Below are 47,257 nucleotides of genomic sequence, written 5' to 3' on the forward strand. Positions count from 1 at the left end.
CGGGTCGTCAAGCTAACCCACTGATACCACTCAACTTAGTTTCGGATCGGGCTCTTAGCGATTTGAGTTACTTGAAAGGATTCTGGACGGTTAAAGACTTTGTAGGATAAACGACATCGCCAGCTTCAGTTCTGAACATTATTCTGCGTTGGCCTGATATTGAGCCAGCCTTGCGCGAATGAGCGCATGCGACGACGGATTCCTGTGCCACCGGTGCCGTATTTCGCGCGAATCGAATTCAGAATCCGCCGCAATGGCGACCGTTGCCGATTTCGAGTTTGCATAAAGCGAGAAATTCATTTCCTGCCTAACCTGGCCACCCGAAATGGCCGAATCTGGGCCGGTTTCGGACCGTCCGGTCTGTGCGCTAAAACTAAAGAAAGACGCCATTCCTCGATAGGGCAAGATGACGATCTTAATCCCGTGGGCAGTCCCGCCTAAATGAGGCACCCGCCATCTGCGGCTGCTGACGCCATTGCTCGCAGAAAATCGTACCACGCGTCCATCCCTTCACCGGTGCGGGCGGAAACCAGCAAGACGAGCGCATTGGGGTTTACTGCGGAGATGTTTGCACGGCATGCGGCCTCGTCGAATCCAACATGCGGGGCGAGGTCGATCTTGTTGATCAACACCAGCTCTGCTGCGCGGAACATGTGCGGGTATTTGAGTGGCTTGTCCTCGCCCTCCGGGGTGGAGATAACGGCGACCTTCATCCGTTCACCCAGATCGAACATCGCCGGACAAACAAGATTGCCGACATTCTCGATCAGCAGCAACGAGCCGGATTTCGGTGCGAGTTCTTCAACAGCGCGGGCAACCATATCGGCTTCGAGGTGACAGCCGGCCCCAGTGTTGATCTGGATTGCACGGGCCCCCGCTTCGCGAATGCGCGTGGCGTCATTGGCCGTCTGTTGATCACCCTCGATAACGGCAATCGGCAGACTTCCTTCCAGCGCCCGGATCGTGGTTTCGAGCAAGGTCGTCTTGCCAGCCCCTGGCGAACTGACGAGATTGAGCGCGACAACACCGCGCCCTTCGAACCAGCCCCGGTTGCGAGCCGCCTGGCGATCATTCCGGTCAAGCACGGCGGTTTCCAGTGATACACGCGCCGCTTGTTCGCCGTGGTGGTGATGGTCATGCCCGTGATCATGATGGTGGTGATGATGGTGCCCGTGTGAATGATCATGATCGTGTGAATGAGTGTGATCGTGGGAGTGGTCATGATCGTGGGAGTGGTCATGATCGTGGGAATGGTCATCGCCGCTGCGAAGCAGCACTCGCTTTCCGGTTTCCGGGTCAATCATCGCGATCTCGTTGTCAGGATCGGTGCATCCGCAGGTGCCGCACATCAGGCCATTTCCTCCATATCGAAATCCTTGATGATGAACTGGTCGGTCTCGCCTTCCAGAAATTCGAGTGCAGCCTTCTCGAGCAGCGTACCTTCGCTCGCCACCTCGAATGAAAATCGGATCGCCTCGCGCTCTACGCAGGCATAGGGGCCGACTGCCAGGCGCACACGCGACACCCGCCGACCCTGCGCGTGATCACCAACAATGGCGACAATATTCCGGGCAAGAGACAGCTCGTGCATCAGGCCGCCCCCAACACGCCAGACAGGTTGGCGTAGATCGTGTGCAATCCCAGGCCAAGTGCCAGCACAGCCAACGACAGATTCAGCGCTCGATGAAGTCGCAAGGCAACACGCTCTGCATAGCCAAGCGGCCAGGAGGCGATAAAGCTGAGCGCAGCCATTCCTGCAATTGAGCCAACTCCGAACAGCAGGACATAGATAACCGCCAGCAGAGGATCACCAACCGAAGCGACTGCCAGGGTAAGCAGGGCAGCCGATCCTGCCGCGCCATGCACCAGCCCGACAGCCAGCGCTTTCAAGGGAAACTTGTGGGGGTGAGAGTGTTCGTGGCGGCTCGCATCATGGGGCGCCCGTTCGCCAAGATGGCTGTGAGCATGAAAATGACGTTCGCCATCGGAATGATCGTGCAGGTGGAAATGCACCCGTGCCTTGCGCATCCGCCAAAGTACATCACCCCCCAGCAGAATCAGCATGAAGCCAACGGCGCTCTCCAGAAGGGCTGCCGTGCGGCCTGTCAATGCCATGCCCAGCAGGATCACTGCAGAACAGATCGCGAGCAGGGTGAGCGTATGCCCTAGCCCCCACGCAGCACCCCGCAGCACCATCGACCGGCGCGAATTCCGTCCCGTGGCCATGGCACCGACTGCGGCGAGGTGATCGGGTTCGAGCGCATGGCCCATTCCGGCAAGGAAACCCAGGGCGATCAACGAGAGTTGCATGGCAGGTCTTCTCCCTCAGCAGATACGCGGCAGTTGCTCGCCGACCAGCATGTCGACGATCCGGCTTCCGCCGAACAGGCTATGCATGACCACGCGCGGGCTGCGCATCTCTGCCGCGCGCCCGATAATGGCTGCATCGCGCCCTGCCTCGGTTGAGCGCATGGCTGCCAGCGCAGCTTCCGCCTGCTCCTCTGGAACGAACAGCACCAGCGCCCCTTCATTGGCGAGATAGAGTGGATCAAGCCCGAGCAGTTCGCACACGCCCTTGACCTCGGCCCTCATTGGCAATCTGGCCTCGTCGATCTCGATCCCGATGGCCGAGGCTTGCGATATTTCGTTGAGTGCGCTGGCCAGGCCTCCTCTGGTGGCATCCCGCGCACAGCGCACACCCGGTGCGGCTTCGATCACCGCTTCCATCAGGTGATTGAGCGGGCGGCAATCCGAACGAATATCCGCCTCGAAAGCCATGTCTCCACGCGCGGCCAGAATGGCGGCGCCATGATCACCCAATACACCGTTGACCAGCGCGACATCGCCCGCGCGAACTTTCTCCGCGGCAAGTTCGCGTCCAGCAGGGATGACTCCCACTCCGGAAGTGGTGACGAAAAGCGTATCGGCAGCACCGCGCTCAACCACCTTGGTATCGCCGGTCACGATCCGCACACCGGCCTCGTCGGCCGCCCTACGCATGGCCGCTGCCACGCGGCGTAGCAAGGCGACTTCGGTGCCTTCCTCAATGATAAAGGCCGCCGACAGCCACAGCGGTTGCGCGCCGCCGACGGTAAGGTCGTTAACTGTGCCGCAAACCGCAATCTTGCCGATATCGCCACCGGGGAACTCGAGCGGCTGCACTACGAAACTGTCCGTGGTGAAGGCCAGCCGGGCACCCTCCACGGCCAACATTTCGTGGCTCAACCGCGCCTGGTCTTCCAACCCGTCGGGTTCGAAAACCGAGGTAAACACATCCTCGATCAGATCCCGCATGGCCTTGCCGCCACCGCCATGCGCCAGCGTCACCCGCTCCGCTCGCAGCCGTCCGTTGCCAGTGGGAGTTACAGCGTTCATTGCGCTGGCTCCGGCACCGCATCGATCCCGCCATACTGATAATAGGCGGCACATGCTCCTTCAGACGAAACCATCAGGGCACCCATCGGTGTTTCCGGTGTGCACGACCGACCGAACAGCTTGCACTGCCATGGCTTGATCGCGCCTTTCAGCACTTCGCCGCACTGGCAAGCCTTGGGATCCGGAATGCTAGGCGATGCAACGGCAAATTTTCGCTCAGCATCCCAGGCCGCATAGGCCTCGCGAATCTGGACGCCAGAATGGTCAATCGAGCCCAGCCCGCGCCATTCGAAGAATTCCCGCAGTTCGAATACTTCCGTAACCGCAGCCAGCGAAGCTTCATTGCCATGGCGTGGCACAATCCGGTCATACTGGTTTTCGATCTCCGCCCGGCCTTCGGCCATCTGCCGAAGCACCATCCAAACCGAATGCAATACGTCGAGCGGTTCGAAGCCGGCGACCACCAGCGGACGGTGGTAGTCGCGTGCGATGAAGTCATAGGGATCAGTGCCGATGACCATCGAGACATGGCCCGGCCCGAGAAAGCCATCGATCCCCATATCGGGTGAATCGAGGATCGCCTTGATCGTGGGGATGATGGTGATGTGGTTGCAGAACAGCGAGAAATTGCCGATCCCTTCTGCCTGGGCCTGCAGGATTGTCAGGGCTGTGGAGGGCATCGTCGTCTCGAAGCCGAGGCCGAAGAAAACCACTTCGCGGTCCGGGTTCGCACGGGCCAGCGCGAGGGCATCGAGTGGTGAATAGACCATCCGCACATCGGCCCCTTCGGCCTTTGCGCCTAGCAGGCTGAGCCGCGATCCCGGCACGCGCATGGCATCACCAAACGTAGTGAAGATCACCTCCGGCTTCATAGCCAGTTCCACGCAATCATCGACCCGGCCCATCGGCAACACGCAAACCGGACAGCCCGGCCCATGGGCAAACTCGATTTCCGGCGGAAGCATCTTCTCGATGCCGTATCGGAAGATCGAATGCGTGTGGCCGCCGCACACTTCCATGATGACGACCGGGCGATCGCGCCCGGCCATGATCTGTGCAGTCAGGGCCTCGATTTCCTTGAGCAGGACACCGGCGCGAACCGGATCGCGGAATTCGTCGACATACTTCATGCGCCTGCCTCCAGCGGTGCGGCCCGGTCATTGGCTAGCAGCGTGTGGGTCAGGTCCCAGAGGATGTGATAGGCCGCGAGGTGGCATTCCTGCACCCGGTGGATCGAGCCTGTTGGGACCACCAGCAGATGATCCAGTCCGGCGCGGGCCATCTCGCCCCCGTCACCACCCGCCAGGCCGATCGTGGCAATGCCCATCTCCCGCGCCTTGGCAAAAGCCCGGATGAGGTTTGCGGAATTGCCGCTGGTCGAAAAGCCGATCAGGCAATCACCGTGCCGCCCGTGGGCAATCAGCGGACGCACGAACACATGGTCCTGTCCGACATCATTACCGACTGCCGTCAGCATCGCGACATCGGCCGCGAGGTTGATCGCACCCAGCGCCGGCCTTCCGGCGGTCACTGGATGGAGAAACTCCACCGCGACATGCGCGGCATCACAGCTCGATCCGCCATTGCCCATGGCCAGCAGGCGTCCGCCCTGGCGATAGCTTGCGGCCAGCGTGGTCGCGGCGGCGACCAGTTCGTCTGCCTGTTCTGCAAAAAACTTGCCGAACACCTCAGTGTGGTCCCGAGCCTTGCTTTCAACCGAATGGCGCAGGCTTTGCGCCGAGGCACGGAGCTGTTCGCCACCTCTGCGCATATGCGGATAAAGCGCATTCAAGGCAGGGCCAGTGGTCACCACTGCGCGTCTCCCAACGCGCGATCGCCGTCGCGCATGGCTGCAAGTTCCTGCTGCGCCTCTCCCAGCTCGGTCAGGATGCGCAGTGTTTCGGCCGCCTGATCCTCGTCAATCTTGCTCATGGCAAATCCGACATGGATCAGCACCCATGTGCCGATCAGGTCTTCGACACTGCCTTCGCCAATAACGCAGGCGAGGTTGACCGGGCGCCGCACGCCGGAGACATTGGCCACGCCCAGCTTGCGCCCGGCATCGGTGATCTCCACGATCTGCCCCGGAATACCTAAGCACATACTTCTCTCCCATTTTCGGTTTCCGCGGTCGCTTCGTGCAAATGGGCCATGGCCACAGCGGCCTGCCCCAAAGCCAGACCGCCATCATTGGCGGGCACTCTCGAGTGGCTGAGGACGTTGAGCCCCAGCTGTTCCAATCCTTCATGGACCAGGCGGAACAGCGTGGCGTTCTGGAAACAGCCGCCAGACAGGGCCACAGTATCAGGGCCATCGTCTGCGGTCAGGCGCTGCGCCATGGCCACAACAGACCGTGCGAGGCCGCGATGGAACCGCGCGCACATCACCCCAACCGGCGTATTCAGCAGCAGGTCACCCAGCATCGCCCGCCACACGGCGAGCGGTTCAACATAGGGAAGCCCACGCCCGCCCAGCAACGGAATGGAAAAAGGATAGGCCAGATCGTCCGGCTCATTCAGCGCCGCCGGATCGATTGCTGCTTCCAGCAACATGGCTGCCTGTCCTTCATATTCCTGCCGATCCCAGGCGAGACCGCAGATCGCCGCTGCGGCATCGAACAACCGCCCGCATGAGGAAGAAAGTGGGCTATTGGTGCCGCTGGCGATCATCGCATCGATCGTGGATCGCGGCATGGCGGAAAGGCGGGCAAACAATGGCAGGTCAGCGAAATTCATCGCGAATTCGGCCCAGCCCATCTGCGCCATCAAATGGGCATAGGCATTGCGCCAGGGTTCGCGGATCGCCGCAGTCCCACCCGGTAGTGCGACCGGCTTGAGCATCCCGGCACGACGGTATCCGCGATAATCGCAGATCAGGAACTCACCGCCCCAGATCGTGCCGTCATCACCCAGGCCCAGACCGTCAAGCGCAATTCCCAGTGCAGGGGCGGCATCGAGCGAGCGGCCGTTTTCGGCCAGACAGGCGGCGATATGGGCGTGGTGATGCTGTACCGCGATCACCGGTCGTCCATCCGCGATTTCGCGCCCATGCTTGGTCGAAAGATATTCGGGATGCGCGTCCACCGCGATTGCCGCTGGCTGATGGTCGTAGAGCTGGGTATAAAGATCGAGGTTGCGGCGCACATCATCTTCGGTGGCCGCATCCTCCAGATCGCCCATGTGCTGGCTCAGCACAGCTTCGCCATCGCGCACCAGACAGAAGCTGTTCTTGAGCTCCGCACCCATGGCCAGCAGCGAGAGGTCGCGCGGAAAGCCGGTGGGCAAGTCGATAGCTCTGGGGGCGTAGCCGCGCGCGCGGCGCAGCAGCCGGACCCGGCCCAGATCGACCCGCGTAACGCTGTCGTCGATCCGGTTGGCAATGTGCCGGTCGTGCATCAGCGCAAATTCGGCAATGCCTTCCAGTTCGGCACGGGCCTGCTCGTTAGAGGTACATTGCGGGCGGCCTGAGAGATTGCCCGAAGTCATCACCACCGGGCGCTTCATCCGCCGCAACAGCAGGTGATGCAGCGGGGTGTGAGGCAGCATGAAGCCGATCCGGTCCAGCCCCGGCGCCACCGCTTCAGCCAGCGGCTCCCCCGATGCGCGCAGCAACACGATCGGCGCTTCAGGCGATGCCAGCAGTTCGGCTTCCTGATCCGAGAATTCGGCATAACGGCGGATAACGTCCAGATCGCGCGCCATCAGGGCAAAGGCCTTGCCCCTGCGCCGTTTTCGCATACGCAGATCGGCCACCACCTCCGCGCGGGTGGCATCACAGGCGAGATGAAAGCCGCCAAGCCCCTTGATGGCGACGATATGCCCGTTCATCAGCATGCCGCCTGCGGCATCCACGTCGTCCATCATCGAAAAGGCTTCGTGATTAACAGTACCGGGGCCAAGGCGCTCGATCCATGCGCGCGGTCCGCAAACATGGCACGCGATAGGTTGGGCATGGAAGCGCCGGTCTGTCGGATCGGAATATTGCTCTCCGCATTCCGGGCACATCGCGAAACCTCTCATGGTCGTGCGGGCACGATCATAGGGGCCGGTCTCGATAATCGAGAAACGCGGCCCGCATTCGGTACAATTGGTAAAGGGGTAGCGATAGCGACGCTCGAAAGGATCGCGCACTTCTTCAAGGCAGGCGGAGCAGATTGCCGCATCGGGCGTTACAGCCCCGCGCATGCCGTCACCTTCCGATGCACCGATAACGAAGCTCTCGGGCCGCACAGCATCAATTGCCACGCGTTCTATCGCATCAATCCGCGCCAATGCAGGCAGCGCCGCGCGCAGTTCGCTTTCAAAGCGCGACACCGCTTCGCCCCAAAGGCGAATTTCAACCCCGCTGCTGGTGTTGCGCACATCACCGGTTAGCTCAAGCTCGCGTGCAACCCGCCATACAGTGGGCCGGAAGCCTACGCCCTGCACCTGGCCGCGTACCAAAAGGCGTTCGCCGGTCACCGCGCCAGATTCCACAAAAGGACGCGATTGTTGCCGCTATCGGCAACCGCCACCAGATCACCCAGCGCTGACAGGCCATAGGGCCAGCACAGGCTGTCTCGTTCGGGCATGCCCCAGCGATTGTCGCCCTTGCTGGCGAAGTCCGGCTGACCACAAAGCTGGTTCGCCGCAATGCCGGTGGCGCTGTCTGCCCAGCCGAGCAGACGCGAGTTCGCGGTATCGGCCACAATCAGCTGGCCACCGGCTTCAACCGTCGCATAGGGCATGTTCACACTGGCCGCGCTGGGATAGTAGGAGGACATATTGTGATCGCAATGTGCGGTGTCCCGCTGTCCCAGAATTGCGTCGCAAGGCGAGCCATTGTGCTCTGGAAATCCACGCCACAGCATCACACGGTTGTTGCCGCTGTCTGCCAGCGCGAGATGGCCATTCCACCAGCAGGCTCCATGCGGCCACCGCATCGACATCGCCGTGACTTCGCCGCCCGCGTTCTCGTCGCGCGTAGAGAAGTCATGCTGGCCCAGCACCAGATCGGCTGGCTGGCCGGTTTCTGAAGGATCGCTCCAAACGAGCAGGCGGCGGTTGCCGCTGTCGCATACGACCAGTCTGCCGGCCACTTCGGCCACGCCATAGGGCCAGTGCAGGCTGGCCGAGGTTGGACGGTCAGCGCCGCGATTGGCCAGAACGGATTCACTATCCTCCTGACCCAGCACCAGATCGGCTGGCTGGCCATTGCCTGTTGGCACTTCGCGCCAGATCAGCACGCGGTGGTTCCAGGCATCAGCCACGGCCAATCCGCCGCGCCATGCGCACAGGCCAGTCGGCACATTGAGCGTAGCAGGACCGGGAGGCCCCTTGGCGTTGCGGCCTTCGCGGCAGAAACTCGGTTGGCCGATCAGAATATCGGCAGGCTCATTGTCCGATTGTGGGATCTTTCGCCATCCCAGCAGCCGATGATGCCCGGTATCCGCGACCCACAATGTTCCATCAGGATGCAGGCAGACACCGCGCGGCCCGAACAGGCTTGCAGCGGCGGGAGATAGCGGCGTTGCAACGTCGCCCGGCGACCAGCCGAGTACCACGCGCGGCCCGCCTTCTTCCAGCAGCGGTGCCCCCGCGATTTGCGTCCCTTCGGCTTTGACCGGACGGAAGGAGGGCGCGAGCGATACTTTCATCGCGTCAGCCTCAGTTCGATGGCATCCCCTCGGACGCGTACGGCATGGGGTTGCAATTGCACTTCTGGTGCCGTCAGGCATTCACCGCTTTCGAGCGCATAACGGAAACCATGATGCGGGCAGGTGATGAAGCCATCGGCAATTTCCGCCTGGTCCATCGGCATGCCAAGATGCGCACAGGCGTTCTCGAAACAGGTAACCTTGTCCCCGAATCGCGAAAGCAGCAGCGAACGCCCTTCCAGCTCCAGGACAGAAGTCGTCCCGTCGGGCAATTCAGTTAGTTGCAGAGCATGGAGCCAGCCTTCATGCTCATGCGCGGCGAAGGGAGAAGTGAAATGCACCGTATCACCACCGCCGCCGCCCAGCCCCTTGGCCTGCTTGACTTCGCGGATTTCGGGCACTTGCTCTGTGATTGCTTTCTTTACCCCGGCATAGAAAGTCAGCGCCGAAGCGGGACATCCATCACAGGCCCCCAGAAAACGCACCACTGCCTTGTCGCCAGATACTTCGACCAGTTCGGCATCGCCGCCATGGCCGGCCAGCGTCGGGCGCACCGTGGCAAGCGCGGCATCGACCCGCTCGAACAGGCTGGCTTTGAGGATGCCATGGCGGCGGAGCACGCAATAGACCACCTCGTCCGCCGCCGCCTGACGCAAGGCCTCGGCTGCGCCGGGCAGCTCACGCAGCGAACGGATCAGGCGACGGAAGGCTTCGGCATTGAGCGCATCAAGCGCCGCTGCCCGTGCCTGCGCACCATTACGTGCACCTTCTTCCCAGTTCTCTGCCAGCGCTTCCAGCGCGGTCAGATCCCCCAGCAGGCGGGAAAGCGTTGGCTCGGGCCGCTGGGGATCCGCCTCTGACATCGGATCAGGCGTACTTGATGTTCCGGTAGAGGTAAGGCTGAAGCAAGCCGCCCACCAGGCCCCCGGCAATCGCCGCTACCCAAAGTGGTGCAACCATGCCAACCAATACAGTTGCAACGGTAGCTGCGGCAGCCCCGGTCACAAGTAGACGGATGGCGAGGGCCGTATCCTGGAACAGCTTGCCCTGAAAAAACAACTTGGTTGAACTGAAAACCATATCAAACATGGTAGTCTCCCTCAGGCCGATTGCATGAAAAACAGCACGGCGAGTCCCATGACTACACCGGGAACTCCGGCGAGCAGGCCGTATAGCCCGCCCAGTTGGGCTGCCAGTTGCTTGCCCAGCGCAGCCCCGCCAATCTTCAGGCCCGAGAGCGCGCCGCCGACAAGAGCCCCTGCTATTCCGGCCACCAGGGCCAGCAGTAAAATTACGAGCAAATTCACCTCCATTGTTCTCTAAAATCCGCCGTTGGCGCGCGAGGGTTCGCCGCGCACTGCCATTTCAAGTTCGATGATTGTTTGCGCCGCGCTCTCGGCCCGGTCCTGCGCTCCGGCAGCGGCAAATATTTCGCGCGCTTCGCGCAGAAGCTTGATCGCCTGCGCGATGTTGCGTGGATTGCCCGCTTCTCCGTCTTGCGGATCGTCAGGGAGGTTGCAAAGGCAATTGGCCTTGTTCGCTATGGTGTTGGCATATTCAAGCGGAGTGTTGTCCCGCTGGCGCACCTTCAACGCCTCGTCATAGGCTTCCAGCGCGCGGAAACCGTTCTCGACCCGGTGGCTCGATGATGCATATTGCAGCGCATTGCCCAGATTGTTCTGAAGCATTGCATATTCCATCGGCTGATCGATCAGATTGACCGCCGAAAGTCCTTCTTCAAATGATTGCACCGCCAGCGCTTCGCTGATCTTGCCGCTATCGCTCGTAATCGGAACGGAGAGGAAGGCGGTCGCCAGATTGTTGTTCAGAATGGCATATTCGCGTGGATGACGCAGCTTGTTGAACGTCCGCAGCGATCGCTGATAGGCGGATATTGCATCTGTAATTCGCGCCATGCCTGCGCCTGCAAGCGTCTGCAGGGCGAGGCCAAGGTTCATTTCCGCTTCAGCCAGCTCTTCGCCGCTGCCGCCCTCTGCCAAAACCGATATTGCCTGTTTCAGCAGGTCACGAGCCTGTTCGATCGGTGCGGCAATTTCGGAGGGTATTGCCATCAACGCCGTGGCCATTCGCGCACGAATCCGGGCAGTCAGCAGTGCATCCTGGTCTCCGCACTGATGGATTGCCTGTTCATAGAGTTCGATGGCTGCCAGCAGGTCGTCGGCTTCCTTCGGCCGCTGTTGAAGACCCATGGCAATTTCCATGAGCATTTCGGCTTTCTCGATAACCGAAGCGTCACTTTCCTCCACCACCTTCAAGGCGGCCGCCAGCTGATCCTCTGTGCGACTGAGCGCAACCATCCCGACTCTCCCCGGCCTCCCCTTGATCGGATTCGGGCCTTGCAGCTCTTAAAACGAGCGCCGGATGAATTGTCTATCAGTTTTTCGTTATGTAAACTTAGTTATCAGTTACGGGAAGGTCCGCAAGAAGCGCCGCGTCTCCGCTTGACCATCTTACGGGGACGTCCTGCGCCTCGAAGTCGGCGAGGCCATGCGCCTCGAACACATCGAAAGCGCCAACCACCCGATCGCCTTGAGCATTGCGTTGTTTCAACAGCGCTCCTCCGGCCGCCGCGTGAAAGACCGGCAAAATCCGCAAGGTCGCGCCATCGATCAGCACCGCAACTGCATCGATGCCCGAGAAATAGGTAGCGACCAGGCCTGCGGGAAACCGGATCGTCCCGCGCGCGACGGAGATGGTGTGCTCCATGACTTAAGCCTCGGGGGCGATGACGAGCCGCGCCGCGATCTTGGCCGCCACCTTCTCGACCGCTGCAACTACCGGCCCGGAAAGCTCGGTGGCATAGTCCAGCGTCTGCGCTTCGATCAGATAGACTTGCACATCAGAAGGGAAGTCATCGCCAAAGATCTTGCGTCCCACAAACAGGGCGTTGTCCCAACGGAACGCGTGAAGACCCACGCCATGGACCGGTTCTGCCGCCAGCACATCGCCGGGAACCTCGTAGATAGCCCCCGGCTTGCCTTCGGGCTCCCTTGCATCGATCACGATAAGCTGCTGCGCCCCGCGCGCACGGTACATCACTGCCATCCCATCAGTGCCGGCATCCAGCAGCTCTACATCAGACGGCAAATCTTCAGCAGCAAGCCGGGCGATGACGGCCGGACCAGCCCCGTCATCACCGCGATTGATATTGCCGCAGCCAATGATCGCAGTGGCAGGTGCGTCTAAATTCGCCACAGGCGGCACGACCACTCGGGTTCAACCGGCAGCATAAGTTCAGGCAGATCACAGAAGCGGCGCTTGATAAGGTAATACATGCAGGTTTCGCAGGGCTGTTCCAGTTCATCAGCCGTGATGGTGTGATCTGTAAAGCCAGCAACCACAAGCTTGGAAGCAAGATCCTTGCCTTCCGATTGCAGGCGGGACACGATCGCGTTGACCTGCGCAGAGTCTTCGGCTCTGGGGAAGACTTCGGTTTCAAGGCCGCCAGCCAGAAGACCCGCGATTTCCTGCCGTAGGGTTTCGTCTGCATCAGTGGCCATGCGCAACTCCTTCAAATGCGCCAGAGGCGGCACCACCATTCGGGCTCGGCGGGCAAGCTTAGCTCCGGCAGGTCACACCAGCGCCTGTGGACCAGATAATACATGCATTCCTGACAGCGCATCTCGTCTGCCCCGTATGGGCGAAGCAACCAGCCGGAAATGTCGAGCTTGGCCCTTAGATCATCCGGGTCGAGCGCCCTTAACTCATCAAGAATACCTGAAAATTCGCGGTCCGTTTCGGGGAATGGCTCTACCTGCGTTTCCAGCCCTTCGTTGAGATAATCCTCGATCATGCGCAGAAGTGTCGCATGATCGGCCTCCGAAGGCACCACGCCATACCGGGACAAGAGCCATTCGCGCTGGCGCTGCAATTCGGTGTTGTCGCCAGTCATTCCGGCGCATTCTCCCAACGGGTTGTTATTCTATTCGCAGCCTCGGGTGGGAGACATCTTGCAGCGTCCTCCCACCCGGCGACCCGATATCAAGCTGTGCGGAAGCGGGCCAGTTCCTCGCCCGTTTTCGCATCGTGTGCGTGGACCGTGCAAACCAGGCAGCTGTCGTAGGAACGGCAAACATGCCCGACTTCAACCGGATCGGAAGTATTTGCAATCGGGGTGCCGATGAGTGCCTCCTCGATCGGCCCCAACTCGCCATTGCTCGCCCGCGGACCAACGTTCCAGGTGGTCGGAGCAATGATCTGGTAGTTGTGGATTTTGCCATCGCGCACGTCGATCCAGTGGCACAAGGCACCGCGCGCAGCCTCGGTCGCGCCCCATCCCTGGCCATCGCGCTCGGTCGGCTTGATGTACCACTCGTCATTGAGGCGGAACTCGCGCAGAATTCGCTCGGATTCCCGATAGAGTTTGCACAGTTCGTGCAGACGGGCGAAGTGACGCAGGTAGATCGAAGCGCCGCCCAGCTTGCGATACATGTCGAGCACCAGGCCATCACTGTGCTGCCAACTCTCGCCGTGATCGCCACCTGCTATCAGCTGGCGAGCCAGCGGCCCTGCTTCAAGACGTCCGTTGTCGCTGTGGCGGACAGCGGTTGACCAGCTGTACTTTCCGTCTGTGTCGATGTCGTTCTTGGCTACCGGATTGGTTGTCCGGTCGAACGGATGGAGGCCGTCACCTTCATCGTACCAGGCATGCTGCATGTCCTCACGGGTGTTGCCCTGATCCATGAGCTTGAAAGTGTCGCTGGCACCATCGAACACGCCCGACTTCATGATGACCGCGCCATTGCGACCTTCAATCGTCGGATTGTTGTAACGGTCTTCATGGGGGAGATAGCCCCAGGAGATGAACTTGCCGTGGCCCTTGCCATATTTGTCGAGCCCGATATCGAGCGACATGCGGATGAACATGCCAAGGTCCGAATTGGCATGCTCGGGCTTTTCGTCCAGCCACGCCATCAGGTCGTCATAAGTCCTGATTTCCTCATAGCGCTCCATCGAGCATCCAAGGAACAGCGGTTCGATCCAGTTGCGGCGGAAATGCTCCAGGATCGACCATGCGCGGGTCACGTCGGTCAGAGTCGGGGCGCACATCACGCCGCCGGGAACCATGAAGGAAGAATGCGGCCACTGCCCGCCAAGCAGGGCATAGATTTCTACCGGGCGGCCCGAAATGGTCACACCCGCTTCATAGGAGGTCCCTGTGAAGGGCGCATAGCGCTTCACCGCTTCTTCGTAGAACTTGGACTTCGCATAGTTCTGGTTGGTGTAGTCGATCATGAACAGGCCATAATGATGGCGCGGGATCGACTGGATGGTTTCGACGATTTGCCCGAGGTTGCGGGCGAGAATGGCGTTGCGCGGAACGGTCGTACCCCAGGCAGTGTCAAGCGCCCATGCCGCACAGGAAAGGTGCGAGGCACCGCAGATTCCGCAAGCACGAGGCGTAACGACAAGCCCGGCCTGTGGATCCTTGTTCTTGAGGATGACCTCGAAGCCGCGGAACATTTCCGCTTGCGTCCATGCATTGGTGACGATCCCGTTCTCGATGTCGACACGGACATCAAGGTCGCCCTCCACCCGGCCAACGGGCGAGATGTCGAGGGTTTGTGTAGCTGCCATTGTAATTCTCCCGAAATTCTGTGTGCGGCGCGCTTCGCTGCGCGCCATGAACCCTCATGAATCAGACGACGAAGATATCCTCTTCGGCCCACGCCGGAGCCGCACCCTTGGCGGCAGCTGTGAGCTTGACGTAGCCGGTACGATCAACCCCTAGCGGAAGATCCTTCGGCACGCCCATCACAGTCTGGGTCTTGAAGACAGTTCCTGGGGCGAGATCGAAGAAGGGGAATTCCGGTTCCGTACAGCCAAGGCAGGGCATGCCAGCACGGGTCTTGGACGAAACGCGGTTCCACAGAATGCGGTTGCAGGGGCTGTGAGTCATCGGGCCGCGGCACCCCAGATCGTAATAGAGGCAGCCCTTGCGCTGACCGAAGGCCGTGGTCGAGACCTTGTAGGCGAAGTGCATGTTGCGGGTGCAGCCCGTCTGCGTGAAGCTGGAGAAGAAGGTCTTTGGCCGATGGAATTCGTCCAGCGTCAGGTCGCCCGCGCGGCCCGTGGCAACGGCGACAAGGATCTGCGTTACCCAGTCAGGGTGAGCGGGGCAGCCGGGAATATTGATGACCGGAAGGCCAGCCTGAGACGTGAAGCCTTCGCCCAGCGCTCCACCCTTGGCCCGCTTGAGGAACTGCAAGCCTTCGCTTTCAGACGGATTGGGAGCCGTTGCCGGGATGCCGCCCCAGGTGGCGCAATCGCCAATAGCCACAACAAATTGCGCCTTGGCAGAAAGATCTGCCACCCAGTCTTTCATCGGACGACCGCAGAAGCGATTCCATTCGCCCGTACCGTTGGGCGCATTGATGACGCTGCCTTCGAACACGAAAATGTCGAGCGGAATTTCGCCGGAAAGGCACTTTTCCATCATGACTTTGACATTCTCACCCAGCTCGAGGCCAAGCGAGGGATGCCAAAGGACATTGATGCCAAAATCCGTCACCAGATCGCATGCGCTGGGCTCCTCGGCATTAAGGAAGGACATGGTGTTGCCAGAGCACGCACCGCCTTGAAGCCACAACAGATTCGCCATTTCTCAGTCTCCCAACTTCCCGGCGGAGTGCCCGACCGGCCAAATGCCCCTGCGGGCCATGGGAGGACATTAAGCATGATTCGTGCCAGAAAAATACTAAAGCATTTTCAATATCGTATGGCGAAGCCCTTATTTTCGGCGAAGAAAATGCAAAGAAACTTTGCACGCACTCCTTGAAACATTCTTTGCAGTCGGAGCCGCAGGAGGTGCGTATGCCAACCGTTCAGGCTAGCCGTGCCGGTTGCCGCAGACCGGGCATTCAACTTCGCCGAACGCCGAATACCAGATGCCTTTGCAGCGCCCGCACCAATGGCCATGCGCACCAGAAAGTCCTGCACCCGCTGTTCGCGTCAGCTTTGTCGAGCCGAGGTCTTGTGGCGCCTCTTGCCCCGGATAGGGCATGCGGGAAAAACGCAAGCGAACAACATTGTCCCGGTCTGCCATTTCACTGCCACTCCCGTTCCTGCTCCTGCTCCTGCATGAGACCACCGTCAGCCATCATGCAGACCGTAGCGCTTGATCTTGTTGGCCAGGCCCACGCGGGATAGCCCCAGCGCGTCGGCAGCCTTGCTCTGGTTCCAGCGAAAACGGGTGAGTGCACCTACCACGACCCGTTGCTCCAGACGCTCGACCATCTCCTTGAGTGTGCCGCCTTCCATTTCCGCCTGCTGGCCGACATCCGGGGCAACAACGAGATTATCAAACACGGCCGAGAGGTTACGCTCTGTAATGTAACCACCATTTTCAGCCAGCGCCACCGCGCGCCTGATCTCGCTTTCCAGTTCCCGGACATTGCCTGGGTATTGATGAGCCTGCAGCCTGTCGAGCGCACTCTGCGTAATGCCAATTACCCTGCGGCCGACTACTCCGGCATATTTCTCGATGAAGAAATCTGTAAGAACAGGAATATCCTCCCGCCTGTCCCGCAGCGCCGGGATGCTCAGCGAAAAGCCCTTGAGACGATAATACAGGTCACGCCGAAATTCGCCTTTTTCGACCATTTCCAGAAGCGGCCGGTTCGACGCCGCAATGATCCGGACATTGGCATGCAACAACTTGTCCGACCCTAGCGGTTTAACCTCGCCATTCTGAAGGAAGCGCAGCAGGCTGACCTGGAAACTCGGCGAAACATCTGAAATTTCGTCAAGGAACACCGTTCCGCCATCTGCGGCACGGAACAGCCCAAGCCGGTCTGCGGTGGCTCCGGTGTAAGCCCCCCGCACATGTCCGAACAATTCGGAATGGAGCGTGGAATCCAGCATACCGCCGCAATTCTGTACATGGATCGGAGAATCGACACGTGTAGAGTTGAAATGGATCGCTCGCGCCAGCAGTTCCTTGCCCGTCCCGGTGTCGCCCTCGATGAGGACTGGCAGATCGGTGACTGCCGCCTTGCGCGCTTCAACGATCAAATCAGCCATCTTGGCGCTGGCATAAACGAGCTTCTCGAATTGCGAGTAACCGCCCTTGACTGACATATCCACGCGTTCCTCGAAGATCTGGTCATCGACCGAAATCTTCAGTTCACGCGAAAGAAGGCGATGCCGTCGCGAAAGTTCGTTCATTTCCAGGCTGCGCTTTACCATGAGCGCAATCTGATGAGGTGTTAGCGGCTTGAACAGATAGAGATAGGCGGCAGAGCGACGGACTGCCTCGCTGTCAGCATCGTCGCGATTCTGCGAAGAGACCGCAATTCGACAAACCCCCGGATGTGAAACGCGCGCGCGTGTCAGTATGTTGTCCTGGGCATCGTCCACCGTGTCGAGATCGCAAAGCAAGAGGTGTACTTCGATGTCGTTGAGCCGCTCCTGCGCGGTCTTGCCGTCCTCAGCTATGACCAGCCGGTAATCAGCCCGCTCCTTCAGCCCAGCTCGCGCCGCGCTGATCAGCGCATCGTCGCGCGAAACAACAAGGATCGTCAATTCCCCGGCCAAATGCACCTCCCAACATGCAGCGGACCGCAACTGCTACCGCCAGTCGCGCCCGATGTGCAAGGAAAGTTTGCATTTCGCCTGCCAACTTAACAATGAGATGAGCTTGTGGGCTGGTCACAGGCGTTGTCGCGTGCGCAATTTCCGCGTGAATGCAGCTAATCGCCGCCCAGAACCCGCTTTTTGAGCGAATGGAGCGCAAACCACACGCATCCCAGGACCGGCAGCACCAGCAAAGCGATCGCAACTTCCGGATCAACCCAGTCAAAGTGATGGGACGCACCCTTTATGGCATACCCTAGCAGGCCGATGGCATAATAACTCACGGCCACTACGGAGAGGCCCTCGACGATCTGCTGCAAGCGCACTTGCATCGTCGTGCTGCGCTCCATCGATCGAAGCAGTTTCGCGTTCTGGTTCTCGATCCGCGTCTCGATGCGGGCGCGCAGCAGTTCGGAGATTTGGCGCGCACGCCGTGTCAGCTGACGTTCGCGCTCAGTCAAGGCGGCGCAGGTGCGCGCTGCCGGCAGGAAGCGGCGTTCAGTGAAGTCGACGAGCGAAGCGAACCCACGGATCGGTTCCGGAGCAAGTTGTGCGAGCCTCTCTTCCACCAGACGCGAATAGGCTGCGGTAGCGTTCATGCGATAGTCGATTGACGTGGCAATGGTCGAAAGTTCCAGGCTGAGGTCAGACAATTGCGCCAGCAAATCATCGTCAGAGGCCGCCGAGGAAGTGACGGCCTTGGCCAGTGCGGCCAATTCGCGTTCGGCCGCGTCCAGCCTTGGCCAGGCCTCTTGCGCCACCGGCAGCCCCAAGAGCGCCTTGTTGCGGTAATTCCCAAGCTCCTGCAATTGCTGCAGTTGCCGGGTGAGATCACTCCGGTCGACTTCCCCGGCTGACACCACAAGGCGCCCCCGGCCATCGGGGTGAATGCGAAAATCCGACCAGATACGCACTCCCCCGGAGAGGCCGCACGACACAAGCTCGCTGCGGTTGAAATCAACCGCGGGCAATGCCCTTTCGACTTCGGCTTCGTCGCCACCAACCCAGATCGATGTCGCGCGAATGATTGCGCCCGGCAGGGTTTCCGCCCAGTCAATGGCCTCGCCCACCGAAGAGTCCAGTCCGGGGGCGAGCAAAACTTCGATGGCGCGTCCCGGACAAAACACTGTCAGCGTCGAACCTTCGCTCTGTCGCTCCCATGTAAAGGAGACGTCGCCGGAGAGTGCACCTGACAGGTGGCGCGGATTCTCTTCATCCGATTGGCTTCCGCACAGAGCGGACAAGACTGAGCGCTCCGCCTCACGCTCGCCAGGCCCAACCTCAAGCACCCACTGGAACACTGCGACCGGCAGTTGCAACAGCGGCCAGCGACGCAAATGCATTTCGCTGACAACTTGCCGCCGCACCTCATGTTCTCGCATAGCCTCATTCCCTGCCAGTGGATTCCGGGCCAGACCTATTCAAACAAGCGCGAAGCCGCAATGCCGGTAAAATCGATCTCGGCTAGCTGCCATCGGACATGGCCGCAACGAAGGGCAGCTATCCCTCGTTCACTCCCCAAAACCTGCCGTTCCGGACCGTCCGACGTTGCTGCCAGATCGAGCCTACTGATCCGATGTCCGCTTTCAGGCGATCGTCGTTGAACCTTCGATGGCTGGATGTGGGGCGCAAAGCTGACGCGAGCAATCAACTCCATTTCACAGGGACCGGAGCCGCTTTCTTTTGTCGCTCAGTCAGACTGCTCTGCCTCGAACGCCCGCTTGCCCTTGCGCCGGAACAGCACCAGCGCCTGCGCACCATCCGGCCCGCGCAGCTTGGCGGCGACGGTGAGGAATGCGCCGTAGAGGGCGGCGCGATCATCATCGGTCAGCTCTACCAGATCGGCCTTGGCAACCAAGCCGCCCAGTTCGATCAGTTGCCGGGTTCGTTCGCGTCGTTTGACCTGCCATTCGCGCATGTCGGTTCGTGCCTTTGCTGCCTCAAGCCGATGCCGCGCCGCCATCGAGCGGGAGAGTGCCTTCCGGCTGCTGCCGAGGTCCGCTCGCAGTGTTGCGTTGCTTGCCCTGAAAGAAGGCCGCGCCGCGCTTGCGCCAGCCCTCGCTTATAGCCTTGTCGTTGTTGTCGACAGCCTCGAGCAGCGCGCCCGCCAGCACATCCGCATCGAGTGCGTCGGCTCCGGTTGCCGTGACCAGCGCGCCGAGGTCGCGCACGCGGCGTTCCTTCATCTGCTTGGCCTTGTCGGCGAGGGCCTTGAGCTCCGAATCAAAATCGCGGGGTTTGCGCATGGGATATCTCCATCGTTGGTGTGATGGAGACATGATAATCGGTGAGCTATCTCAATGCAGTAAGGTCGCCGGGACAGTGTGATACCGCCTAGTCCCGATCAGGATTTTATCATGAGAGGGCGCGCTTATACGTCGTGCCGACGTGGCGTTTGCGGTGTAACTGGATTGCCGACATGGCAATCTTTCATTTCAGCGCGAAGGTCATCGGAAGGTCGAGCGGACGCAGTGCCGTGGCGGCTGCGGCCTATCGTGCGGGCGAGCAACTGCACGATGAGCGGATCGACAGAACCCACGATTTCACCAACAAGGCAGGCGTTCTTCATTCCGAAGTGATGCTGCCCAAAGGCGCACCCGAAGCCCTCGCCGACCGCGCCACTTTGTGGAACGCGGTCGAAGCTGCGGAGAAGCGCAAGGATGCGCAGCTTGCCCGCGAGGTCGAGTTCGCCCTGCCCCGCGAACTGTCGAAGAAAGACAACATCAGGCTGGCGCGCGAGTTCGTGAAGGCTGAATTCGTCGAAAAAGGCATGATCGCCGATCTCAATGTCCATTGGGATATTGGCGAGGACGGCAAAGCCAAGCCGCACGCCCACGTCATGCTGACCATGCGCGAGGTTACCAAGGATGGCTTTGGCGCAAAAGTCCGCGACTGGAACAAGACCGCGCTGATCGAGCAGTGGCGCGAGCGCTGGGCCGATCATGTCAACCGCGCGCTGGCGGAACGCGACATCGATACGCGGATCGATCATCGCAGCCTGGAAGCGCAGGGCATTGCGCTGGAACCGCAGGACAAGATCGGTCCCGCCGCCTCGCGCATTGGCGGACGCGGTCTGGAAGCCGAGCGGATTGAGGAACACCGCGCCATCGCCCAGCGCAATGGCGAACGCATAATCGCCAATCCCTCGCTGGCCTTGGATGCGATCACGCACCAGCAAGCCACCTTCACCAGGCGCGACCTTGCCGCCTTTGTTCACCGGCATAGCGACGGGAAGGAGCAGTTTGACGCCGCCTACAATGCCGTGCGCGCGGCGCCCGAGCTGATCGCATTGGGCAAGGATGGACGCGGGCAAGACCGCTTCACTTCGCGGGCGATGATCGAGACCGAACAGCGCCTGCATTGCGCTGCCGACGCGATGGCGCAACGCGCTGGTCACGCCGTAAATGATGTGCAGCGGAACGCCGCGTTTGCAAGCGCCGCGAAGCGCGGTCTGGTGCTGTCAGGCGAGCAGAAATCCGCCTTCGAGTATGTCACCAAGAAGGGTGGCCTTGCCGTGATCGTTGGCTATGCCGGGACCGGCAAAAGCGCGATGCTGGGCGTGGCGCGCGAGGCATGGGAAAGCGCGGGCTACAATGTGCGTGGCGCAGCCCTGTCCGGCATTACCGCCGAGGGTCTGGAAAACGGCTCCGGCATCGCATCGCGCACCATCGCCAGCCTTGAGCATCAATGGGGCAAAGGGTGCGAGCAGCTGACTGCCAAGGATGTGCTCGTCATTGACGAAGCGGGTATGGTCGGCACGCGCCAGATGGAGCGCGTGCTGTCCCATGCCGCAAAGTCCAGTGCGAAACTTGTCCTAGTCGGTGACCAGCAACAGCTCCAGGCCATCGAGGCAGGTGCAGCATTCCGGGCAATCCACGAGCGCCACGGCGGGGTCGAGATCAGCGAGGTTCGCCGTCAGCTATCGGCATGGCAGCAGGATACGACCAGGCAGCTCGCCACGGGCCGCACGGGCGAAGCGATCCGCACCTACGAAGAGCGCGGCATGGTCTATGCCACCGACACCCGCGAGGTCGCACGGACAGAGCTTGTCGAGCGTTGGGATCGCGAGCGGCAGGACAGCCCAGACGAAAGACGGATCATCCTTACCCACACCAATGACGAGGTCCGCGAGCTCAACCAGATGGCGCGCGAGAAAATGCGCGTGGCTGGCGCGCTAGGTGCCGATGCCACGATCAAGGCCGCACGCGGCGAACGGAAATTTGCATCGGGGGACCGCATCATCTTCCTGCGCAACGAACGCGAACTTGGGGTGAAGAACGGGACGCTCGGCACGGTCGCGATGTCCAGCCCGCAGCGCATGGCCGTGCGCACGGACGATGGGCGGGAAGTTGCCTTCGACACCAAGTACTACGCCCACATCGATCATGGCTACGCCGCCACGATCCACAAGGCGCAAGGCATGACAGTGGACCGCACGCATATTCTCGCCACACCGGGCATGGACAGCCATTCCGCCTATGTCGCCATGTCGCGTCACCGCGAGGGGCTAGCGCTGCATTATGGGCGCGATGACTTTGCCGACCAGTCCAAACTTGTTCGCACCCTTAGCCGCGAGCGCGGGAAAGATATGGCGGGCGACTACAAGCCCGAGCAGGCTTTCGCCGAACTGCGCGGAATCAGCTTCCGCGAGCGGGTAATGGCGATGGTTCGGCAAGTGCCGGAGAAGGCCAAATCCATCTTCGGAAACTTCCGACCGCAGGCCCGTCAGCTCGAACCGCTTCCGGCAAAGTCGAACACGCAGAACGACCAGCGTCGCGCGGTCGAACGCTATGCCCGCGCGCTTGGCGATATCGGAACGATGCAAGCCCAGGGCTTGCCCGTTCTCCCGCACCAGAAGGACGCGCTGGAGAAGGCAGGAAAAGCGCTCGACGCGATTCGGCCCCATGCGGCCACCGATCTCGCCAAGGCGCTGGAGCGGCGGCCTGAGCTGATCCCAGAGGCCGCTGGCGGGCGTAGCCAGGAGGCCATGCGCGCCATGAACCAAGAGGCCGCAGTGCGCACCGATCCTGCGCTGCGATCCGAGCGCTTTGTCAGTGATTGGCAGGGACTCAGCACGGCGCGCAAGCAGCTTGAACAGCAGGGCGACCGCGCCGGTGCTGTCCGCGTATCGGCAAAGCAGAACGAGCTGGCGAAGTCGCTTGAACGCGACCCGCAAGTCGAAGGCCTGCTGCGCGGCAAGACCCGCGAACTTGGCATCGATCCGAAGCCGGAACGCAGCATCGCCAAAGAACTCACCGCAACCCTCGCCCGTGAACGCACCCGCGCTTTCGACATGGGCATTTAGGAGCTGAATGATGGAAGACGATCAAATCGAAGAAGTACAGTTGGACCTTGAAGTGGAGGAACCTCCCGCCCCGGAGGCAGAACCGGAAATTGATACGGCGGAAGAATCCGATCCGGCAACAGAAGCCTTCGCCCGTCTTGAAGGCGAAATGGCCATGGTGCGGCATACGGTCCAGAACATGGCCAGGGAGCGCGCCGACATCGTAATCCCGGACTACACGGCAACGCTCGGCCAGATGGCCGATCAGCTGGCACAGGTCTCCAAGACGTTAACCGCAATCGGCAACAAGCCTGCCATCGAGCTGACGCCGGAAGACATTGCGGTTCAGATCAAGCGCGCCTCGCTCGACATGCTGTGCGACAGCAGCGACCTGTTCCGACAGGGCCGCAAAGATCTGGACAATGCAACCGGCCGGCTCGCCGCAATTGTCGGAAGAGTCCGCGCCGAGGACGAGCAGAAGCGTCAGACCTGGCGCTTTGCAGGCATGGGATTCTTGGTCGGCATCCTGCTTTGGTCGATTCTCCCCGGCACCATCGCCCGCGCCATGCCAGAAAGCTGGCAGCTACCCGAACGGATGGCTCGCAAGTCTGTTGGAGAGCCGTCCATTGTGGAAGCAGGAATCAGGCTCATCCGGTCTCAGAACCCCGAAGCTTGGGAAGAATTGGCGGAGGCGCAGCGTGTCCTTAGCGCAAACCGCGAAAAATTGAGCCGATGCACCGAAAAGGCGCGGAAGGAAGAAAGGCCGGTCAGTTGCTCAATTCGGATCGCGCAATGACGTATCAACTCAATCGCGGGCGTTGCCGAAAGGGGTTTCTCATGCTTAGCGAAGTGGATGTTGAAAGACCGTCCGACAACTCAATTTGCAGCCTATGGGGCGCAGCTATTCAAAGGCGCGATCTCCCATTGCATTGACGATGTGATATCAGCGCTTGCCGAGGTTCCAGCAGATGGGGCGGGCGTTCGTTTGCATGGGATACCCGCGCTCGATCCAATTCTTGCGAGAGAAGGTCCGATAGGGGCAATAGCCGCAAGCGCTTTGGGTAACTCTTCCCGACCGGTTAGGGCAATTCTCTTCAACAAATCGACGATAAGCAATTGGGCACTCGCTTGGCACCAAGACCGAACAATCTGTGTCAAAGAAAGGCGAGATGCACCGGGGTTTGGCCCCTGGACCTTGAAAAGCGGTATGAATCACGTTGCACCGCCATTTGATCTTCTTACCCGCATGGTGACGGTGAGGGCGCACATCGACAATGTGCCCGCTAGCAATGCACCACTGCTCATTGCTCCTGGATCCCACACCTACGGAAGAATAGCCGTAGATCGGGTCAAGGGAGTGGTAGACAGGTGCGGAACAGCGGTCTGTTTGGCCGAAGCTGGCGATGTATGGCTATACGCAACGCCAATTCTTCACGCGTCCGACGCTGCCTCTGCGCCGAAAAGCAGAAGAGTCCTTCAGGTAGATTTTGCGGCGGAAGAGCTGCCGCACGGACTCGAATGGCTTGGTGTGTAGAATGCCAACCTCAGCACGAAATGATCTGCAGGTTGCTCAACCCCACGAATATCGATGACTTGCCGCAGTTAATCTGTGATCGTCAATCGGATGAGGAAAAGCATTCTCGCCTTGTTTGCAATTGTCGTACCGACGTTGCTCATTACGCTGACGCCAATCGGCCCGATTTTCGTATATGGTTGGTTAGTCCCAATCATTGACCCTCTCATTCCAAAGCCAAAAGACGTGCCATCCCGTGCTGATGCCAGTTATCAATGGAAGGGCTTCGGCTTAGTTTGGACTTGGGAGGATAATGTCCCAGCCGGATGCGCTCGATGGTGGGCGGCTGAAGGATTCGACGGTCCGGTTCGGGGCCTCGATCTCTATCAAGGTGACCGAAACTGCAGTGGCGGTTTGAGAACCATGAGCCGCCTCTCATTCGTAGACACAACGACATACGGCACCGGTGAGAACGAATGGCCATACGAAGAGTGTCCTTTCACGCTAGATGAGAATACTGTCGCCCAATACCGAACTCAGATCGATGCCTTGAGGGAAGCCAATAGCGGCACTTTGGAAACACAGATGCTTGGGGCCATGCGGACAGAGCTTGCTGCGCTCGATGGGAAGAAAATGCTCGCCCAGCAATATGGCTGTCGGGCTAACCAAGGCTAATCGCTGTTTCCATGACCAGCGTCAGATTAGCCGCCTTCATTGATCGGCGTATTTGCTCCGGCAGTACCCGCGCAATAATTCCCCCACGCTTCCATCAGCTTCACGCGCGCACCGGGATTATCCGGCGTGCCAAGGTATGTGGTGCGGCGATAGGCGGCCTGTACAGCGTCAGGCGTCTTGTGCGCCAGTGCCGCTTCGACGACCGCATTGGGGAAGCCTTCGTTCGCCGCCCAGTCGGTGAAGCTGGAGCGGAAACCGTGGACGTGGAACGGCTCCTGCATGTCGCGCATGACCTTGAGCAGCGTCATGTTGGACATCGCCTTTCCCGTCATGCCGGGGAATACCACTTCGGCTCCCTCAAGCCGCATTGCGTCCGCCTTCACAAGCACCGCCAAGGCCGCTTCTGAAAGCGGCACGATGTGCGCCCTGCTGCGCTTCATGTGTTCGGCTGGGATTGTCCAAAGGCGCTGGTCCAGATCGAATTCGTCCCATTTCGCGAGCCGCACTTCCTGCGAGCGAACGCCCGTCAGAATGAGAAGGTCTAGCGCCAGACGCGAATAGGATGGTTTGCGGCGCAACGCGGTCAGGAACGGAGGAACGGCCACGTATGGCATCGCCTTGCGGTTTGCCGGTTTCTTGATCTGTCGCGGCAGCCCTCGCCCTGCCTTGAGGCTGCTATTGCCTGATGGAGCTTCGGAAGAGCGCCAACCCTTTGCATGGGAGTAATCTAGCACCGCGCAAATCCGATTCCGAACCTGGCGGGCTGTTTCGGGGATTTCCTGCCAGATCGGCGTGAGGACCGAGATGATATCGGCGGCAGTGATTCCACCAGTCGTCATGTCGCCAAGCTTCGGGAAGGCGTAGTTTTCCAGACTGGCCAGCCATTGCCGACCATAGACATCGCTTTTCCAGCCAGCTTCGTTCTCGGAATGATATTGGGTAGCGGCTTCGCGGAAAGTGACCTTGGCGGCTTCCTCGTCCTTCCGCTCCGTCAGTACGTCGCGTTTCTCGACCTTTACAGCCTTGCGGAGTTCAGCAGCCTTCGCACGCGCTTCCGCCAGCGTCACCAGCTTCGCACTACCCAGACCAATATCCTGTCGTTTGCCATCGCGCTGGAGTCGCAAAAGCCAGGAAGCCGCACCAGTTTTTCCAACTTTCAGGAAAAGTCCGTCACCGTCCTGATAGGTGCCCGGATTCGCCAAAGCGGCCTTGACCGCCACCGCCGTAAGTTTGCCCATTCTCGTTCCCCACATTTCTGGAGGTCAATTAAGAGAGCCGCAGTGTGGGGAAGCCCACCTCCTTCCCCACACCTTCCCCACACTCACTGTCGGTTGTAGACAAATAGCAGCGAACAGGGGCGGCCATCGAAAGGCAGAATACCCTTGGTTTTCTGAGATTTCTAGGGCTTTTCGGGGATGTTCCGAGAACGGGCGGTGGTGGACAGGGCTAGATTCGAACTAGCGTACGCTTGCGCGGGCAGATTTACAGTCTGCTGCCTTTAACCACTCGGCCACCTGTCCACACCAGTGCTGCCGGTGCCGGTTCCTCCCGAAGGAAGAGCCGATTTTCGAAGTCTCCGAGGAGACCGTCCGGCCGAGTGGCGGCCCCTTTGGCGAAGCTGGACTTGCCTGTCAATGGGCAGGCTGGCATGCGCGACACGAAATTTTTCAACAAGCTTGCAGAGAAGGTCTCCTGATGCCCCGCAATGACGATCAACCGAAGGGCCGTGCGCTGCGCGGCCGCGCCGGCCGCAACAAGGGCGGACGCGGTTCGGGCCGGGGCAGCGCGGGCTCGATCCGCCTGTGGGGCCGCCACGCGATCGAGGCTGCGCTGACCAATCCCAACCGCGACGCCAAGAAGCTTTGGGGCACGCGCGAGGCAATCCAGGCCATGCTCGACGATCACGATGCCGAACTGCCCGCCTCGTTGCCCGTGGAATACGCTCAGGCCGCCGACCTTGCGCGCCTTGTTGCCAAGGATGCACCCCACCAAGGCCTCGTGCTCGATTGTGCCCCGCTCGACGATGTCGCTCTCGACGATGTTCTCGACGAATCCGATGGCCGCACGATTGTCGTGCTCGATTCGGTAACCGATCCGCACAACGTCGGCGCGATTCTCCGCTCCTGCGCTGCGTTCAATGTCGCCGCGCTCGTCACGCAGGACCGCCATGCCCCGCCCGAATCGGGCACGCTCGCCAAATCTGCCTCCGGCGCGCTGGAAATCGTGCCATGGGTCCGCGTGGTGAACCTGTCGCGCGCGCTCGAGCGGATGAGCGAGGAAGGCTACTGGCGCATCGGCCTCGACGGCGATGGCAAGGCCGTGTTCCCCTCCGCCATCCCCGCAGGTCCGGTTGCATTGGTCCTCGGTGCCGAGGGCGAAGGGCTGCGCCACAATGTTGCCCAGCACTGCGATGCGATCGCGCGCCTGCCGATTGCGTCCGCGATTGAAAGCCTTAACGTATCGAACGCGGCGGCGATCGCGCTCTACGCGGTGGCCACGCGCGAGGGATAGGCACGACAGGAGGGGCAGATGCGGCGTTCTTGGGCTTTGGCGGCGGCAACGCTCGCCACACTCCTGCTGGCAGGCTGCCTGCTCCTCCCCGGCAAGTTCACTTCCGCCATCGACCTGCGCAGGGACGGCAGCTTCAGCTTCACCTACAAGGGCGAGATCCATGTCCTCGCCCTGTCGAAGCTCGCTGCCGAAGAGCGCAACCGCAAGAACGAGACCGCCCCCTTCGAACCTTCGAGCTGTTTCGACGATGAGAAGGGCGAGGAACGGGCCTGCACGGACGGCGAGATCGCGGAGCAAAAGAAGGCCTGGGAAGAGGATGTTGCCGCCAGCAAGGCTGCCGCGGCTGAGAAGCAGAAATCCGACGAGCAGATGGCCAAGGCCATGCTCGGCGGCATCGATCCTTCAGACCCGCGCGCCGCGCAGGAATTCGCCGAACGCCTGCGCCGCCAGAAGGGCTGGAAGTCGGTCATCGACAAGGGCGACGGCAGGTTCGAGGTCGAATATGCGATCACCGGCAAGCTGACCCACGATTTCAGCTTCCCGATGATCGAAAAGCTGCCGATGGTCATGCCCTTCGTCACCATCATCCGTCGCGCCGATGGCAGCGTGCGCATCGATGCCCCGGCGTTTGCCTCCGGTGCGGCAAGCTCTCCGATCATGGGCATGGCTGCCATGCCTGCCGATGAAAAGAGCGGAAAAGCCGGCGGCGATGGCATGCCTGTGCTCGACGGCGTGTTGATGCTCAGCACAGACGGCGAAATTCTCGCCAACAATACCGACGAAGGGCCCTTCGCCTCCCCTTCCGGCAAGACGCTGCAGTGGAAGGTAAACGAGCGCACCAAGGAAGCGCCCACCGCGCTCATCCGCATCGCACCATGAAAAAAGCCGCGCCGGTCTGCCTGACCGACGCGGCTCCAAAACTCACCAGGCAGTAGGCCCGGTCAGGCTGCGATCAGTTGACCGCATCCTTGAGGCCCTTGCCGGCCTTGAACTTGGGTTGCGCCGAGGCCTTGATCGACATCGGCTCTCCGGTGCGCGGGTTGCGACCGGTCGACGCCTTGCGCTTGGCTACCGAGAAGGTGCCAAAACCGACCAAGCGCACTTCGTCGCCCTTGGCCAGCGCACCGGAGATCGATTCGAAGACGGCCTCAACGGCCTTGGTCGCATCGCCCTTCGACAGGCCGCTGACATCGGCGACGGCGCCGATCAGATCGTTCTTGTTCATTGCGGAACCCCCTAAGTCTTTTGTCTTGGGTTGAATGGAATTGAGTCGCCTTTCGGGTGCACGGAAACAAGCCGAGAAACAATCACCTGTCAAGGCCTAATCGGCTCAGTCCAGCCCGGAATCACCTTATTTTTAGGCACTTTTCAGAACACGAAAGGGGTGCGCGCAACAAATGTGCGCGCACCCCTTCCGAACTTGCAGTTGAGAACCGTCAGTGGGCAGTCGGCGCAGCGCCTGCCGCTCCGGCCGGTGCAGTTGGCTGAGAGGCGAGATCGTCCGCTTCAGTCCACTCGATCGCCTGCGGCACAGATGCCAGCGCACGTGCCAGCACCTCGTCGACATGGCTCACAGGAACGATTTCCAGACCTTCCTTGATGTTGGCCGGGATCTCGGCAAGATCCTTGCGGTTCTCCTCGGGGATCAGCACCGTCTTGATCCCGCCACGCAGTGCCGCGAGGAGCTTTTCCTTCAAGCCACCAATGGCCAGCACGCGGCCACGCAGCGTCACTTCGCCCGTCATCGCCACGTCCGCCCGCACCGGAATGCCGGTCAGCGTCGAGACCATGGCGGTCACCATGCCGATGCCAGCGCTCGGGCCATCCTTGGGCACGGCACCCTCGGGCAAGTGGATGTGCAGGTCCTTGCGGTTGAAGATCGAAGGCCGGATGCCGTAGGCCGGACTGCGCGCCTTGACGAAGCTGAACGCCATCTGGACGCTCTCGCTCATCACCTCGCCCAATTTGCCCGTAGTCTTGACCGCGCCCTTGCCGGGCACCGTCACGCTCTCGATCGTCAGCAGTTCGCCACCAACCTCGGTCCAGGCAAGGCCGGTAACCGCGCCGACCTGGTTCTCCTCGTCAGAGACGCCGTGGCGGAACTTCCGAACACCGGCAAAGTCGGAAAGGTTCTCGGGCGTGATCGTCACGCTCTTGGCCTTGCCTTCTAGGATCTGGCGCAGCGACTTCCTCGCCAGACGCGCTACCTCGCGCTCCAGCGTGCGCACGCCGGCCTCGCGGGTGTAATAGCGGATCAGATCGCGCAGTGCTTCGGTCTCGAGCGTGAACTCGCCCTTCTTGAGACCATGCGCCTCCACCTGCTTGCGCACCAGATGGCGCTCGGCGATCTCGACCTTCTCGTCCTCGGTGTAACCCTCGAGACGGATGATCTCCATGCGGTCGAGCAGCGGCTGCGGCAGGTTCAGGCTGTTCGCCGTGCAGACGAACATCACGTCCGAAAGATCGAAGTCGAGCTCAAGGTAATGGTCCTGGAACTTCGCATTCTGTTCGGGATCGAGCACTTCCAGCAGCGCTGAAGCCGGATCGCCGCGGAAGTCCTGGCCGAGCTTGTCGATCTCGTCGAGGAGGAACAGCGGGTTCGCGGTGCCTGCCTTCTTGAGGTTGGTCACGATCTTGCCCGGCAGGGAGCCGATGTAGGTCCGGCGGTGACCGCGGATCTCGGCCTCGTCGCGCACGCCGCCCAGCGACTGGCGCACGAACTGGCGGCCGGTCGCCTTGGCGATCGACTTGCCGAGCGAGGTCTTGCCGACGCCCGGAGGTCCGACGAGGCACAGGATCGGCCCCTTCAGCTTGTTGGTGCGCGCCTGCACCGCAAGGTATTCGACGATGCGGTCCTTGACCTTGTCCAGCGCGTAGTGATCGGCGTCGAGGATCGCCTGCGCCGCGGGAATGTCCTTCTTGAGCTTGCTGCGCTTGCCCCATGGCAGACCCAGCAACACGTCGAGGTAATTGCGGATGACAGTCGCCTCGGCGCTCATCGGCTGCATGGTCTTGAGCTTCTTCAACTCAGCCGTCGCCTTGGCCTTGGCTTCCTTGGAAAGCTTGAGAGTGTCGATCTTCTCCTGAAGCTCGGCGATCTCGTTGGCTTCCTCGCCATCGCCGCCACCCAGCTCCGACTGGATCGCCTTCAACTGCTCGTTCAGGTAGTATTCGCGCTGCGTCTTTTCCATCTGGCGCTTCACGCGGCCACGGATCTTGCGCTCCACCTGCAGCACGCCCAGTTCGCCCTCCATGAAGGAAAGCACCATCTCGAGCCGCTTCATCGGATCGGATTCGGAAAGCACCGCCTGCTTGTCAGCCACCTTGGCAGCAAGGTTCGCGGCAACCGAATCCGCCAGCTTGCCAGCATCCTCGATATCGCCAAGCTGGCCGCCGGCGTCCTGCGGCAGCTTCTTCGAAAGCTTCGCATACTCGGCGAACTGATCGACGACCGACCGCATCATCGCAGAAATCTCGGTGCTCTCGGCCACCACGGCTTCCTGCTGCTCGACCTGCGCGACAAGCATCGCGCCATGCGTCGTCGTTTCCTCGCGCAGGCCCTCAAGCACCGCGCGGTCCCGTCCTTCGACGAGCACGCGGACCGTGCCATCCGGCAACTTCAGCAGTTGCAGGACGCTGGCAATCACGCCGGTATCATAAAGATCGTCGCGATCCGGATCGTCGCAGCCCGGATCGAGCTGGGCGAGCAGGAAGATATCCTTGTTGCCGGCCATGGCCGCTTCCAGCGCCGCTACCGATTTCTCGCGCCCGACAAAGAGGGGCACGACCATGCCGGGAAACACGACGATGTCGCGAAGGGGAAGCAGGGGATAGAGATTCATGGGCACTTCGTTTCCGTCCTGCCGGGCACGCCGCCCGGCGCTTTCCCGGGATATGGGGAGACCGCGCGCCTGTCGCAATGGCTTTTGCCATATCGGCTGTGGATCACGACATCTCCTGACCAGTTTGACCCTCTTGTCGGCGAGAGCCGTAAACCGAATGTTAGGTATAAATACGCATTGGACGTGAAGGACTGGGAGGCTGCCACGTCGCATGCTGCGTACACGAACAACGCTGATCGTCGGCGCAGGGGCGAGCGCAGAATTGCAGTTTCCGACCAACGCGGAACTGCTGGCTCGCATCATCCAGGGCTATGATTTCAAGCGCACCAACTCGGAGACCTCGACACGCGACGGCCAGTTGCTTCTGCGCAATATCTACAAGCTTGCTGAAAAGCTGAACAAGAAGGTCGAGGATGTTGCCGCTGCCGCCGAGCGCCTGCGCAACGCCTGCCGCCTCGGTCGCTCGATCGATACCGTGCTTGAACAGTACGATCATGACCCGCTCGTTGTCGCCTGCGGCAAGCTGGCGATCACATTCTTCATGGGCCAGGCTGAATCGCGCAGCAACCTGAAGGATATCCCGCGCGTGGAAGGTGAGCTGCCGCTTCAAGGGAAGATTGCCGAATACTGGATCTATCAGCTCGGCCAGCTGATCACCTCTGGCGTTCCCCGGAGCAAGATCGGACAGACGCTCGAACAGCTGACCATCATAAACTTCAACTACGATCGGTCAGTCGAGCACTTCCTGCCTTACGCACTGGTCATGGCCTATGGGATCGAGCTGAAGGAAGCGCAGCAAGTCGTTGCAGAGAAGCTCGACATCGTGCACCCGCACGGCTCCGTTGGCCGTCTGCCATGGCAGAAGGGTGAGGCACCCCAGGCCGAATGGGGTGTCGAGCAGCCATGGAACATCCATGCGATCGCTGCCCAGTTGAAGTCGCTCAACGAACGCAGCGCCGATCGCAATGCATTGCGCGACATCCGCCTGTCGGTCGCCAGCGCAAAACGCCTCGTGTTCCTCGGCTTCGGCTTCCAGCCCCAGAATGTCGACTTGCTTTTCGAGAACACGCTTTCGCATAATCCCGAAGTGCTCATCTCCACTTACGGCATGAGCAGCGGCAACGCCGCCACCGTCGCCCAGATGATTCGCCGCCTCGCAGGTCTGGAGAGCGCCGACCAGTTGATGATCTCGCCGGGCAAGGCCTGGGAAGTCCTGCGCGATTATTCGCTGCTGCTGGAAAGCTGAGTCCCCACGCAGGAGGGGACCTCGGTGTTGTTACGGACCACCAGCATAAACCGGCCGAGGCCCCCGCCTGCGCGGGGGCGCAATCTCAACGTGCGGAAGGCAGCGGCTGCACCACCGGCTCCGAGACAAATATCGGCGCTGGCGGCGTAGCAGGAACGGGCTCGCTGGCCGCAGAAGGCATCGCAGGCGGCGGTGTCGGCGTGATCGCTGGCAGGGTGATCGACCCTTCCTTCTGGAAATCCGCCTTGCCCTTCAGCGCGTCGATCTCTGCTTGCCGGGTCTTGAGATAAAGCTCGCGATAGGAAGCGTAAGGGTTCGATTCCTCACGGATGCGCTTGAACAGTTCGTCATTCGCCACACGCTCGTCGAGCGAGCGGATGACGAAGCTGCCATAGACATAGCCCGGATTGCGCAGCGGTCCGCCAACGGCAAACGGCATCAGGAAACGGTCGAGCCCAAGCCCGATCACGTCGCGCAGCGTCGTCGGGCCAACCAGTGGCAGGAACATGTAGGGTCCCGGCCCGATTCCGTAGTATCCAAAGGTATAGGCAAAGCCATTGCGCCGATACGGCAGGTTGAAGGGCTTGTTTTTGGCGACGTCGATCACACCGCCGACGCCGATCGTCGAATTGATCGCGAACCGCCCGACCGTCTCGGCCGCCTTGCCCGGCTTCAGTTGCAGCAGATAGTTCAGCGCAACAATCGGCTCGGTCAGGTTGCGCAGGAAGTTCCTGAGACCCATGCGGATCGGGCGCGGCACGCCCTTTTCATAGACGTTGGCAACGGGCGCGATGACCGCATCGTCGACTGCCTGCACTGCGTCGTAGCTCGCCTGATTGACCGCCTGCATCGGGTCCTGCCGCGGGGTCTTCTCGCCCGATACGACGATCGCCTGCTCGTCCTGCTCAATCTGGTCAAGCGATGGCGCGGGTGCCTGCGGCAAGGCGATAGGTGCTGTAGGCTGTGGCTCAGACGGGGTTTCGGCAGGAAGCGGCGTTGCTGCACCGGCAGCGGAGGCTTGCGAGTCCTGCACCAGCGCAACCTCCGGCACCAATGGTCCGTCCGCAACGGGAACGGCAAGCAGGGCAGCGCTGGCAAGCAAGGTCACACTCAAGCAGGAATTCCTGTCCGGTTCATCAGTTTACCGCACAGCCTTGGCCCGCCCCCAGCCACGCCGCAAGTCCTACACCATCAATTCATCGCCAGCCCACACCGGCCTGACCGGTCAAGCCACCGGTCAGAACGGCAGCTTGAACCCCGGCGGAATGCCGGCCGCCATCTGCACCTTCTGCATTTCTTCCGCAGCCGCAGCATCGGCCTTGCCGCGCGCGTCGTTGAAAGCTGCCGCAACCAGATCCTCGAGGATGCCCTTCTCGGACGGAGCCAACAAGCTCTCGTCGATGTTGACACCGATCACGCGGCCCTTGGCCGAAGCCTTGATCTTCACCAGCCCACCGCCTGCCGCGCCTTCGACCTCGATGTTGTCCAAGGTCGCCTGCGCGTCCTCCATCTGCTTCTGGATGGTCTGCGCCGCTTTCTGGGCGGCCTGGATCATCTCTTCCATCGACTTCATGCGCGTTTGCTCCAGGGTCTCTTTTCGTGCTCTCGCGAGCTTTCCTCATCAATGATCACCGCGCCCGGAAAGGCTTCGAGCGCCGCCTTGACCAAGGGATCTTCCTTCATCGCCGCGTCCGCCGCCGCCACCTTCTCGGCCTTGGCTTCCTCGAGGCTGGGCAGGGCATCGCCCTCCCCGCGCTCGACGATCCATGCCTCGCCGGTCACGTGGTTCAACGCGCGGCGGATATCCGCCGCCGGATCGTTCGGCAATCCCGGCGCCAGTTGATAGCGCAGCAAACCGGCCTTGAGTTCAACCACGCGCACGCCCAGCCGCATCGTCGATCCGACCAATGGCGAGACATGCTCGACTTGCTCGACCAGCGCTTCCCAGTCCATCGCGGGCGCCGCGGTCGCTTGAGCCACGGGAGCCGCGACAGCGCCCGGTTCGGCGGTCTGCGCCATGACCACGGGCCGGGAAGCAATCTCTTCCAGCTTCTTCACCAGCCCGCCGGGATCGGGCAGGTCCGCCGCGTGCATGACCCGCAACAGTGCCATCTGCGCCGCCACCAGCGGATCAGGCGCCACCTTCACTTCCTCGTAACCCTTGAGCAGCAGCTGCCACAACCGGTGCAACTGCCCCGCCGAAAGCGCCTTGGCCCAGCCCTCGAGAGCCTCCCGCTCCTCGGTCGAGCGAATGTCCGGCCCCACACCGCCGATCTGCGTAACCGTCACTCGATGGACCACATCCATCTGCGCCCGCATCATCGCGATCGGCTCGATCCCCAGCGCATACTGCTGCGCCACTTCCTCCAGCACCGTCCCGCCCTTGCCCGAAAGCACGGCGTCGAGCAGCCGGCGCTGCATGGTCTTGTCGGCAAGGCCCAGCATTTGCCGGACCTGCTCGGCCGTCACCCGGGTCTTGCCATCCTCGCTGCCGACCAGATCGGCATGGCTGATCGCCTGGTCGAGGATCGACAACCCGTCTCGCACCGATCCCTCGGCTGCAGCGGCGACCATCGCCAGCGCCTCGTCCTCGGCCTCGACGCCTTCCTTGCCGCAGATCATGCCGAAATGGCTGGCGAGCAGCGGCGCCGGAATGCGCTTGAGATCGAACCGCTGGCAGCGCGACAAGACCGTGACCGGCAGCTTGTCCACTTCGGTCGTCGCAAAGAGGAACTTCACATGCGCCGGCGGTTCCTCAAGCGTCTTGAGCAAGGCGTTGAACGCGTTGCGCGACAGCATGTGGACTTCGTCGACAATGTAGATCTTGTAGCGCGCCGAAACAGCCGCGTAGCGCACCGCTTCGATGATCTCGCGCACGTCGTCGACGCCAGTGTTCGACGCCGCGTCCATCTCGATCACGTCGATGTGCCGGCCTTCGGCAATCGCCCGGCATGGCTCGCAAGACCCGCACGGATCGATCGTAGGCCCGCCCTGCCCGTCCGGGCCAATGCAGTTGAGCGCCTTGGCGATCAGGCGCGCGGTGGAAGTCTTGCCAACACCGCGTACGCCGGTCATCAGGAAGGCATGGGCCAGCCGGTCACGCTTGATCGCGTTGGCCAGCGTCTGCACCATCGCGTCCTGCCCGATCAGTTCGGCAAAGGTCTGCGACCGGTACTTGCGCGCCAGCACGCGATAGGGTTGCGCAGCAGATGCCGCTGCGGGCGCGACCGGTGGCGGTGGCGCCGTCTCCCGCACCACTTCTGCAGGAGCCGGAGCAGGCGCTACAGGCGCTGCGACCGGCGCCGGATCACCGAACATCGAACTTTGCCCCGCCGCCTCGAGCTCGGCAGCAGAGGGCTTGTTCTCCTCCTCTTGCGGAGGATCGCCAAACATGTGGGTGGAATCGGCCATTGCTGCCTTAGGTAAGCACTCCCGGCCCGATTGTCGAATGCCCCGAGGGGGAGAATCGGTGGATTGACTCATAGGTTGCAAAATGCAACCTTAACTTCATGAGCAAGGTTCTTCTCGGTCGCCTCACCGCCGATTTCGATCGTTCGTTGGTGGTCTTCGTCATCGGCATGCGCATCAATCACTTCCACAAGGTGGGAAAGTGGCTCCCAGTCGCTCGCGCCATGGGGCCGATGCTCGCCGAACTTGCGCGAAACCCGCAAAGCGGTTTTCTCGGAACGGAAACGATGCTGCGCGATCTGCGCACCATCGTGCTCCTGCAATACTGGCGTGATTTCGACAGTCTCGAAGCCTATGCCCGCGATCGGGACCAGAAACACTGGCCAGCCTGGACCGCGTTCAACAAGGCCGTGGGCAGCGACGGCACCGTCGGCATCTTTCACGAGACCTATGCCGTCTCGGCCGGGGCCCATGAAACGATCTATGGCAACATGCCACCCTTCGGCCTCGGCAAGGTCGCCGGACTCATCCCCGCCACCGGCAAGCGCAATGAGGCGCGCTCGCGCATGAAAGCCGCAACGGAGGGGTAAAAAGGAGCCGGCCGACCCGCCGCAACCCGTTGTGGCTGCTTCCTTCCGGACCTGACCAGGTTGGCGGACGCAAGCGTCCGACCGACTCCCGGCGCGGCATATGGAGAGGAAGCGGAGGCTTGTCCAGCCCTCGCCGAACTCTGCTTACCTAAAATTATCCGCGTAGCTCTGCAGCTTCAGCTTGCGCGGCGGCGTCGGGATCACGCGCGCATCGATGCCATAGCGATCGGCATAGGCCTGCGCATCTTCCTGCGAATTGAACGCAAGCGTCACCTGGCTCTGCGTGTCGCCCGAACCAGCCCAGCCCATCAGCGGGTCGGGGCGGCGTGCTTCGGCGGGTTCGAACTCGAGCAGCCAGTCGCTGGTCCGGGCCTTGCCGGACTGCATGGCATTCTTCGGGCGCTGATAGATGCGTGCTGACATGGCTTCGCGCTTGCACACGAATCAGGTCGCAAATCAAGTCCGCTTTTGCGCGTTAAAGGCGTTCTTGGTCTTGAGGCTCGGGTCTTCGGCCCAGGGCTCGTCTGGCCAGCGGTGCTTGGGGTAGCGCCCCTTCATGTCCTTCACCACATCGCGCCACGATCCGCGCCAGAAGCCGGGCAGATCTCCCGTCGTCTGGATCGGCTTGCCACCGGGGCTGGTGAGGCTCAGCAGCAGCGGCTTGGGCGGATGGCCCACGCACGGATGCCGCTCCAGCCCGAACAGTGCCTGCACCCGCAGTTCCACGCACGGCCCGCCCTCGTGGCCATAGTCGATCGCGTGGCTGGTCCCGGCGGGCGAGCGGAACTCCGCCGGGGCCAGCTTGTCGAGCGCCTGCCGCTCGTTCCAGTCGAGCCGGTTCAGCAGCGCCTCGTGCAGCCTGCCCGCGCCGATCTGCAGATCGCGCCGCCCCGCCAGCAATGGCCCGAGCCAGTCCTCAAGCGCGCCAAGCAGAGCCTCTTCGGACAGCGCCTCAAGCCCCGCATACCCCGCCCGCACGATCAGAGCCTTGGCGGCCTCGCCCAGCGGGAGCAGCGCCAACCCGCCATCGCGCACCACCTCGATCAGCTTGGCCACAACAGCCTCGGCGTCCGGCTTCGGGTCGGGCACCCGCGCCAGCACGATGGCCCCCAGCTTGCGCTCCAGCCGCGCTTCGACGCGACCCTCGATCGCGTTCCAAGTGAGGGAATGCCGCTCCTCGATCCGATGCGCGAGGTGTCGGACAACGTCTTCCTCCTCCAGCGCCACCGCCGCCGTGATCCGCGCGCCCTTGGCCTCGCCCTGCGCGTCTCCGATCACCAGCCACTTCGCCGTTGCCAGCGGCGATGCCGGATCAAGCCGATAGCCGCGGCCACCCGAAGCCAGCCAGTCCTCGCCCGAAGCCCCCCGCGCCCGCGCGATCCGGTCGGGAAACGCCTCCGCAAGCAACACGCCCAGTGGGACGCCCACCATCCGTCCTTCGACAGGCTTAGGGTAAACTGATTTACCGTTTGAAACCCGCTCATGCTGAGCTTGTCGAAGCACCCGGTTGGCAAGCTCAGCCCACCGCGCCGCCAGCTTGCGCGATCCTTCGGCCCTGCTCCCGCGCTCACCCGCCCAGCGATCAAGCCGCCGCGCCAGATCCTCACCGCGACCGCCCAGCCCGCGTTCCTGCAACAGCAAGGCCAGTTGCGCCGCTTCGTCCGCCTGCCCGCGCTCGGCTGCAAACAACAGCATGTGCGCCAGCGCCGGCTCCATCGGCAGGCGCGCCATCGCCCGCCCGTGTGCCGTGATCTCATACTGCTCCCGCTCACCCTGAGCCTGTCGAAGGGCGAGTGCGCCCAAGGCCTGCAAGGCCCCCCGCGCCGCTGCCATCGCAGCGACCGGCGGCACATCGAGCCACGCCATCCCCGCCGGGTCACCCGCCCCCCACTGCGCTAGCGTCAACGCCAGCGGCGCAAGATCACTCGTAACCACCTCTGGTGGATCGAAAGCGGGCCGCCCCGCGTGCGCCGCCTCTTCCCACAGGCGATAGGCGACGCCCGGTCCCTGTCGCGCCGCGCGCCCTGCACGCTGGGCTGCCGAAGCCTGGCTCGCCGGCGTCGTCACCAGCCGCGTCACCCCGGCCGCCTTGTCGAACTCCGCCCGCCGCGAAAGGCCTGCATCGACCACCACCGAAACGCCATCCAGCGTCAGCGAAGTCTCGGCAATGCTGGTCGCCAGAACCACGCGCCGGCGCCCTTGCGGATCGCGCCGGATGGCCGCACGCTGCCCTGCCGGCTCAACCTGTCCATGCAGCGGCAGCACCAGCGCCTGCGGCAAGCGCTCGGCCAGAAGATCCGCCGTCCGCTCGATCTGCGCCACGCCCGGCAGAAAAGCGAGAATGTCGCCGCTCTCATCGCGCCACGCCGTCTGGATTGCCGAAGCCATCGCAGCCTCGATCTTCAGGTCCGGCCGCGCGCCCAGCCACTTGACCGTCAGCGGGTGCGCCTTGCCCTCGCTCTCTACAACCGGTGCGTCACCGAGCAGCGCGGCAAAGCGCGAACCGTCAATCGTGGCCGACATCACCACGATGCGCAGATCCTCCCGCAGCACGCCTTGCGCCTCGACCGCCAGCGCCAGCCCGAGGTCACTGTCGAGATGCCGCTCATGCGCCTCGTCGAACAGTACGGCGGAAATGCCCTGCAATTCCGGATCGTTCAGGATGGTCGAGACAAAGATCGCCTCGGTCATCACGATCACCCGCGTTCTGGCCGAGCGCCTGGCATCAAGGCGCGTGACATAGCCAATGGTCTGCCCCGCTTCCTCGCCCAGCAGCTCGGCCATTCGTTCGGCTGCGGCACGCGCCGCAACACGCCGCGGCGACAGCACGATGACCTGCCCGCCGCACCACTTCTCCCCCAGCAGCGCGGGCGCGACCGCTGTCGTCTTGCCCGCACCCGGCGGCGCGATCAGCACGGCGCTTGGGCCCACGCGCAAGGCGGCAAGCAGGTCAGGCAGGACGGCATGGATCGGCAGGTCGCTCACGCCACGCGCCTTAACGGCCTTTGCCTTCCCAAGGCAACGTTCCGGGAAACGCAGACCCTTACAGAACGTTCATGGTCCAGACTGCACAAGCATGCTAGGCGGGGAGAGATGAAGAGCACGCTGGAATTCGTCGTGGCGCTGACCACCGGCCTGCTGTTCAGCGGTGTGATGATCGGCGCCATCATGCTGGGCATCGGAGCGGTCTGCGGCGGCAGCTGCTACTGGCTCTGGCGCCGCTTCGGCAGGCGCAAGTAAGGTCAGCCCATCGGATAGGGAATCTCGCGGCTCACCTTGTTGATCGCCTTCATCACGTCGTCGCTCAGCACGAGATCGGCCGCGGCAAGAATCGGGTCGAGTTGACCTTCGGCACCGACGCCGACGATGGTCGAAGCCACGAAGTCGTGTTGCTTGGACCATGCCACCGCCATCGTTACGGGATCGAGCCCGGCCTCCGCCGCAATGGCCATGAACCGCTCGGTCGCGGCAATGCTGCGATCGTTGACGAAGCGCTTGCCCATCTGCGCCTGCCGCCCTTCCATTGCCAGGTAGCGCGAGAACCGCGCGCCCTCAGGCCGTGCTCCACCGTTGTACTTGCCCGAAAGCACGCCGCCCGCAATTGGCGAGTAAGGGATCAGGCTCACGCCTTCCTGTCGGCAGACCTGCGCCAGTTCGTCCTCGAAGCGACGGTTGTTCAGGCTGAAGTTGTTCTGAATCGTCTGGTAGCGCACAGTGCCGAGACGCTCGGCAGTCGCAAGGGACTTCATCAGGCCCCAGCTGGTCTCGTTCGAACAGCCGGTAATCCGCACCTTGCCCGCCTGCACCAGCTCGTGCAGCACTTCCATGGTCTCGTCATAAGGCGTGTCGTGATCAGGCCAGTGGGTCTGGTAAAGATCGATGTAGTCAGTGCCGAGCCTCTTCAGGCTGGCCTCGATTGCCGTCTCGATATTGCGCCGGTCCAGTGCGGTCATGCCGTTGCGACAGGGTGAACGGAACCAGACATGGCTCGGCCCCGAAACCTTCGTCGCCAGCACGATCGCATCGCGCGGCTTGGTCTTGAGCCATTTGCCGACGATCTCTTCCGTCCGCCCCACCCATTTGACGTCCGGCGGCACGGGATAGCCTTCAGCCGTATCGTAGAAATTGATCCCTGCGTCATAGCAGCGATCCAGCACCCGCAGCGCTTCGGCTTCATCCACCTGGCTGCCGAAGGTCATCGTCCCCATGCAGATATCGGAAACGACAATGGCCGACCGGCCGAGGCGACGATGCTGCATCAGGCTCTCCCGCTATACGTATGAAACTGGATCAGAATCTCCGCGCGACGGCGAACAGCGCGGCCTCGGTCATGGCGACCTTGGCAGCACTGGCCGGGAAGCCGGCAATGGCGTCGATTGCCCGCTGCGCATACATCCGCGCCCGTTCGCGCGTGGCGTTCACCGCATCGTGCCGGCGGATCAGCTCGATCGCGTGGGCAAGGTCTTCGTCCGAAGACCGGTCGCCCGCAATCGCCTCCTGCCAGAACTTGCGCTCTTCGGCGTCGCCCCGCGCATAGGCGAGGATCACCGGCAGGGTCATCTTGCCTTCGCGGAAGTCGTCGCCCTGGTCCTTGCCCATTTCGGCAACTTCGGAATCATAGTCGATTGCATCGTCAGCCAGCTGGAACGCGATGCCGAGGTTCCGACCATAGGAATCGAGCGCCAGCTCGTCCGCCTCGTCACGCTCGGCCACCACCGCCGCGATCCGGCATGCCGCAGAGAACAGCGCCGCCGTCTTTGCCGCGATGATGTCGAGGTACATTTCCTCGGTCGTCTCGATCTGACGCTGCGCGACCAGCTGGTCGACCTCGCCTTCCGAGATCACCGCCGAGGCGTTCGAGAGGATGCGCAGCACCTTGAGGCTGCCGTCCTCGACCATGAGTTCGAAGCTGCGACTGAACAGGAAGTCGCCCACCAGCACCGTCGCCGGGTTGCCGTAGACAATGTTGGCGGTCTTCTTGCCGCGCCGCATGTCCGAGCCATCGACCACGTCGTCATGCAGCAGCGTTGCGGTGTGGATGAATTCCACCGCCGCCGCCAGCTTGTAATGGCGCGATCCGCCGTAGCCCAGCAGCGAGGCGCTCGCCAGGGTCAGCATCGGGCGCATGCGCTTGCCGCCGCCCGCGATCAGGTGCCCGGCCAGCGTCGGGATCAGCGGAATGCGCGATTGCATCCGATCGAGGATCACGGCGTTGACACTGTTCATGCCCTCGGCAACGAGGGCCATCATCGGCGCCAGCGAAGGTTCGGCCTTGCGCGGCAGGGTATGGATGGTCGCAGTCATCGGATTGACCGCTTGGCGGCAAGGGCAGCGCTTGGCAAGACGCAACTTGCACTGTAGCGGCCCAGACACGAACGCGCAGACCAAAAGACGGGGTAAGGGAATGAGCGAAGATCCGGTTCTGGCAGGTTATCGCCAGTCCATCGACAACATCGATGCGGCGATGATCCACATCCTCGCCGAACGCTTCCGCATCACCCAGGCCGTCGGCGCCTACAAGGCCGCGAACAAGCTTCCCGCCTCCGACCCCGGCCGCGAGGAGCGCCAGATCGCACGCCTGCGCAAGCTTGCCGAAGACGCGAAGCTCGATCCGGAATTTTCCGAAAAGTTCCTGCGCTTCATCATCCAGGAAGTGATCCGCCACCACGAGAAAGCGGCCGGATCTGCCGATTGAAAGCCCTTGAGGGGATGGTCGGGGCTTAGCCCACCTGATCTTCCAGCGGCACGCCGGGCACCTGCTTGGCAGTGCGGATCGTCAGCGAGGTCTTCACGCTTGCCACGTTGGGCGCAGGCGTCAGCTTGCTGGTGAGGAATTCCTGGAAGCTCTGCAGATCACGGCTGACGATCTTGAGGATGAAGTCGATCTCGCCGTTGAGCATGTGGCATTCACGCACCTCGGGCAGGGTGCGCATATGGTCCTCGAACTGACGCAGCGATTCCTCGGCCTGGCTCTTCAGGCTGACAAGAGCGAACACGGTGATCGCAAAGCCGAGCTTCGAGGCGTCGAGATCAGCGTGATAGCCGCGGATCACTCCGGCATCTTCCAGAGCGCGCACCCGGCGCAGGCATGGGGGTGCGGTAAGTCCGACGCGCTGCGCCAATTCCACGTTGGTCACGCGGCCCTCGGCCTGCAGTTCGGCAAGCAGGCGCCGGTCGATACCATCAAGGGTTGCCATTCTTCGTGTTCGTCCGTTTCGCAAAGCCCCGGTCGGGGAATTCGGAAAGAAGCGTGAGTCGCAACTTTCCGCACAAAATCCGCCGTCCAAGATAATTTTATTGTTTCATAGTGCAACCGTCCCACATTGCAACGCAGTGGATAGTCACCTTCCCGCAACCGGTACGATTTGTTAGCCTTCTCCGGGCTAGTTCAGCGGATTAGCAACCTGTCCGGAGCTTCACGCTACGGTGCACGAAAGGCCACACGCGGAGCTCTGATGATCGTTGACGACCGCCTTGAGACCGTGCTGCGCACCCACGCGGCCGGCAAGACGGCAGCCAGAACGCAGCTGCGCCAGTTGGTTGACCTGCTCGGCCCCGTCCCGCTCGCCGCGTGGAATCGGCAGCACGCTGGCGCGCTCCAGCGCATGGATTCGCTTTGCGCCATGTTGACCGACGAGGAATGCGCCGCAGTTCTTCGCTCGGCCCCGCACCGCTCTGCCGTGCTGGTTTACCATTTTGCCCAAGGCGGTCCCCGTACCGCGGCGGCTGCAGTATCGGCCGCCCGGCTGACCGACGAGGACTGGCTCGCCGTTATCCCGCGCCTCCCGGTACAGGCGCGCGGCTTCGTGCGCCATCGCGCCGATCTGGGAGAGCCGGTCCGCCAGCTGCTATCACGCCTTGGCATCAACGATTTCCTGCTGCCCCAGCCCGAACCTGCGGTCGCAATCGAACAGGGCCGAGCTGACAGACAGGCGGCCCCCCTGCCCGAGCCCGAGCCCGAGCCCGAGCCTGTGCCCGAGCCCATCCCGGCCGACGACGGCATCGGCGCGATCGTCCGCCGCATCGAGGCCTTCCGGCGCAAGCGCGAGGAACGCGAGGCCACTGCGCCTCAGGCCGCTCGCGGCGATGGTCTTGCCCCGCTCCTGCCCTTCGGCGAGGAGAACGCCGCACCGCGCAAGCCGGTCGCGACGATTGATCTGCGCACGGATGCGCTTGGGCTTGTCGTTCACGCAGGCATCGACCCGCCGGGGGTCCTGCTCGGCAGCCAAATGTTCTGTGCCGATGCCGCCGCACCGATGCGGTGCGATGAAACCACCGCTCGCGCATTCCGACAGCGCCAGCCGATCGAGGCCGGTTTCTTGTCGATCGAGGGCGCCGATCTCGTGGCTGGCCACTGGCAGGCCGATGGCACGCCAATCTTCACGCGCGATGGTGGTCGCTTCGCCGGCTACCTTTTGCGCCTGCGCCGCCATGTCCAAATGCCAGCTGCGGAACTGGCTCCGGAAACGCCCTCCGTCTCGGCCGAGGCAGACCGTCTGCGGCAGCTGCTGCACGAGCTGCGCACGCCGATCAACGCGATCCAGGGCTTTGCCGAGATGATCCAGTCCCAGGTCTTCGGCACCACGCCGCACCAGTACCGCGCCATGGCTGCCAGCATTGCGGCAGATGCGGCACAGATGCTCGCCGGCTTCGAAGAGATCGAGCGGCTGGTGAAGCTGGAATCGCGCGCGCTTGCAATCGACACCGGCCTTGCCGATGCGGCTGCGCTGGTCGCCGGGCTTGTCGAACAGATCTCCCCCGTTCTTGCAGCCCGCAACGTCCGGCTTTCCGTCAGCATGTCACAAGGCCCGCTTGCAGTGGCATTCGCTGCCGATGAAATCGAACGCAGCGTGTGGCGGCTGCTCTCGGTCATCGCCACCAGCGTCGCGCCCGGCGAGCGCATCGCCATCGCGCTTGAACAGCGCGAACGCTGCGCCAGATTGTCAGTCACGCTCCCCGCCGCGCTCGACCGGCTTGACGATGCGGCCCTCTTTGCGCCCGAAGCGCCGACGGGCGGTGGCGTGCTGGCCGCTTCGGCAATGCTTGGCAACGGCTTTGCCTTGCGCCTTGCCCGCGCAGAGTTTGAATCCGGTGGCGGATCCCTGCTGCGGGAGCATTCGCAGTTCGTTGCCACTATTCCGCTGGCGGACGAACCTCCGAGCGATGCCGCGCCGATGCAGGCCCGCGCATGACAGCCTCGGCCTCTCCTCAGATCCTTCGCCTGCCGTCGCCGGAAGACTTCGTCACTTTCGCGCCCGAATTTGGCACCCGGTTCATCCTGACGGTCGACACCGAAGAGGAATTTGACTGGTCCAAGCCGCTGGATCGCACCAGCCACGGCCTCGACCACATCCCCCGCCTCGCCAAGTTCCAGCAGTTCTGCGAGGGCCTCGGTGTTGTTCCGGTCTACCTTGTCGATTACCCGGTGGCGAGCGACCCGCGCGCTGCCGAAGTCCTCGGCGCCGCCGTCCTCGCCGGGCGCGCCGAAATCGGCGTGCAGTTGCACCCTTGGGTCAACCCGCCCTACGATGAACTCGTCAATGTCCACAACAGCTTCGCCGGCAATCTCCCGGCCGATCTGGAACGTGCCAAGTTCCGCAAGCTGCGCGACACGATCGAGCAGGCCTTCGGGGTCGGCCCGCTGATCTACCGCGCAGGGCGGTACGGTGTCGGCCCGAATACCGCAGCCGCCTTGTCCGATTGCGCCATCGCGATCGACACCTCGGTCCGCTCGCGCTTCGATTACAGCTCCACCGGCGGCCCCAACTTCCGCGACCACCCCTTGCGCCCTTGGTGGATCGACCGCCGCAACGGACTGATGGAAATGCCGCTCACCACGGTTTTCGCCGGGCACCTGCGCCGCCACGGACCGGCAGTCTACCCCGCCCTGTGGCGCGTGCCACGCCTTCGCGGCGCGCTCGCCCGGCTCGGCCTGCTCGATCGGATCCCGTTGACTCCCGAAGGTGTCACGCTGCTCGAAGCGCTGACTGGCATCGACATGGCGTTGGAAAGCCGCCTGCCCCTGCTCGTTTTCTCCTTCCACAGCCCCTCGCTTCGGCCGGGCTACACGCCCTACGTCCGCAGCGAGGATGACCTCGACCAGTTCTATGACTGGTGGCGCGGCGTCTTCGCCCATCTCGCCCGCCACCGCGTCCGCCCGACCTGCGTCAGCGAGATCATCGCCGCCGCGCAAGTCTGACGAGTGATCTTGCCAAGCCGCGACTGCGCCGCTAGCGGGATCAGCGATGGGCCTGTAGCTCAGTTGGTTAGAGCTGGCCGCTCATAACGGCTAGGTCGCGGGTTCAAGTCCTGCCGGGCCCACCATCATTCCCACCGATAGAGTCGGACAAATGACCCTGCTCCCCCGCGCAGGCGGGGGCCTCGGTGTTGTGACGGAAGGCATTTTACGATGCCCTCCAGCGCTCCAATCACGGCTCGTTCGTCTCGGCGCTGCCAATCTTTGATCCGTCCGCAAATACGATCATCTCCGGCACGAAGGATACCTTCATCTTCGCGAAGGGTATGCTGGCGAGCTTCTTGTCCTCGTCCTTGAACTGGTTGAGATCGCGACCGTAGTTCTTGATGATGCGGGTCTCGCCTGGCTTGACGTCCTCATCCAGCGAGAATGTCGTCTGATCGATCTCCTGATCGAACTGATCCTTGAAGGCCACCGTGCCACGCACCCCGCTGATCTGCTTGGCTGACTTGTTCTCGATCGTCACCTCGACGTTCAGCCGATCACTGTAACGTCCGGCCATGATGTCCTGCGAGACAACGTCCACGTTTGTCACCGCGATAGTTGCCACCCGCCTGATCTGCTCGGCGTCGGCTGCTTTCTGGGCGGCAACCTTAGCTTTCAGTTGCTCTGCCTGTTCTTCCTCGGCCTTCTGTTTGGCCAGCCAGTCTTTCTGGTCCTTGATCGCATCGCCGATGGTCGTGCCAGGAGGAATGCCGCCCTTCTGACCAGCAAAGGCCGCGCCTACGCTCATGCGCATCATATATCCGACGACCAGCTTGCGATCATCGTCGCTCAGACTCTTGACGTCCTCGGCAATCTCGTCCCACTTTTGCGGATCGGTCGGAATTACGGTGCTCTTGGCCCCGCTACAGGCGGACACGACCAGTGCGGCGGCAAGCAAGATCGGCAGACGTTTCACTTGGGTTCCCCTGTTTTTTCCGGAGTGGTCACAACAAACTCCCCTCCCGCGCAGTATCCTCGCGCTTGGCGCTCTTCATCACGCTGGCATCGACCCACAGAATGTCGGGCCGCATTCCCTTGAAAAGTTCGGCCAGCGTCAGGATCTGTATCCTCGAACGCCTCGATCTGTGCGTCGGAATTGCGCCCTTCCGGAGACTTGAACAGAATGTTGTAGTTGGCGTTCGAATTGAACGGCGGATCAAGATAGATCAGATCGACGCTCTCATCCTTCACGTGTTCGCGCAGCACATGAAGATTGTCGCCATAATAAAGCGTGTTGGTCATGGTGAATGCTTGTGCCCCGTCGGATTCCGCTGGGCAAGGGGGCCACATCACATTCCCACCCAAATAACGCCCCCATTCTCCCCCCTCCAAAACCTGTCTC

47 protein-coding genes, 2 tRNA genes, 1 other RNA gene and 1 pseudogene are annotated in these 47,257 nt (G+C 62.1%); 13 read left to right on the forward strand and 38 right to left on the reverse strand.

Translation table 11 applies throughout. The annotated features are described in order from the left end of the window. Positions 1-437: 437 nt before the first annotated feature. The 23 genes from hypB to AX703_RS04220 form a co-directional block, all read right to left on the reverse strand. Complete coding sequence (gene hypB, locus AX703_RS04110; protein WP_011536541.1) at positions 438-1,349, reverse strand: hydrogenase nickel incorporation protein HypB; 912 nt, start codon at positions 1,347-1,349, stop codon at positions 438-440. Further along, positions 1,349-1,591: a hydrogenase maturation nickel metallochaperone HypA gene (locus AX703_RS04115; RefSeq protein WP_011536540.1), complete on the reverse strand. Its 243-nt coding sequence runs from the start codon at positions 1,589-1,591 to the stop codon at positions 1,349-1,351. The genes hypB and AX703_RS04115 overlap by 1 nt, the downstream gene beginning before the upstream one ends. Continuing rightward, on the reverse strand, positions 1,591-2,310 hold the full coding sequence (locus AX703_RS04120; protein ID WP_011536539.1) for a high frequency lysogenization protein HflD: 720 nt from the start codon (positions 2,308-2,310) through the stop codon (positions 1,591-1,593). Before AX703_RS04120 ends, AX703_RS04115 begins: the two co-directional genes overlap by 1 nt. A gap of 15 nt (positions 2,311-2,325) precedes the next feature. Further along, positions 2,326-3,375 (reverse strand): hydrogenase expression/formation protein HypE, encoded by a 1,050-nt coding sequence (gene hypE, locus AX703_RS04125; protein ID WP_011536538.1) that lies wholly within the window; start codon positions 3,373-3,375, stop codon positions 2,326-2,328. Next, a complete protein-coding gene (hypD, locus tag AX703_RS04130) occupies positions 3,372-4,505 on the reverse strand; it encodes a hydrogenase formation protein HypD (RefSeq protein ID WP_011536537.1) in 1,134 nt (377 codons plus the stop codon). The genes hypE and hypD overlap by 4 nt, the downstream gene beginning before the upstream one ends. Continuing rightward, the gene (locus AX703_RS04135; RefSeq protein ID WP_231735368.1) at positions 4,502-5,185 is read right to left on the reverse strand and encodes an SIS domain-containing protein; all 684 of its coding nucleotides are present in this window, start codon (positions 5,183-5,185) and stop codon (positions 4,502-4,504) included. The genes hypD and AX703_RS04135 overlap by 4 nt, the downstream gene beginning before the upstream one ends. After that, complete coding sequence (locus AX703_RS04140; RefSeq protein WP_011536535.1) at positions 5,182-5,478, reverse strand: HypC/HybG/HupF family hydrogenase formation chaperone; 297 nt, start codon at positions 5,476-5,478, stop codon at positions 5,182-5,184. The genes AX703_RS04135 and AX703_RS04140 overlap by 4 nt, the downstream gene beginning before the upstream one ends. Continuing rightward, positions 5,469-7,835 (reverse strand): carbamoyltransferase HypF, encoded by a 2,367-nt coding sequence (gene hypF / locus AX703_RS04145; RefSeq protein WP_231735371.1) that lies wholly within the window; start codon positions 7,833-7,835, stop codon positions 5,469-5,471. Before hypF ends, AX703_RS04140 begins: the two co-directional genes overlap by 10 nt. Continuing rightward, on the reverse strand, positions 7,832-9,010 hold the full coding sequence (locus tag AX703_RS04150; RefSeq protein ID WP_041384250.1) for an NHL repeat containing protein: 1,179 nt from the start codon (positions 9,008-9,010) through the stop codon (positions 7,832-7,834). Before AX703_RS04150 ends, hypF begins: the two co-directional genes overlap by 4 nt. After that, positions 9,007-9,873 carry a NifU family protein gene (locus tag AX703_RS04155; protein WP_041384249.1) on the reverse strand — a complete coding sequence of 289 codons (867 nt, stop codon included), beginning with the start codon at positions 9,871-9,873 and terminating at the stop codon, positions 9,007-9,009. The genes AX703_RS04150 and AX703_RS04155 overlap by 4 nt, the downstream gene beginning before the upstream one ends. A gap of 4 nt (positions 9,874-9,877) precedes the next feature. Further along, positions 9,878-10,099, reverse strand: coding sequence for a hypothetical protein (locus AX703_RS04160; RefSeq protein WP_041384247.1), 222 nt, complete (start codon positions 10,097-10,099; stop codon positions 9,878-9,880). An 11-nt stretch (positions 10,100-10,110) separates the two neighbouring features. Then, on the reverse strand, positions 10,111-10,317 hold the full coding sequence (locus AX703_RS04165; RefSeq protein ID WP_196490157.1) for a hypothetical protein: 207 nt from the start codon (positions 10,315-10,317) through the stop codon (positions 10,111-10,113). A 12-nt stretch (positions 10,318-10,329) separates the two neighbouring features. After that, positions 10,330-11,328 carry a hypothetical protein gene (locus AX703_RS04170; protein ID WP_011536530.1) on the reverse strand — a complete coding sequence of 333 codons (999 nt, stop codon included), beginning with the start codon at positions 11,326-11,328 and terminating at the stop codon, positions 10,330-10,332. A gap of 97 nt (positions 11,329-11,425) precedes the next feature. Further along, positions 11,426-11,737 (reverse strand): hypothetical protein, encoded by a 312-nt coding sequence (locus AX703_RS04175; RefSeq protein ID WP_011536529.1) that lies wholly within the window; start codon positions 11,735-11,737, stop codon positions 11,426-11,428. A gap of 3 nt (positions 11,738-11,740) precedes the next feature. Further along, positions 11,741-12,241, reverse strand: a complete 501-nt coding sequence (locus AX703_RS04180; RefSeq protein WP_231735372.1) for a hydrogenase maturation protease — start codon at positions 12,239-12,241, stop codon at positions 11,741-11,743. Continuing rightward, a complete protein-coding gene (locus AX703_RS04185) occupies positions 12,214-12,531 on the reverse strand; it encodes a hypothetical protein (RefSeq protein WP_041384263.1) in 318 nt (105 codons plus the stop codon). Before AX703_RS04185 ends, AX703_RS04180 begins: the two co-directional genes overlap by 28 nt. 11 nt (positions 12,532-12,542) lie before the next feature. Then, positions 12,543-12,923, reverse strand: a complete 381-nt coding sequence (locus AX703_RS04190; protein WP_007015745.1) for a hypothetical protein — start codon at positions 12,921-12,923, stop codon at positions 12,543-12,545. An 89-nt stretch (positions 12,924-13,012) separates the two neighbouring features. Further along, positions 13,013-14,608 (reverse strand): nickel-dependent hydrogenase large subunit, encoded by a 1,596-nt coding sequence (locus AX703_RS04195; protein WP_041384245.1) that lies wholly within the window; start codon positions 14,606-14,608, stop codon positions 13,013-13,015. A gap of 61 nt (positions 14,609-14,669) precedes the next feature. Further along, complete coding sequence (locus AX703_RS04200) at positions 14,670-15,632, reverse strand: hydrogenase (RefSeq protein WP_011536524.1); 963 nt, start codon at positions 15,630-15,632, stop codon at positions 14,670-14,672. 491 nt (positions 15,633-16,123) lie between these two features. Next, a complete protein-coding gene (locus tag AX703_RS04205; RefSeq protein WP_011536522.1) occupies positions 16,124-17,572 on the reverse strand; it encodes a sigma-54 dependent transcriptional regulator in 1,449 nt (482 codons plus the stop codon). A 149-nt stretch (positions 17,573-17,721) separates the two neighbouring features. Continuing rightward, positions 17,722-18,987: a DUF3422 family protein gene (locus AX703_RS04210; RefSeq protein WP_062342853.1), complete on the reverse strand. Its 1,266-nt coding sequence runs from the start codon at positions 18,985-18,987 to the stop codon at positions 17,722-17,724. 308 nt (positions 18,988-19,295) lie between these two features. Beyond that, complete coding sequence (locus AX703_RS04215; protein WP_011536520.1) at positions 19,296-19,568, reverse strand: conjugal transfer protein TraD; 273 nt, start codon at positions 19,566-19,568, stop codon at positions 19,296-19,298. Next, positions 19,546-19,851, reverse strand: coding sequence for a conjugal transfer protein TraD (locus AX703_RS04220; protein ID WP_011536519.1), 306 nt, complete (start codon positions 19,849-19,851; stop codon positions 19,546-19,548). The genes AX703_RS04215 and AX703_RS04220 overlap by 23 nt, the downstream gene beginning before the upstream one ends. Before the next feature lie 173 nt (positions 19,852-20,024). Between AX703_RS04220 and traA the strand changes: the two genes are divergently transcribed. The 4 genes from traA (at position 20,025) to AX703_RS27215 (ending at position 25,077) form a co-directional block, all read left to right on the forward strand. Continuing rightward, positions 20,025-22,910 (forward strand): Ti-type conjugative transfer relaxase TraA, encoded by a 2,886-nt coding sequence (gene traA, locus AX703_RS04225; RefSeq protein ID WP_041384243.1) that lies wholly within the window; start codon positions 20,025-20,027, stop codon positions 22,908-22,910. Between the two features lie 10 nt (positions 22,911-22,920). Then, entirely contained in the window at positions 22,921-23,685 is a 765-nt protein-coding gene (locus tag AX703_RS04230; protein WP_153802829.1) for a DUF6118 family protein, read from the forward strand. Positions 23,686-23,742: 57 nt separating this feature from the next. Then, the gene (locus AX703_RS26425; RefSeq protein WP_011536516.1) at positions 23,743-24,423 is read left to right on the forward strand and encodes a phytanoyl-CoA dioxygenase family protein; all 681 of its coding nucleotides are present in this window, start codon (positions 23,743-23,745) and stop codon (positions 24,421-24,423) included. A gap of 75 nt (positions 24,424-24,498) precedes the next feature. Beyond that, positions 24,499-25,077 carry a hypothetical protein gene (locus tag AX703_RS27215; protein WP_156451908.1) on the forward strand — a complete coding sequence of 193 codons (579 nt, stop codon included), beginning with the start codon at positions 24,499-24,501 and terminating at the stop codon, positions 25,075-25,077. 26 nt (positions 25,078-25,103) lie between these two features. Here the strand turns inward: AX703_RS27215 and AX703_RS04240 are convergent, their stop codons facing one another. Then, positions 25,104-26,315: a site-specific integrase gene (locus tag AX703_RS04240; protein WP_011541155.1), complete on the reverse strand. Its 1,212-nt coding sequence runs from the start codon at positions 26,313-26,315 to the stop codon at positions 25,104-25,106. A 196-nt stretch (positions 26,316-26,511) separates the two neighbouring features. Beyond that, positions 26,512-26,597, reverse strand: a tRNA-Tyr gene (locus tag AX703_RS04245). A gap of 175 nt (positions 26,598-26,772) precedes the next feature. Between AX703_RS04245 and rlmB the strand changes: the two genes are divergently transcribed. After that, complete coding sequence (gene rlmB / locus AX703_RS04250; protein ID WP_062342855.1) at positions 26,773-27,588, forward strand: 23S rRNA (guanosine(2251)-2'-O)-methyltransferase RlmB; 816 nt, start codon at positions 26,773-26,775, stop codon at positions 27,586-27,588. 18 nt (positions 27,589-27,606) lie between these two features. Beyond that, complete coding sequence (locus AX703_RS04255; RefSeq protein WP_062342857.1) at positions 27,607-28,467, forward strand: hypothetical protein; 861 nt, start codon at positions 27,607-27,609, stop codon at positions 28,465-28,467. Positions 28,468-28,540: 73 nt separating this feature from the next. Here AX703_RS04255 and AX703_RS04260 read toward each other — a convergent pair whose 3' ends face one another. Together AX703_RS04260 and lon are read right to left on the reverse strand one after the other, a co-directional pair. Beyond that, a complete protein-coding gene (locus tag AX703_RS04260; protein ID WP_039337436.1) occupies positions 28,541-28,813 on the reverse strand; it encodes an HU family DNA-binding protein in 273 nt (90 codons plus the stop codon). A 211-nt stretch (positions 28,814-29,024) separates the two neighbouring features. Beyond that, positions 29,025-31,430: an endopeptidase La gene (lon, locus tag AX703_RS04265; protein WP_062342860.1), complete on the reverse strand. Its 2,406-nt coding sequence runs from the start codon at positions 31,428-31,430 to the stop codon at positions 29,025-29,027. 211 nt (positions 31,431-31,641) lie between these two features. On the opposite strand from lon, the gene AX703_RS04270 reads away from it, so the two are divergent. After that, the gene (locus tag AX703_RS04270; protein ID WP_062342862.1) at positions 31,642-32,676 is read left to right on the forward strand and encodes an SIR2 family protein; all 1,035 of its coding nucleotides are present in this window, start codon (positions 31,642-31,644) and stop codon (positions 32,674-32,676) included. A gap of 85 nt (positions 32,677-32,761) precedes the next feature. Here AX703_RS04270 and AX703_RS04275 read toward each other — a convergent pair whose 3' ends face one another. The 3 genes from AX703_RS04275 to AX703_RS04285 all read right to left on the reverse strand — a co-directional run bounded on the left by AX703_RS04275 (position 32,762) and on the right by AX703_RS04285 (position 36,087). Continuing rightward, complete coding sequence (locus tag AX703_RS04275) at positions 32,762-33,784, reverse strand: VacJ family lipoprotein (protein ID WP_052242653.1); 1,023 nt, start codon at positions 33,782-33,784, stop codon at positions 32,762-32,764. 129 nt (positions 33,785-33,913) lie between these two features. Next, a complete protein-coding gene (locus AX703_RS04280; RefSeq protein WP_039337431.1) occupies positions 33,914-34,249 on the reverse strand; it encodes a YbaB/EbfC family nucleoid-associated protein in 336 nt (111 codons plus the stop codon). Then, a complete protein-coding gene (locus AX703_RS04285) occupies positions 34,246-36,087 on the reverse strand; it encodes a DNA polymerase III subunit gamma/tau (RefSeq protein WP_062342864.1) in 1,842 nt (613 codons plus the stop codon). Before AX703_RS04285 ends, AX703_RS04280 begins: the two co-directional genes overlap by 4 nt. A 98-nt stretch (positions 36,088-36,185) precedes the next feature. On the opposite strand from AX703_RS04285, the gene AX703_RS04290 reads away from it, so the two are divergent. After that, entirely contained in the window at positions 36,186-36,674 is a 489-nt protein-coding gene (locus AX703_RS04290) for a DUF4188 domain-containing protein (RefSeq protein WP_062342866.1), read from the forward strand. On the opposite strand, the gene ffs is transcribed toward AX703_RS04290, so the two are convergent. The 3 genes from ffs to hrpB all read right to left on the reverse strand — a co-directional run bounded on the left by ffs (position 36,672) and on the right by hrpB (position 39,659). Beyond that, an RNA gene (gene ffs, locus AX703_RS04295) (signal recognition particle sRNA small type) lies at positions 36,672-36,766 on the reverse strand. The two genes, AX703_RS04290 and ffs, sit on opposite strands and share 3 nt — an antisense overlap. A gap of 52 nt (positions 36,767-36,818) precedes the next feature. After that, on the reverse strand, positions 36,819-37,097 hold the full coding sequence (locus AX703_RS04300) for an ETC complex I subunit (RefSeq protein WP_062342880.1): 279 nt from the start codon (positions 37,095-37,097) through the stop codon (positions 36,819-36,821). Between the two features lie 33 nt (positions 37,098-37,130). After that, entirely contained in the window at positions 37,131-39,659 is a 2,529-nt protein-coding gene (gene hrpB, locus AX703_RS04305) for an ATP-dependent helicase HrpB (RefSeq protein WP_062342868.1), read from the reverse strand. Positions 39,660-39,767: 108 nt separating this feature from the next. Between hrpB and AX703_RS27220 the strand changes: the two genes are divergently transcribed. Further along, positions 39,768-39,914, forward strand: coding sequence for a hypothetical protein (locus AX703_RS27220; protein WP_156451909.1), 147 nt, complete (start codon positions 39,768-39,770; stop codon positions 39,912-39,914). A 2-nt stretch (positions 39,915-39,916) separates the two neighbouring features. On the opposite strand, the gene AX703_RS04310 is transcribed toward AX703_RS27220, so the two are convergent. Next, positions 39,917-40,933 carry an aldo/keto reductase gene (locus tag AX703_RS04310; RefSeq protein ID WP_062342870.1) on the reverse strand — a complete coding sequence of 339 codons (1,017 nt, stop codon included), beginning with the start codon at positions 40,931-40,933 and terminating at the stop codon, positions 39,917-39,919. Between the two features lie 31 nt (positions 40,934-40,964). Then, positions 40,965-41,978, reverse strand: coding sequence for a polyprenyl synthetase family protein (locus AX703_RS04315; RefSeq protein ID WP_062342872.1), 1,014 nt, complete (start codon positions 41,976-41,978; stop codon positions 40,965-40,967). 100 nt (positions 41,979-42,078) lie between these two features. Here AX703_RS04315 and AX703_RS04320 point away from each other — a divergent pair, with 100 nt between their 5' ends. After that, positions 42,079-42,369, forward strand: a complete 291-nt coding sequence (locus AX703_RS04320; protein ID WP_039337422.1) for a chorismate mutase — start codon at positions 42,079-42,081, stop codon at positions 42,367-42,369. Positions 42,370-42,394: 25 nt separating this feature from the next. Here AX703_RS04320 and AX703_RS04325 read toward each other — a convergent pair whose 3' ends face one another. Next, positions 42,395-42,871 (reverse strand): Lrp/AsnC family transcriptional regulator, encoded by a 477-nt coding sequence (locus AX703_RS04325; RefSeq protein WP_039337420.1) that lies wholly within the window; start codon positions 42,869-42,871, stop codon positions 42,395-42,397. 258 nt (positions 42,872-43,129) lie between these two features. Here AX703_RS04325 and AX703_RS04330 point away from each other — a divergent pair, with 258 nt between their 5' ends. The 3 genes from AX703_RS04330 to AX703_RS04340 all read left to right on the forward strand — a co-directional run bounded on the left by AX703_RS04330 (position 43,130) and on the right by AX703_RS04340 (position 45,998). Beyond that, positions 43,130-44,866 (forward strand): histidine kinase dimerization/phospho-acceptor domain-containing protein, encoded by a 1,737-nt coding sequence (locus AX703_RS04330; protein WP_062342874.1) that lies wholly within the window; start codon positions 43,130-43,132, stop codon positions 44,864-44,866. Beyond that, a complete protein-coding gene (locus tag AX703_RS04335) occupies positions 44,863-45,873 on the forward strand; it encodes a polysaccharide deacetylase family protein (RefSeq protein WP_062342876.1) in 1,011 nt (336 codons plus the stop codon). Before AX703_RS04330 ends, AX703_RS04335 begins: the two co-directional genes overlap by 4 nt. 48 nt (positions 45,874-45,921) lie before the next feature. Then, a tRNA-Ile gene (locus tag AX703_RS04340) sits at positions 45,922-45,998 on the forward strand. Between the two features lie 104 nt (positions 45,999-46,102). On the opposite strand, the gene AX703_RS04345 is transcribed toward AX703_RS04340, so the two are convergent. Both AX703_RS04345 and AX703_RS28195 read right to left on the reverse strand, forming a co-directional pair. After that, the gene (locus AX703_RS04345) at positions 46,103-46,831 is read right to left on the reverse strand and encodes a hypothetical protein (protein WP_062342878.1); all 729 of its coding nucleotides are present in this window, start codon (positions 46,829-46,831) and stop codon (positions 46,103-46,105) included. Then, positions 46,828-47,257 (reverse strand): annotated as a pseudogene (locus tag AX703_RS28195) (hypothetical protein); the annotation flags it as partial. The gene AX703_RS04345 and the pseudogene AX703_RS28195, both read right to left, overlap by 4 nt.

Source organism: Novosphingobium sp. CCH12-A3 (genome assembly GCF_001556015.1).
GTDB classification, from domain to species: Bacteria; Pseudomonadota; Alphaproteobacteria; order Sphingomonadales; family Sphingomonadaceae; genus Novosphingobium; species Novosphingobium subterraneum.

Coding starts and splice junctions, on each gene's coding strand:
- AX703_RS04330 (WP_062342874.1), top strand. CDS start 43,130: ATGATCGTTGACGACCGCCTTGAGACCGTGCTGCGCACCCACGCGGCC.
- AX703_RS04260 (WP_039337436.1), bottom strand. CDS start 28,813: ATGAACAAGAACGATCTGATCGGCGCCGTCGCCGATGTCAGCGGCCTG.
- AX703_RS04315 (WP_062342872.1), bottom strand. CDS start 41,978: ATGACTGCGACCATCCATACCCTGCCGCGCAAGGCCGAACCTTCGCTG.
- AX703_RS04190 (WP_007015745.1), bottom strand. CDS start 12,923: ATGACTGGCGACAACACCGAATTGCAGCGCCAGCGCGAATGGCTCTTG.
- AX703_RS04185 (WP_041384263.1), bottom strand. CDS start 12,531: ATGGCCACTGATGCAGACGAAACCCTACGGCAGGAAATCGCGGGTCTT.
- traA (WP_041384243.1), top strand. CDS start 20,025: ATGGCAATCTTTCATTTCAGCGCGAAGGTCATCGGAAGGTCGAGCGGA.
- AX703_RS04150 (WP_041384250.1), bottom strand. CDS start 9,010: ATGAAAGTATCGCTCGCGCCCTCCTTCCGTCCGGTCAAAGCCGAAGGG.
- AX703_RS04120 (WP_011536539.1), bottom strand. CDS start 2,310: ATGCAACTCTCGTTGATCGCCCTGGGTTTCCTTGCCGGAATGGGCCAT.
- rlmB (WP_062342855.1), top strand. CDS start 26,773: ATGCCCCGCAATGACGATCAACCGAAGGGCCGTGCGCTGCGCGGCCGC.
- hypB (WP_011536541.1), bottom strand. CDS start 1,349: ATGTGCGGCACCTGCGGATGCACCGATCCTGACAACGAGATCGCGATG.
- AX703_RS04220 (WP_011536519.1), bottom strand. CDS start 19,851: ATGCGCAAACCCCGCGATTTTGATTCGGAGCTCAAGGCCCTCGCCGAC.
- AX703_RS04300 (WP_062342880.1), bottom strand. CDS start 37,097: ATGTCAGCACGCATCTATCAGCGCCCGAAGAATGCCATGCAGTCCGGC.
- AX703_RS04140 (WP_011536535.1), bottom strand. CDS start 5,478: ATGTGCTTAGGTATTCCGGGGCAGATCGTGGAGATCACCGATGCCGGG.
- AX703_RS04320 (WP_039337422.1), top strand. CDS start 42,079: ATGAGCGAAGATCCGGTTCTGGCAGGTTATCGCCAGTCCATCGACAAC.
- AX703_RS04115 (WP_011536540.1), bottom strand. CDS start 1,591: ATGCACGAGCTGTCTCTTGCCCGGAATATTGTCGCCATTGTTGGTGAT.
- AX703_RS04310 (WP_062342870.1), bottom strand. CDS start 40,933: ATGCAGCATCGTCGCCTCGGCCGGTCGGCCATTGTCGTTTCCGATATC.
- AX703_RS26425 (WP_011536516.1), top strand. CDS start 23,743: ATGTTGAAAGACCGTCCGACAACTCAATTTGCAGCCTATGGGGCGCAG.
- AX703_RS04195 (WP_041384245.1), bottom strand. CDS start 14,608: ATGGCAGCTACACAAACCCTCGACATCTCGCCCGTTGGCCGGGTGGAG.
- hypD (WP_011536537.1), bottom strand. CDS start 4,505: ATGAAGTATGTCGACGAATTCCGCGATCCGGTTCGCGCCGGTGTCCTG.
- AX703_RS04200 (WP_011536524.1), bottom strand. CDS start 15,632: ATGGCGAATCTGTTGTGGCTTCAAGGCGGTGCGTGCTCTGGCAACACC.
- AX703_RS04155 (WP_041384249.1), bottom strand. CDS start 9,873: ATGTCAGAGGCGGATCCCCAGCGGCCCGAGCCAACGCTTTCCCGCCTG.
- AX703_RS04240 (WP_011541155.1), bottom strand. CDS start 26,315: ATGGGCAAACTTACGGCGGTGGCGGTCAAGGCCGCTTTGGCGAATCCG.
- AX703_RS04215 (WP_011536520.1), bottom strand. CDS start 19,568: ATGGCGGCGCGGCATCGGCTTGAGGCAGCAAAGGCACGAACCGACATG.
- AX703_RS04335 (WP_062342876.1), top strand. CDS start 44,863: ATGACAGCCTCGGCCTCTCCTCAGATCCTTCGCCTGCCGTCGCCGGAA.
- lon (WP_062342860.1), bottom strand. CDS start 31,430: ATGAATCTCTATCCCCTGCTTCCCCTTCGCGACATCGTCGTGTTTCCC.
- AX703_RS04170 (WP_011536530.1), bottom strand. CDS start 11,328: ATGGTTGCGCTCAGTCGCACAGAGGATCAGCTGGCGGCCGCCTTGAAG.
- AX703_RS04210 (WP_062342853.1), bottom strand. CDS start 18,987: ATGCGAGAACATGAGGTGCGGCGGCAAGTTGTCAGCGAAATGCATTTG.
- AX703_RS04175 (WP_011536529.1), bottom strand. CDS start 11,737: ATGGAGCACACCATCTCCGTCGCGCGCGGGACGATCCGGTTTCCCGCA.
- AX703_RS27220 (WP_156451909.1), top strand. CDS start 39,768: ATGAAGAGCACGCTGGAATTCGTCGTGGCGCTGACCACCGGCCTGCTG.
- hypE (WP_011536538.1), bottom strand. CDS start 3,375: ATGAACGCTGTAACTCCCACTGGCAACGGACGGCTGCGAGCGGAGCGG.
- AX703_RS04160 (WP_041384247.1), bottom strand. CDS start 10,099: ATGTTTGATATGGTTTTCAGTTCAACCAAGTTGTTTTTTCAGGGCAAG.
- AX703_RS04280 (WP_039337431.1), bottom strand. CDS start 34,249: ATGAAGTCGATGGAAGAGATGATCCAGGCCGCCCAGAAAGCGGCGCAG.
- AX703_RS04290 (WP_062342866.1), top strand. CDS start 36,186: ATGAGCAAGGTTCTTCTCGGTCGCCTCACCGCCGATTTCGATCGTTCG.
- AX703_RS04255 (WP_062342857.1), top strand. CDS start 27,607: ATGCGGCGTTCTTGGGCTTTGGCGGCGGCAACGCTCGCCACACTCCTG.
- AX703_RS04270 (WP_062342862.1), top strand. CDS start 31,642: ATGCTGCGTACACGAACAACGCTGATCGTCGGCGCAGGGGCGAGCGCA.
- AX703_RS04285 (WP_062342864.1), bottom strand. CDS start 36,087: ATGGCCGATTCCACCCACATGTTTGGCGATCCTCCGCAAGAGGAGGAG.
- AX703_RS04325 (WP_039337420.1), bottom strand. CDS start 42,871: ATGGCAACCCTTGATGGTATCGACCGGCGCCTGCTTGCCGAACTGCAG.
- AX703_RS04230 (WP_153802829.1), top strand. CDS start 22,921: ATGGAAGACGATCAAATCGAAGAAGTACAGTTGGACCTTGAAGTGGAG.